The following is a 57671-nucleotide window of genomic DNA, read 5'->3' on the forward strand; positions in this document are numbered from 1 at the left end:
GAGCGTCGCCGGCGGCAGCGGGGTGTCGAAAGCGCAGCCATAGAGCCGGCCGCTGGCCCAGACCACCCGCGCGCGGGTGGCCCCGGTCTCCGGCAGATCGAGATCGATGGCCTCGCCGATCTCCAGCTCGTCCGGGGTTTCGAGCAGGAGCCCCGTCTCGGAGAAATTGTGAACAAGGACTTGCGTCTCATGCCCGGACTCGAGCGCGCCCTGCGTTTCGAGCAGAAGCCTGCGCCGCGTTGCCCGGGGCTGGCCGTCCTGGGCCGGAAATTCTTCGAAGTGCGCCGAAATCGGCATCGGTCTGTCTCCTGGGGAGACGCGAATCGTCGGCTGACCGGGTTAAGATTCGGTTAGCGAACGGGTTAGTCCGTAAATGAGCCCCCCGGAGAGCGCCGTAGCCCGCCGGACAGGGTGCGTTGAGAGTTTCCGGCCGAGGCGAAATGGCGCGCGCTAAAGCTCCCCTTATGCCCGGCAAAGTCATTCTGGCTGGAACTGCGGCGCGATCACGGCCATCTGCCCAGCATGGAAGCGAATCCCGCCCTTTCCGATCGCGGCCGGCGCGTCGGCAAGGTTCACCTCGTCGGGGCTGGACCCGGCGATCCGGACCTGTTGACCTTGCGCGCGGCGCGGCTGCTGATGTCGGCGGCGCTTGTCGTCCATGACGGCCTGGTCGATCCCGCCATCCTTGCCATGGCCCGGCCAGGCGCGCGGCTGGTCTCGGTCGCCAAGAGCCGGTCGCGGCACACCATGAGGCAGGAGGCGATCAACGCCCTGCTGGTGCGCGAGGCGCTGGCCGGCAACGATGTGGTGCGGCTGAAAGGCGGCGACCCGTTCATCTTCGGTCGCGGCGGCGAGGAGGCGGAGGCCTGCCGCGCCGCCGGGGTGCCGGTGGAAGTCGTTCCCGGCGTCTCGTCCGCGCTGGGGGCCGCCGCCGCCGCGCGGATTCCGCTGACCCACCGCGACCATGCCTCGATCGTCAGCTTCGTCGCGGGGCAGTGCAAGGGGCTGACCGACCAGGACTGGTCGGGCCTGGCCGGCAAGGGCCGCACGCTGGTGATCTTCATGGGCCTCGCCACCGCCGGGCAGATCACCGAAAAGCTGATCGCCGACGGCCTGGCCCCGGACGTGCCGGTCGCGGTGATCGAGCGGGCGACCCGCGCCGACATGCGCGTGCTGCGCGCGCCGCTCGCCGGGCTTGCCGACCTTATCGCAAGCGAGAGGGTGCAAAGCCCGGCGCTTATCGTTATCGGCGCCGTTACCGCACAAGGCGACAACACCATTCGCGCCCTGGCATGGGATACGGCATTGAATACCACATTGGATACCGGGGCACTGGAGGCAGAACTGTGAAAATCCTGACGGGCAACGATCTGAAGACCGGGGCGGTCACCTGGTGGACCGGCGTGGGCTGGTCGCTCGACGTCAACGATTCCGCCGATGTCGGAGAGCATGGCGCGGCGATCATCGCCCGCGAGGAAGGCGCCCGGAACGTCTTCGCCGCCTATGTGATCGACGGCGAAAAGACGGCGGAAGGCGTGCGCCCCGCGCACATCAAGGACCGCATCCGCGCGCTGGGCCCCACCGTGCGCCCCGACCTTACTCTCAAGCCGGCCGATCCCGAGGCCGTGAACTGGGTGATCTGATGTACAAGTACGATCAATACGACCAGCAGATGGTCGATACGCGCGTCGCCGAATTCCGCGACCAGGTCCGCCGCCGCATCGACGGCGAACTGACCGAGGACCAGTTCCGCCCGCTGCGCCTGCAGAACGGCCTCTATCTCCAGCTCCACGCCTACATGCTGCGCGTCGCGGTGCCCTATGGCACGCTGAATTCCACGCAGATGGCGATGCTGGGCGATATCGCGGACAAGTACGACCGCGGCTACGGCCACTTCACCACCCGCCAGAACATCCAGTACAACTGGATCAAGCTGGAGGACACGCCCGATATCCTCGCCGATCTCGCCTCGGTGGAGATGCACGCGATCCAGACCAGCGGCAACTGCATCCGCAACATCAGCTCGGACCAGTACGCCGGCGCCGCTTCCGACGAAGTCATCGATCCGCGCCCTTATGCCGAACTGCTGCGCCAGTGGTCCAGCTTCCACCCGGAATTCCTGACCCTGCCGCGCAAGTTCAAGATCGCCGTCATCGCCAGCGATACCGACCGCGCGGCAATGCGCCTGCACGATATCGGCATCCAGATGGTGCGCAACCCCAATCCCGAAAACGGGGCCGGCGAGATCGGCGCCCGGTTCTACGTCGGCGGCGGCATGGGCCGCACCCCGATGATCGGCCCGATGATCCGCGCGTTCGTGCCGCTGGATCAGCTCATCACCTATTCCGAGGCCTGCCTGCGCGTCTATAACCGCCATGGCCGGCGCGACAACAAGTACAAGGCGCGCATCAAGATCCTGGTCCACGAACTGGGCAAGGACGAATACACGCGCCAGGTCGAGGAAGAGTTCCAGCACCTGCTCGATCAGGGCATCGAGCCGCCGCTGGCCGAGCTGGAGCGCATCGGGCAGTACTTCGCCGATCCCGCCTGGGAGACCGGCCTGTCCGACGAACTCGACCTCTCGGACCCCGACTTCCGCCTCTGGGCCGAGCGCAACTGCCATGCCCATAAGCAGGCCGGCTATGTCATCGCCACTGTCAGCCTCAAGCCGGTCGGCGGCATCCCGGGCGACGCCACGGCCGACCAGATCCGCCTCATGGCCCGGATCGCGAAGGATTACAGCTTCGACGAACTGCGCGTCACCCACGCCCAGAACATCGTCTTCCCGCACTTGCGCAAGGCCGATCTCTACGCCGTGTGGCGCATGCTCGACGAGGCGGGGCTGGGCACCGCCAACCTCGACACCGTGGGCGACATCATCGCCTGCCCCGGGCTCGACTACTGCTCGCTGGCGAACGCCCGTTCGATCCCGATCGCGCAGAAGATCTCCGAACGTTTCGGCAGCCCGGCAAAACAGGCGGAGATCGGCGAGCTGAAGCTCAAGATCTCGGGCTGCATCAATGCCTGCGGCCACCATCACGCCGGCCACATCGGCATCCTGGGCGTCGACCGCAAGGGCGTGGAGAACTACCAGCTCCTGCTTGGCGGCTGCGAGGGCGCGGACACCTCGCTCGGCCAGATCACCGGCCCCGGCTTCGACGAGGACGGCATCGTCGATGCGGTGGAGAAGGCCACCGAAGTCTATCTCGCCAACAAGCAGGGCGAGGAACGCTTCCTCGACACCTATCGCCGGATCGGCATGGCCCCGTTCAAGGAGGCGATCTATGGTTGAAGTGCAGTTCCGGTTCCGTAGCGACGAAGCCGTCAACGATCCCGCCGTCACGGTCGACGCCTTCGCTGAGCAGACCAACGCCACCGCCGTTCGCGTCGAACCTGGCGACGATGCCCACGCGCTCCTGCCGCACCTTGACCGGCTGCGCCTGATCGAGGTGAACTTCCCGGCCTGGACCGACGGGCGCGGCTATTCCTCCGCCCGTATCCTGCGCGAGGCGGGTTTCGGCGGCGAAATCCGCGCCGTGGGCGACGTCGTCATCGACATGCTGAGCCATCTCAAGCGTTGCGGCTTCGACGCCTTCGCGCCCGACAAGCCGCTCAACCCGGCCGACGCCGAAGCGGCGTTCAAGCGCTGGGACAACGTCTATCAGGCTACCGCCGACGGCCGCCAGCCCATCTGGGCGCTGCGGCACCAGGGCTGAAAGGATTCCTCCAAGGATTAACGACATGCACGAAGCGACACGCATCCGCGACCGCATCGACACCGGCCCCCGCTTCGCCGAGGCCGACGCGGTGCGTCTCAACCGCCTGTTCCGCGGCACCGATACGCTCGAAATGCTCGAAACGCTGCTCAAGGAAAGCATGGCGGGCGATCTCGCCATCGTCTCCAGCTTCGGGGCGGAGAGCGCGGTGCTGCTGCACCTCGTCAGCCGCGTCGATCCCGCCGTGCCGGTGCTGTTCCTGGAGACCGGCAAGCATTTCCCCGAAACGCTGGCCTATCGCGACCTGCTGATCGAACGCTTCGGCCTCAAGGATCTGCGCGATCTGGTGCCGGACCCGCAGGAGCTTGCGAAGAAGGACGAATCGGGCCTGCGCTGGTCCTACGATCCGGACGGCTGCTGCGATATCCGCAAGGTCAAGCCGCTGGCCAAGGCCCTGCTCGGCTTCGACGCTTCGATCACCGGGCGCAAGGCATTCCAGGCTTCGACCCGTTCGAGCCTGCCGCGCTTCGAGATCGACACCACCGACAGCCAGGGCCGGCTCAAGATCAACCCGCTGATCGATTGGTCGCCCGAACGCATCGCCGCCTATATCGAGGAGCACGACCTGCCCCAGCACCCGCTGGTGGCGCAGGGCTATCCCTCGATCGGCTGCTCGCCGTGCACCAGCAAGGTGGCGCCGGGCGAGGATCCCCGCTCGGGCCGCTGGCGCGGCTGGGACAAGACCGAATGCGGCATCCACGTCCCCGGACAGGGCGAGGATTCGAGCGACCTGCCCCCGGGCTTCGATCCGGTGTTCTGAAACCATCGTCATCCCGGAACAGGTCCGGGACCGCTGGCCCAGCCTGTGCCTGGCCCGCCGCCGGGCCGGGATCGGCGGGATCTGCCCTCAGCCGATCATCATCAGGCTGGCATTGCCGCCGGCGGCGGTGGTGTTGATCGAGGTGGACACTTCCTCCAGCAGCCAGGCGCAATGGGGGCCGGGATCGGTGTAGACCGGCACCACCGGCCCCGGCATCGCCGCCACCGCCTGGCAGGCCGCGCGGACCGCATCGGCATTGCCTTCGACCAGGCAGGCGGCGAAGGGCTCGATCGGATCGGGACGGAACCGGGCGGCGATGGCGGGAGGCAGGCCTTCGGGCAGGTCCATGCCCACCACCGTGGCGCGGTTGCCGGTGGCGAGCGCGGCGGCCATCTGGGCGAGCAGCCCCGCGCGCGTCGCCGGGCGCAGCAACAGGCGCCCGCGCGGATGGAGTGCGTAAAGGTTGCGCTCGCCGACCGGGCCGGACAGCTCCCGCTGGGTGCCGAGCGCCGAAGCCGCGCCCAGCACGCGGGCGTCCCCGGCCGCCGCCGCTTCGCCCTGCCCTTCGAGCCAGAGCGCAAAGGACTCCACCAGCGGCGGCGGCGTGCCCGCTGGCAAAACGGGCCCCGCCAGCACCGGCGGGCCCCGTTTCACCAGCCGCCCCAGATAGAGCGGCCCGCCGGCCTTGGGTCCGGTGCCCGAAAGCCCGCGCCCCCCGAAAGGCTGGACGCCGACGACCGCGCCGATCATGTTGCGATTGATGTAAAGGTTGCCCGCCCGCACCCGCGCGGTGACGCGCGCCGTGGTCTCGTCGAGCCGGGTGTGAAGGCCGAACGTAAGGCCGTAACCGGTGGCGTTGATCTCCGCGATCAGGGCCTCCAGCCCTTCTCGGCGGAAGCGCACGACGTGGAGCACCGGCCCGAACACCTCATGCGCCAGTTCGGCGATCGATCCGATCTCGATGATCGTCGGCGCGACGAAAGTGCCCGTCGCCATCGCTTCCGGCGGAACTTCCCGTTGCGTCACCCGACATCCCCTCGCCCGCATCGCCTCCACATGGCGCACGATGTTCGCTTGCGCCTCGGCGGTGATGACGGGGCCGATGTCCACCGCCAGGCGATCGGGATTGCCCACGCGCAGTTCCGCCAGCGCCCCTTTCAGCATCGCCAGCGTGCGATCGGCCACGTCCTCCTGCAAACACAGCACGCGCAGCGCCGAGCAGCGCTGGCCGGCGCTGTCGAAGGCGGATGCGATGACGTCTCCCACCACCTGCTCGGCCAGCGCCGAGGAATCGACGATCATCGCGTTCTGCCCACCGGTTTCGGCGATCAGCGGGATCGGCCGACCCTCGCGTGAGACACGGCCGGCAAGCTGGCGCTGGATCAGCCGCGCCACTTCGGTCGAGCCGGTGAACATCACCGCCGCCACTTCCGGCGCCGCCACCAGCGCCGCCCCTACCCTGCCGTCGCCGGGGATCAGTTGCAGCGCATCGGTGGGAACCCCCGCTTCGTGAAGGGCGCGAACCGCCTCGGCGGCGATCAGCGGGGTTTCCTCCGCCGGTTTCGCCAGCACCGGGTTGCCGGCGACCAGCGCGGCGCAAACCTGCCCGATGAAGATCGCCAGCGGGAAGTTCCACGGACTGATGCAGACCACCGGACCCAAGGCATCGTGCGCAGCGTCGGCCCCATGTCCGGCACCCTTCGACAAGCTCGGGGTCAGCGGGTCTCCATTCGGATCCTGGGCACGATGCTGTGGCCGCGCGGGTTCCGACCCCAAGTTTTCGCGCGCCTCCACGGCATAGTAGCGCAGAAAATCGATCGCCTCGCGCACTTCGGAAACGGCGTTGGCGGCGGACTTGCCGGCCTCCCGCATGGCCAGGCCCATGAACTGCGGCATCCGCTCCTGCAAGATATCGGCGGCGCGCTCCAGCATGCGCGCGCGCGCGGCGACCGGAACCTGGTGCCAGGAACTCATCGCCGCGCGGGTCACCGCCGGGGCAGCGGCCTCGGGCCGGGCCTCGATCACGGTGCCGACCACGTCGCGATGATCGGCCGGATTGCGGACCTCGCGCGCGGTTCCTTCGCCGCCCTCCGGCAAGGCCCGCCGGTCCTGCCGTGCCGACTGGCGCAATTGCCCGGCCAACGCCGCCAGCGCGTGCTCGTCGGTCAGGTCGATCCCGGCCGAATTGCGCCGCCGCGGATAGAGGTCCCCGGGCAAGGCGATCTGGTCGTGCGGGGCGCCGGGCGCGGGCATGGCCCGGACCAGATCGACGGGATCGGCCACCAATTCGCCAACCGGTACGGCCGGATCGGCGATGCGATGGACGAAGGAGGAATTCGCCCCGTTCTCCAGCAGGCGGCGCACCAGGTAGGCCAGCAGCGTCTCATGCGTGCCCACCGGCGCGTAGATGCGGCAAGGCCGGTCCAGCCGGTCCCTGCCGACCACCTGCGCATAGAGCGGCTCGCCCATGCCGTGCAGGCATTGGAACTCGTATTGCCCGGTCGTGAAATCGGGACCCGCGAGGTGAAAGATCGTCGCCAGCGTCTGTGCGTTGTGCGTGGCGAATTGCGGGAACACCGCCTCGGGCGCCGCCAGCAGCCTGCGCGCGCAGGCGACATAGGCGACATCGGTATGGCCCTTGCGGGTATAGACCGGGAAATCGGCCAGCCCGTCCACTTGCGCCCGCTTGATCTCCGCATCCCAGTAGGCGCCCTTGACGAGCCGCACCATGATCCGGCGTTCGGCGCGGCGGGCCAGGTCGATGATCCAGTCGATCACGAAAGGGCAGCGCTTGCCATAGGCCTGCACCACGAAGCCCAGCCCGTCCCACCCCGCCAGCTCGGGATCGAGCGCCAGGCTTTCGAGCAGATCGAGCGAGAGTTCGAGCCGGTCCGCCTCTTCGGCATCGATGTTGAAGCCGATGCGATAGCCCCTGGCCATGAGCGCCAGCGCCTTCACGCGCGGCAGCAGTTCGCCCATGACCCGGTCCGCCTGCGCGCGCGCATAACGCGGGTGGAGCGCGGAAAGCTTGATCGAAATGCCCGGCCCCTCGTAAACGCCCTTGCCCCCGGAGGCAGCGCCGATCGCGTGGATCGCATTCTCGTAATCGGCGTAATAGCGCGCCGCGTCCGCCGCCGTGCCCGCCGCCTCGCCCAGCATGTCGTAGCTGTAGCGAAAGCCCCTGGCCTCCAGTTCGCGGGCCCGCCCGACCGCATCGCCGATGGTCTCGCCGGTGACGAACTGTTCGCCCATCATCCGCATGGCAAGGTCCACGCCGCGGCGGATCACCGGCTCGCCGGCCCGCGCGACCAGGCGGGTGAGCGCGGCCCCCAGTCCCCGGTCGTCGACGCTGCCCACCAGCTTGCCGGTGACCACCAGCCCCCAGGTGGCGGCGTTGACGAACAGCGACTTGCCGCCGCCCAGGTGCCCGCCCCAGTCGCCGTCGGCGATCTTGTCGCGGATCAGCGCGTCGCGGGTGGCATCGTCGGGAATGCGCAGCAGCGCCTCGGCCAGGCACATCAGCGCGACGCCCTCCTGGCTGGAGAGCGCATATTCCTGCACCAACGCCTCCACGCCGCCGCGCCTGCCAGTGGCCCGCAGCGCGGTGACCAGCGCGGCGGCCGTCTTGCGGATCGCGGCGCGCATGGGCGGGGGCAAGCTCGCGGCTTCCAGCAGCGGCGCCAGACACGCCGCCTCGCCGCGCCGCCGGGCGCCGGCTATCGCGTGCCGGAGCGGTGAGAGTTCCCGTATGGGGGGCGCGAAATCCGCGAAGGGGGGCGTGCTCTTCATGGCCGTGATCCTACACCAATCGCAATTGGCGATCCGCCTTTTTTGCGGCATAAGACCTGTCAATCCGACTTAATATGAACCTCCATCCGGATGATATGCATGGAAATTGGCGATAATCCGGTTCATCTGGACGATCTCGACCGCAAGATCGTGGCCGTGCTGCGCCAGAACGGACGCATCACCATGACCGACCTGGCCAGGGAAGTGGGGATGTCGAAAACGCCGTGCCAGGTGCGGTTGCGGCGGCTGATCGACAGCGGCGTCATCCGGGGTTTCAGGGCCATCGTCGCCCCGGCCAGCCTGGGGCTCGATCATGTCGCCTTCACCGAGATCAAGCTGTCCGATACGCGCGAGGCGGCCCTGGACGAGTTCAACCGCGCGGTGCGCCGCATTCCCGAGGTGGAGGAATGCCACATGATGGCCAGCAGCTTCGACTACCTGCTCAAGGTCCGCACCGCCGACATCCGCCGCTACCGCGTGGTGCTCGGCGAAAAGATCTCGAGCCTGCCGCACGTGGCCAGCACTTCCACGTTCGTGGCGATGGAAACGGTCAAGGACGCCAGCAACTGAAGGCGGCTCGGATGGCGGTTCAGGCCGCCATCGCCATGTCCGGCTTGCTCAGCAGGGCGAGCAGCGAGATGCGGTTGAAGAACCACATCCGTTGCAGTTCCAGGCCGCTGTACTTACGCAGCGTGTTGGCGAAAGTGTAGGGCGTGTACCAGACGTTGTGATCGGGGTGCACGCCTTCCAGGAAGGTTTCGCTGTCGGCAAGGTAGTCGAAATGGCGGGCGCGGCACTGGAAGGCGTCGGGCACCGAGATCAGGAACAGCGAGGCGTCGACCGCTTCGATCTGCCCCAGGAAACCCGCGACGTCGGAAACGTGCTCCATCACTTCGGGCACCAGCACCACGTCATAGCGGCCGGTGGCCTGGGCGAAATCGGTGAACAGCCGGCCCTTCACATGCGGCCGCAGCGCCTCCAGCGCCTCGTCGTGCGGGTCGAGCCCGTCGAGCTGCGCGCAGTGCGCCTCCAGCGCGACGTGGAGCGAAGTCCTGGGATCGGTGATCGGCCAGTCGGCGCAGCCGACATGGAGCACCCGCTTGCCGGCGCAAAGCCCGCGCAGCACGTCGAGCCGGCCAAGCTGCGCCAGCTCGGCGCTCACCGGCACGCGCTGCAGGAAGTAGGGCGCATGGATCTTCTCGAGCGGCGAGGTTCCTGCCGGCTTGGACGCTGCGGCGGGCGGGGGGGCGGCAGGCGGGGGGGCGGCAGGCGGGGGGGCGACGGGCGACTGGGTCGGCTCGGCGATCGGCGTGGCGGCCGGCTGCCGGCCGCTGCCCAGCGTCGAAACGTCGGCCTGGTGCAGCTTGTCGTAGCCGCGCAGCGTCGAGCCCCAGAGCTGGTGGGCATAGACCGGATCATCGCCCTGGTAGGTCACGCCGGTGAAGTGGCGGGGAATGAAATAGTGGCTGGGATAGATGCGCAGCGGCGTATAGCCGAACTTGCGGTAGCATTCGGTCAGCCGCAGCGGCCCCACCGTCTTCCACGCCATGTCCTGCACGACCGAGGGTGACACCGCGATGTCCTCGATGATCTGCTTGACGAAAGGATTGCCGGCGGCGCAGCCGAAATAGCCGGCGGCGATCAGCCCGGGCCGGGCGATTTCGCTTTCCCAGCAGGCGAAGGCCTCGCAATCGAGCAGCGCGTCGTCGAGCGGGCGGGAACAGATCGAATCGGCGTCGAACACCAGGCCGCCGTGCTCGTGCAGGATTTCCCAGCGCATCATGTCGGCAACGCCGTTGAACTCGCGGGTGCGCATTTCGGCCATGTGGCGCGCGTTGATCCAGGCGCGGCCGTCAAGCTCGGCATTGCCCCAGAGACGCAGCTCCCAGTCGGGATGGGCGGCCCGCCAGGTGTCGATGCAGTTGTCCGGCCGCTTGCTCTCGTCGCCCACCCAGATGAAGTGGAAGATTTTGGGTATCATGGTGCTCGGGTCCCCACGGCCGGCGCCGCCGACCTTCATTGCCGAAACCTAAAGCCACACGGTGAACCAAGCCCGAAACCGTTCTAAGGGCATTTCCCTATGGGAGGAGATCGGAAGAAGGTCCTTCCCGGGCCAGGCCGGGAAGGACAGGCGTCAACCGCCCAGGGTGGGCGCTTCTTGCGAAGACGGTGGGCCGGAGCGGCCCGGAAAGGCGCGGACGGCGCCGCTCCGGCCATGCGGCCGGATGGCCGCAATGGGATTGACACGGCCGGATGGCCGCAATCGGCGTAACTTCGGCCGGATGGCCGCAATTGCTCCGTCAATCGCGCGGGATCACCCAGCGGATCGTTCCGGAATAGCTGCCCGCGACCCGCTCGCCGGCGGCGTCGGTCGCCGGATCGAAACGCGCGCGTCGGGTCACGTTGCGGCAGGTGGCGGCATCGAGCCCGGGATAGCCGCTCGATTCGACGATGGTGCAGTCAGTCACCCGGCCGCCGGAATCGATGGCGAGAAGAAAGCGGACGGTGCCCGCATGGCCGGCGCGGATATCGAAGGTCGGGTAATCGTCGGTGGTAACCCAGCGCGCAAGATCGCCGCGCGCCTTGGCGGCGGCCGGCGTGAAGCGGGCCGGCGGATCGGCGGGGACGGGCCGTATGTAGGTATAATCGCCGGTGCCCTCGTTGTCGGTGGGCCCGGTCGCAGGCTGCGGCGTGACCTCGACCGAGGAATTGTTGGGAACCGCGACCGTGGGCTTCGCGGCATCGACGAAGGTGTCCCGCACCAGCGGCTTTTCCGGATTGGCCTTGGGCGGATCGACCGGATCGGTCGGCAGGGGCGCGGTGGGGTAGAACTGGGTGGGCAAGTGCCGCGGCGGGTCGGGCTCGATGAAGGCCACCGCGAAGCCGTTGACCAGCGCCAGGGCCAGCCCGGCCTGGATCAGGGCAACCGTCCCTCCGGTCAAGGCCTTGCGGCCATTGCCTGAATTCCCATCGAGATACGACATGGGCATTCCTCTCCATCTGCGGCCATATTCCTGCGATCCATCGCAGGCCCGGCTCGGTTCATGGCTGGAAGCGTATCACAATCGTTTTGATTGGGAATAGTTTTTTACTAAGGAAACCAAGTGTTTAATGATCCATGACTATAATAGCCATGCTTAGTTTCGCGGGACTCGTGGAAATGCGCGGGGCGCGAAACATGCAGTGAACGATCACTGAACAAATACCGGGCCCCATCCCCTGAAGGGGGCACGGCTTCGCGGGTTCCGGCAAGGAATTTGCTATCGTCAGCGCGCCGCCGCCAGCGCTTTCTGCCGGCGACGTTGCACCGAGCTGCCGAGCCCGATCGCTTCGCGGTACTTGGCGACGGTGCGCCGCGCGAGTTCGAAGCCCTTGTCCCTCAGCAGGTCCACCAGCGCGTCGTCCGAAAGGATGGCCTTGGGATCCTCGGCATCGATCAGCCGGCGGATCGCCGCCTTGACCGCTTCGGCCGAAGCCCCGCCTTCGCCGTCCGCCGAGGCGACCCCCGAGCTGAAGAAGTACTTCAGTTCGTAAGTGCCGCGCGGGCAGTTGAGGAACTTGTTCGAAGTGACGCGGCTGACGGTCGATTCGTGCATGCCGATCGCTTCCGCGACCGTGCGCAGGGTCAGCGGCCTGAGATGCGAGACGCCGTGGCGAAAGAAGCCGTCCTGCTGCTTCACCAGCTCGGTCGCGACCTTGAGGATCGTCCTTTGCCGCTGGTCGAGCGCCTTGATGAGCCAGTTCGCGTCGGCCAGCTTCTCCGACAGCCACGCGCGCGACCCCTTATCGTCGCACGTGCCCTTGAGTTCGACGTAGTAGCCGCGGTTGACGATCAGGCGCGGCAGCGTCGCCTGGTTGAGTGCGATGTCCCAGCCGCCGTCGGCGCGCGGCGCGATCAGGATGTCGGGCGTCACCGCGCCGCTCGGCTCGCCGCCGTAGCGCAGGCCCGGCTTGGGATCGTAGCCGCGCAGCTCTGCCAGCATGTCGGCGAAATCCTCGTCATCGACCCCGCACATCCGCTTGAGCCGCGCCAGCTCGCCGCGCGCGACAAGATCCAGGTTGTCGATCAGCCTGGCCATGCAGGGATCGTAGCGGTCGGCCTCCCTGGCCTGCAGGGCGATGCATTCCGACAGGCCGCGCGCGCCCACCCCGGTGGGATCGAGCGACTGCACGACGGCCAGACCCTGCTCGACCCTGGCCAGCGCGATGCCGAGATCGGCGGCCAGTTCGGGCAGCGCCGCCGTGAGGTAGCCGGCCTCGTCGAGGTGGCCGATGATGTAGCGCGCGATCCCCGCCAGCACCGCGTCGCCTGCGGCGGTGCCGACTTGCGCCTCCAGGTGTTCCGCCAGCGTCTGTCCGCCGCCGGCGCGTTCGTCGATGCCGGGGCCCTCCTCGCCGCCCATGCCGCGAAGGTCCGCTCCCCAGGCGGCATCCTCGGTCATGCGCTGCCCGTCGCCGGTGTCGCGGTCGCGGTCGAGCGCGGTGGCATCGATGTCCAACGGCCGGTCGTCGGCGCCGCGCCCCTCGCCGATCAGCTGGTCGACCGGCGATCCCTCCAGCGTGGTGCGCCGGGCCTCCTCGGGCATCTCGACGGTTTCGGCCACCGGCTCGCCGGCCTGCGTGCCCACGTCCAGCAGCGGATTGGCTTCAAGCGATTCGCCGATGAAGGCCTCGATCTCAAGATTGGACAGCGCCAGCAGCTTGATCGCCTGCTGGAGCTGCGGGGTCATCACCAGCGACTGGCTTTGCCTGAGATCGAGGCGAGGCCCCAGCGCCATGGCTCAGTCCCGCGCTTGGATGCGCCCTTCGGCAAGCCCGGGGCGAGCGGGTTCCATATCGCGATGCACCCCCGCCCATGCCGAACCCCGAGCTTGCCGAAGGGTCGAAGCCCCTGGACGGATCACAGCGTGAACCCCTCGCCCAGGTAGAGGCGGCGCACGTTCTCATCAGCGACGAGCGCCTCCGGGCTGCCGGCGAAGAGCACCTGGCCGCCGTAGATGATGCAGGCGCGGTCGACGATGTCGAGCGTCTCGCGCACGTTGTGGTCGGTAATCAGCACGCCGATCCCCCGCGTCTTGAGATCGCGCACGAGTTCGCGGATATCGGCGATCGAGAGAGGATCGATGCCGGCGAAAGGCTCGTCCAGCAGCATGATCGAAGGCGTGGCGGCCAGCGCGCGGGCGATCTCGCAGCGGCGGCGCTCACCGCCCGAAAGCGCCATCGCCGGGCTCGATCGCAGGCGGGTGAGGCCGAATTCGTCGAGCAGACGCTCCAGCTCTTCCCGGCGCACCGCCTTGTCCGGCTCGTTGAGTTCGAGCACGGCTTCGATATTCTGCTCCACCGTCATGCCCCGGAAGATCGAGGTTTCCTGCGGCAGGTAGCCGAGGCCCAGGATCGCGCGGCGGTACATCGGCAGCCGCGTGACGTCGACGCCGTCCATCAGGATGCGGCCCGAATCCGGCCGCACCAGCCCCATGATCGAATAGAAGCAGGTCGTCTTGCCGGCGCCGTTGGGGCCCAGCAGGCCCAGCACCTCGCCCTTGGCCACCGACAGCGAGATATCGGTGAGCACCGCGCGCTTGTCATAGCTCTTGGCGATCGAAATGACTTCGAGCCCGCCCTTCTCGGCAACCAGCGCCGCGCTTGCGGCCAGGCCGCCCTGCTCCCTCGAAAGATCAGTCGTTCCGGTCATCCCTGCGGGGTTTACGCAGGGAGCCCGGCAACGGCAAGCCGGCATTTCGGCTCCAATGGCTGCTGTTGGCAGGTTTCATGCATGGCCCATGCCCGCGAAGCCCGCCGGCGTGGTTGCCCGCCGCATTCCCTGCATTCATGCCGCACTTGCGAAAAACGAAACCGAACTTGATTCGAACGCAATTAAGTGTTCTAGTCAGGGAATCGGACGAAGGGAGAGTCGCCTGATGAACAACGGCACGAACCACAGCGCGGTCCATCCAGCCGCGGTGCTCGACAGCAGGCAGGCCATGATGACCGACTGGCGCCGCAAGATGAGCGATCATGTCGCCTATGCCCTGCTGGTATACACGGCGCTGCAGATCTTCGTGACGATCGGCGCGCTCAAGTCGAGCGGCGGATCACTGCTTCCCTACCTCGCCCTCATCATTCTGGTGGTGGCCATCATCCCGGCCTGCCGCCGGTTCGAATCGCGCTGGGGCCGGCTTACCGACGAACAGGCCCACGATCCGGCATTGGCGCCCTACTATCGGCGCGATCGCCTGGTGCTGTGGATCCTCGCGATCGGGCTGCCCTTCGCGCTGACCGGCCTGTTCAAGGGCCTTGCACTCGCATTCACCTGATTTGTCATCCTTCCGCGCGCCGGAAGAAGACTTGACGCAACTCCCGTTTGCCCTTCGCCCGCGCGGCGACTAGGGCATGGCGCTCGCGCGGCCGCGCGAATGGCTTTAGGGAGTCGCTGTTCACATGCTCAGTCCGGAACAGGCCAGGGACCGCGCCCAGGACCTGGTCGAACGCGCCCGCCGCGCCGGGGCGGATGCCGCCGACGTGGTGTTCGGCGCCAATTCGTCCGAAGGCATCCAGATCCGGCTGGGCAAGCTGGAGGATGTCGAACGTTCCGAAAGCGAGCATATCGCCCTGCGGGTGTTCGTCGGCCACCGCTCGGCCAGCATCGGTTCCTCCGATCTTTCGCCCCAGGCGCTGGACGAACTGGCCGCGCGCGCCATCGACATGGCCCGCGCCGCGCCCGAGGATCACTATGCCGGCCTCGCACCGGAAGAACTCCTGGCCGGCGGTCCCTGGCCCGAGCTGGACCTGGTCGACGCTTCCGAACCCAGCCCCCAGTCCTTGCGCGCGATCGCCGAGGAAGCGGAGGACGCCGCCCGCGCCATCGCCGGCGTGACCAATTCCGACGGCGCCTCGGCCAGCTCAGGCCTGGGCATCTTCGCGCTCGCCACCAGCCACGGCTTCGTCGGCGGCTACGGCTCGACCAGCCATTCGATCAGCGTCTCGGTGGTCGGCGGCGAGGGATCGGGCAAGCAGCGCGACAACGCCTGGCGCTCCGCCCACCACGCGGCCGACCTGCCGCCGCCGGCGGAAATCGGCAAGGAGGCGGGCCAGCGCACTGTCGCCCGGCTCGATTCGGGCCGGATGAAAAGCGGGCCGATGCCGGTGGTGTTCGATCCGCGCGTCGCCGGCACGCTGATCGGCCACCTGATCGGCGCCATGTCCGGCAATGCGATCGCCCGCCGTTCCAGCTTCCTGCTCGACAAGCTGGGCGAACAGATCCTGGCGCCGGGCACGACCATCGTCGAGGAGCCGCACGCCCCGCGCGGCCTGCGCTCGCGCCCGTTCGACGGCGAGGGCCTCGCCACCCGCGCGCGCAACCTGGTGGAGGACGGCAGGATCACCGGCTGGCTGCTCGATTCGGCCTCCGCCCGCCAGCTCGGCATGACGCCCACCGGCCATGCCGCGCGCAGCGGCGGCGGCGCGCCGAGCGTCTCGGTCGGCAATGCCCACCTGGCCGCCGGCCCGCTCTCGCCCGCCGAGCTGATGGCGGACATCAAGGACGGCGTCTACGTGACCGAACTGATCGGCCAGGGCGTCAACGGCATCACCGGGGATTACAGCCGCGGCGCCTCGGGCTTCCGCATCGTCGACGGCAAGCTGGCCGGGCCGGTCTCCGAATTCACCGTGGCCGGCAACCTGCTCGCCATGTTCGCGCGGCTCACCCCCGCGAACGACCTGGAGTGGTATCGGGCGATCAACGTCCCCACCGTTCGCGTCGACGGGATGACCGTGGCCGGCGGCTGAGCGGAAAAACGCCGCGCGGGCCTGACTTTCATCATGACGAACCGTTCCGGAGCGGTTAGGAGCGCGGCGATGTTCGCGCTGCGCCAATTCTTCAGGGACCGTCCGACCTTGGCGGCGCTGCTGCTGGCGGCGGTGCTGTGCCTGAAGATCGTCATGCCGGCGGGCTACATGCCGCAAGCGCAAGGCGAAGGGATCGTCGTCGCCCTGTGTTCGTCCGCGGCGGACGGCGCCTCGGTGCTGATCCGCGTGGGCCAGAAGGACGGCCACGAAGCCGCCGGCAAGGCCATGGACCATCCCTGCATCTTCGCCTCGCACGGCGCCGCCATGCTGGGCGCGGCGCCGCCGGCGATCGCGCTGGCCGCGCTGCTCTTCGTCTTCGCCGTCGCCATCCTGCGCCGGCCGCTCGCCTTGCCGGCACCCGGCGGACAAATCCGGCCGCCGCTGAGAGGCCCACCCCTCCCCGCCTGATCCCATGCCATGCCGCCGGCCGTCAGCGCCGCGCGGACCGGAATGACATGCGCGCGGCGCCGCCAGGCGGACGCCGCCGCGCCGATCAGGTGACTATCATCATGACCAGGATTCTCCTCGCGCTCGGCGCGAGCCCGCTTGCCCTGCTTGCTTTTGCCGCGCACGCCGAAGAGGCGGCCGACACCCAAAGCGCCACCGACACCATCCTCGTCGTCGGGCAGACCACCAAGGCCATCAGCATCGAGCCGCGCGGCCTTTCCGTCAGCCTCGGCGACGAACAGTTCGCGGGCATCAACGCCCAGAACGTGGAAGACCTGATGAAGTACGCGCCCGATTTCTTCGTGCGCAAGCGCTACGCCGGGGATTCGAACGGCGTGCCCGGCTTTCGCGGCACCCATTCCACGCAGAGCGCACGCACGCTGGTGATGGTGGACGGCTTCACGGTCTCCAACTTCCTGGGCAACTCGTTCGGCTATGCGCCCAAGTGGGGGGTGGTCGGGCCCGGCGAGGTCGAGCAGTTCGACGTGGTCTACGGCCCCTATTCGGCGCGCCATGCCGGCAATTCGATGGGCGGGATCGTGAGCATCACCACCCGCTCGCCAGACCGGACCGAGGCCTTCGTCACCGTGCAGGGCCTGGCCCAGCCTTACGACCAGTTCGCAACACACGATACCTATTGGGGCTATTCGGCGGAGGCGGGCTTCGGCGCGCGGCAGAAGGACGGGCCGTGGTCCATCCGCCTGTCCGGCCGCCATTTCCGCAACGACGGCCAGCCGATGAGCTTCTACGGCGGCACGCCGCCGGCCGGCACCACCGGCGCGGTGATCGATCCCGGGCAGGCCATTCCCAATGCCCCCGGCCTGCCGACGTTCCCGATCCTGGCCGCGCAGAGCCCCGCCGCCATCACCCAGGACCAGGCCAAGCTGCGTATCGGCTATGACGGCGAGGGGGGCGCGACCGGCGAATTGCTGCTGGCCTACTGGCACAACCTGGACAGCCAGACCGCGCCCGACTGCTACTTGCGCGACGGTGCCGGCAATATCGCCTGCCCCGCCGGCGCCAAATGGTCGCGCACGCTGCGCGACGAACTGCTGGCGGGCCTCAGGCTCGCCGCGCCGCTGTCCGGCGCGGTCGGCGTGCAGGCCAGCGTCTCGACCTACCAGATCCTGCGTTCGGACGGCTTCACCTCGAACAGCTGGGCTGCCGGCGCGAGCGACGGCGCGGGCCTGCTCGCGCGGCAGGGGCCGACCTACTGGTGGACGGGCGAACTGACGCTCACCGCCGACCTGGCGGGCGCGCAACTGGCGGCGGGCGGCAGCGCCAATCTCTACGCCACCGACGCCGCCAACCATACGACCTCCCACTGGCGCAGCGATGAAGGCGCGGCGTTCTCCTCCCGCACTTTCGGCAAGACCCGCGACCTGGCCGCCTGGGCCGAACTGCGCGTGCCGCTCGATCCGGTGACGCTGACGCTGGGCGCCCGCTTCGAGGACTGGCGCGCCTTCGACGGCGGCATCACCCGCTTCGGCACCGGCGCGCTGGCGGGCCGGCGGGTGACCGGGCGCTATGCCAGTCGCCACGCCGCCGGCTTCCAGCCCAAGGCCTCAGTCACATGGACGATCGATCCCGATAGCGAGCTGCAGCTGAGCCTTGCCAAGGCGACGCGCTTTCCCACCGTCGGCGAACTGTTCCAGGGCAGCCTCAACGGCGACGGCAGCTTCAACCCGGACAGCTTCGATCCCAACCTCAAGCCCGAGCGTTCGACCGACGCCAACCTCCTGCTCGCGCATCGGTTCGGCGGGATCAAGCTGACCGGCTCGGCCTTCTGGCAGCGCGTGAAGGACACGATCTTCTCCTTCACCGGCTTCAACGCCAACGGGGTGACGACCGCCAGCTTCAAGAACATCGACGTGACCCGGCAATACGGCTTCGAACTGATCGCCGAGGCACGCGGCATGCTGGTGCCGGGCCTCGATATCGATGCCAACCTGGCCTGGATCGATTCGATCACGGTCAGGAACCACGCCGCCCCCGCGGCCGAGGGCGTGCAGTTCCCGCGCATCCCGCGCTGGCGCCTGAACGGCAACTTGCGCTACCGCGTGGCCCGGCCGGTCCTGGTCTCGATCGGCATGCGCTATGCCAGCCGGCCGAACACCGACCTGCTGGGCACCCAGCGGGGCGACACGTTCGGCTATGCCTCGGAACTGTTCGCTCTCGACGCCAAAGTGAACTGGGAGGTGACCGGCCAGCTCCGCGTCAGCGCGGGCGTGGACAACCTGACCAACGACCGGGCCTGGGTCTATCACCCCTACCCGCAGCGCAGCTTCCTGCTGGAAGCGGGGTGGAAACTATGAGCGGACAGGCCGAACCGCGTTACGAGCGCTGGTATCGCGCGGTCTGGCGCTGGCATTTCTATGCCGGGCTGTTCTGCGTGCCGTTCGTGCTGTGGCTTTCGATCACCGGCGGGATCTATCTGTTCAAGCCGCAGATCGAGGCCGCGCTTTATGCGCCGTACCGCCATGTCGCGAGCGGCGATGCGCCCATGCTCCCGCCCGCCGCGATCGCGGCACGGGCGGTGGCCGCGGTGCCGGGATCGGTGCTGCACAAATATGTCCTGCCCGGCGCGCCCGGCGATGCCGTGCAAGTGCTGGTCGGCAAGGGTCCGCGGGACATCCGTGTCTGGGTCCATCCGCGAAGCGGCGCCGTGCTTCACCAGGTGGCGGAGGAAGACCGGCTGATGCGCGTGGTCTTCCGCCTCCACGGCGAACTGCTGGCGGGCGACCCGGGATCGGCGCTGGTCGAGGCGGCAGCCTGCTGGACCGTGGTGATGCTGATGACCGGCCTGTTCCTGTGGTGGCCGCGCGGTGGGCGCCTGGCCGGGGTGTTCTGGCCGCGCCTGCGCAAGGGCGGCGGCCTGTTCTGGCGGGATCTTCACGCCGTAACCGGCCTGTGGATCGCGCTGGGCGCGCTGTTCCTGATCGCTTCGGGCCTGCCCTGGGCCAAAGCCTGGGGCGATTACTTCAGGCAGGTCCGCCAGATCACCGGGACCGTGGCGGGCCGGCAGGACTGGTCCGCCGGTTCCGCCGTCGACGCCCGTGAACGGGCAGCGGCCGATGCCGGGATGCGGATGGCGATGTCCGATCATGCCCAGCACGCGGGAATGATGATGCCCCGGTCCGTGGCGGGCACGCCGCCGGCGGCGCTCGACGCGGTCGTGGCCAGGGCGCGGACCCTGCGCTTTGCCGCCCCGGTAGAGATCAGCCCTCCGGCCGCGCGCGGCGCGCCCTGGCAAGTGCGCAGCCAGGCGGAGAACCGGCCCTTGCGCGACAGCGCGGAGGTCGCCGCGGACGGCAGGCTGATCGGCGTGCAGCGCTTCGCCGACCGGCACTGGCTGGACCGTGCCGTCGGCTACGGCGTGGCGATCCACGAAGGCGCCTGGTGGGGCCTGGCCAACCAGCTCGCGAACCTTGCGGTGCTGCTCGGTCTGGTCACGCTGGCGCTTTCGAGCATCGTGCTGTGGTGGCGCCGGCGGCCGGCCGGAATCCTGGGGGCACCGGCGTCCCTGGCGCCGCTGCGCCATAGCTGGCTGCTTGTGGCGCTGGTCCTGGCATTGGCGCTGCTCATGCCGCTCTTCGGCATCTCGCTCGGGCTCGCCGTCGGCTTCGAATGGGCGCTCAAGCGGGCGATGCCACGGCTTGCCGCCGCGATGGGCTGGCGCCGCCGGCGGGCACCGCCCGGAACATGAAGCGAGAGCGGTCGGCTCGATACAAACGCTATCCCCCGCCGGCGATGCCGAAGCGGCTTTCGGCGCCCCGGGCGTGCATTTTCATGTTTCCTACAAGGGCCCACCTGTGGCTTATACTGGTGAATGCAGACATCCGATTCCCGCTGGCCCCGATATGTCCGCGCCTCCTTGCGCGGCCTGGCCGCGCTCGTGTCCGCGGTAGCGGGAATGGCAAGGCGCATGCGGAACATCGCCGCCGCCGCGAGCGGGCGCGGAGCGGATCCCGGGCGCGATGCCCTAGCGATAGCCGCGCCCCAGCTTCATCGCCTGCCGGCTCTCGGTGAAGATCGAGCCCGCCGTCACCCGCGTGCCGCGCAGCACCAGGACGACCGTGTCCCCCGCCTCGATCTTCACGTCCTCGGAAGGATGGACGAAGCTCTGGCCGTTGGGCCGGTCGATCTGGACCAGGAAGAAGGCGCCGTTGCCGCGCCGCTCCGCCTCGCCGACGGTGGCGCCGGCCAATGCCGACTTTTCCGGAACCGTCACCGCTTCGATCTCCAGCCCGAACTCGTGCAGCCCGCGCTTGAGATCGCGCACTTGCGGCGCCTCGCCCAGGAACCGGGACGTGGTGGGGTAAAGGATCATCTCGGCGATGCGCTCGGCGCCGATGTGGGTGGGCAACACCACCTTGTCGGCGCCGGCATGGATCAGCTTGCCCTCGGTCGTCGGATACTCGCCGCGCGCGATGATCTCCATGCGCGGGTTGAGGTTGCGCGCGGAAAGCGTGATGAACACGTTGAGCGCATCGTCGGGCAGCACCGTCGCCAGCACCCGCGCGCGCTCGATCCCCACCGCGCGCAAGGTCGCCTCGTCGGTGGCGTCGCCCTTGAGCGTGAGATGGCCGGCGGCCTCGGCCTCGGCAAGCTTGGCCGGATTGCGGTCGAGGATGATGTAGGGCGTGCGCGCCCGCTGCAATTCGATGGCAAGCTGCTTGCCGATGCGGCCATAGCCGCAGATGATGGCGTGGTCGGTCAGGCGGTCGATCTGGCTCTGCATGCGGTCGATCCCGAGAATGTTGCGAATCTGGTAATGGGCGAAAACCTGGACGAGCGCGCCGGTGAAGAAGATCATGCCGGTGCACCCCAGCACGATCGTCGCCATCGCCAGCGCGCGCAGCCAGGCGGTGTCGACCGGACGGACCTCGCCATAGCCGACCGAGAAGATCGTCAGCGTCACCATGTAGGCGGCATCGTCCAGGCTCCACCCCTGCGCGACGAAGCCGGCGGTCGCCAGCACGAACACGCCCACCACGAACACGGCGGCGCCCGCCAGGTTCTGGATCGGCGAGCCCAGCACGCGCCCGGCCGCTGCCTCTATCCTGTCGTGCTCACCGACCATCGGCCACCATCACCCCCACCCATCGCGCCACGCCGTCCCGCCCGACGAACCTGCTCACAAGCGAATCGCTTGTCCAGCGATCGGTGTCCAGCGACTCGATCAATTTCCCGGCCAATTTCCCGGCGCCCAATCCGGCGCGGCAAGTTCGAAGCCCGCGAATTCGAAGCCGGGCGAAACCACGCAGCTCACCAGCGCCCAGCCCCCGAGCGGTTCGGCCGCCTGCCAGTGGCCGGCGGGCACGAGCAGCTGCGGCACCTCCCCCGCCAGAACATCGCCGCCCAGCACCCGGCGCGATACGGGGCCGGCATCTTCCGGGGCGATCGACAGCGCGATCGGGCTGCCGGCATGCCACAACCAGATCTCGGCGGCATCGACCCGGTGCCAGTGCGACGCCTGCCCCGCTTCCAGCAGGAAGTGGATCGCGGTGGCGCGCGCCCGGATGCCCGGCGCGGCCTCCGCCTTCCAGGTCTCCCGATACCAGCCGCCTTCGGGATGGGGTGCGAGAGCAAGGCGCGCGATGATGGCCGCCGCCGCTTCGGAATCCGTCTGCATGGTCCTGTTCCCGTCGGCAATTGCCGGTGTGCGGCGCGATCGTGTTCTGTATAGGAAGCGCGAAGGGAGGGGAATCGGGGTCATGCCACATCCGCTCGGTATCGAGCTGCTCACGGTCCTGGGAATGGGGCCGGTCGAACACGTCACGCTGGCGGCGGACCTTGGCTGCACCGGTGTGTCGCTGGGCCTGGCGCAGCTGCCGCTGAACCCTTGCGGGTATCCGGCATGGTCGCTGCGCGAGGATGCCGGGCTGCGGCGAGAGCTCAAGGCGGTGCTGCGCGAGCGCGGCGTGGTGATCTCGATTGCCGAGGGGATCTCCGTCTCGAGCGGAATGGACGTCTCTCAGCGCGCCGCCGACATGGACCTGCTGGCCGAACTCGGAACCCGCCGGATCAGCGCGGTCGACGCGGGCGCCGAGCGCGAGCGCGCCATCGATCAATGCGCCAGGCTTTGCGAAATGGCGCGCGAACGCGGCATGGAGTTTTCGATCGAGTTCTGCCCGGTCTACACGATCCGCAGTCTGCCCGACGCGCTGGAGGCGGTGCGCCGGATCGGCGAGGACAAGGCGAGCGTGGTGATCGATTCCATGCATTTCTTCCGCTCCGGCGGCACCGTGCGCCAGATCGCCGAACTCGATCCCGCGCTGATCGGCCATGTCCAGCTGTGCGACGCGGCGCGCAAGACCGGCGGCGACTATCGGTGGGAAGCCAGGGCGAACCGGATCACCCCCGGCGAGGGCGACCTGCCCTTGCGCGAATTCGTCGATGCCTTGCCTCGCGGCCAGATGCTGGGCCTGGAAGTGCCGTCGCTGGGCGCCCTGCAAAATGGACGCCCCATGCAGGAATGGGTCGCGGAGGTCGTCATGAAGACGAGGGAACTGCTGGCTTAGGGCCCTCTCCACTCCCGCCCGCTCGTCAAAGGGTGTGCTTCGACAAGCTCAGCACCAGCGGGGGTGGGGGGCAGAGATGAGTCTCGCTTCAAGAGACTTGGTATCAGTCCGCGTCGGAACCGAAGCGTACCCTGGCGCGGACACCCAATGTCCTCGGCTCGCCCAGCAGCGCGGTGACGACCCCGCGCGAAAGCGTATCCGTGGCAAAAGTGTAATAGTGCTTCTCGGTCAGGTTGTTCACGAAGAACCCGAGATCGAGCGGCGCCCCGCCGACGTCCTTCCAGTCGGCTGCCAGGTTCAACGTCGAATAACCGTCGATATGCGAGAATTCGCGGCCGGAAGAAAAGTATCCGCTGGTGTGCTGCCAGGTGCCGGATAGGGTCAGCCTGCCAAGGGCATCGTCGATCGGCAGGGTGTAGCCGGCCCTCACATAGGACTTGAACTTGGGGGCAAGCGGAAACGGCCGGCCGACCGATTCGGATTCGATGACGATCGGGTAGCCCGGCGGGGGAACCGAAGGCGAATTGACCTCCAGCAGCTTCGTGTTCAGGTAGGTCATGCCGCCCGTGAGCCTGAAACCAGCGAACGGTTCCACGCCCGCATCCGCTTCAAGGCCATAGAGACGGGACTGCGCTGTATTGGCGATCCCCGTCGTGGTTCTCGCCCCATTGATGTCGGACCAGGTGTTGAGAAACTGCTGCTTGCCGAAATCGTTGTAGAACGCGGCAAGATTCAGGAAGCCCGGCACGGCCCCATGCCAGCTTGCCTTTCCGCCGACCTCGTAGCTGTCCAGCTTTTCCGGCCCGAAAGTCTTGTAAGGCGCCAGCGAGCGGGAATCGACCGTCCCCTGGCGATAGCCCCGGGCATATTTCGCATAGAGCAGCGTATCCACGCTCGGCTTGTAATCCAGGCTTATCAGCCAGGTCGGCGCGCTCGTCTTGAAATAGCCGCTGGCCGGGGTGACGATGATGCAATCCGGCAGGACGCCGTTGGCGTTGCTGCACGATGTGATGATCCTGCCGCCGACGAAACGGTAGGTGCGTTGCTCGTCGATACCCTTGGACGCGTTTTCCGAATAGCGGATGCCGGCGGTCAGCCGCAGGCTGTCGGTGATGCTGTAGATGCCTTGCGCGTAGATGCCGAAATCCCGGTACGTGGTGTTTCGCAGCCCCTCCGTCACCGAACCCGTCGCGCCGTAGGGCGACTGGCAGACAAGATTGGCAATGTCGCTGCACAGCAGCAGGTTCCTGCCCTTGGTGCCGACGTAGGGGTCAAGCGTCTTGCTCGATTCGAAGTAGCCGCCGGCCTGCCAATCCAGCTTTCCATCGAGGCTGATCGCATGCAGTTGCAGTTCTTCCGTGAAGGTCGACTGGGCATTGGAATAGAGCCCGGGCGCGGCGTTTGCCTGGGCCAGGAAGATGACCGAGCCGGTGTAGTTGCCGTTCGTTCCCTGCGCTCCGGCAACCGGATCATCGGCCCTGATCTTCCAGTATGTACCCAGCGGATCCTGCGAAACGATATTGCGCAGCTCGCCGTAAGTGACGATGTTCTTGAGCGTCACGTCATCGCTAACGTTCCACGTCGTGGTATTGATGAACTGCCATTGTTTCAGATAACTGCGAGGATCTTCTATCGGGTTTTCGACGGTGTAGAAATCACCCGTCGCCCGAATCCGGGCAAGCGAATCGCAGGCCATCAGGCCCGACGGCACGTTTCCCAGCATCGCGGTCGAATTGCACCGCGTCGGCTGGGGCGTGGATCCCACCGTATCGGACTTCGCGAAAGTCGCGATGGTGTAGTTTTCCAGGTCGGGCGTCAGGGGTTGCAGGAAGCTGATGCGTCCGGCGATGTAGTTGACATTGCCCATCCGGTCAGGCCCGATGCCGATGTTCTTGATATAGCCGTCCCGCGTCATCCGATCGAAACCCAGGCGCAGACCGCCTTCGCCGACCGGGATGTTCACCACCCCCTGCAACCTGGTCATGTCGTAGTTGCCGTAGGATCCCTCGACGTAGCCGCCGAATTCGGAAGTCGGCTTCCTGGGCACCAGCAGGACCGCGCCGCCCGTCGTGTTGCGCCCGAACAGCGTACCCTGCGGCCCCTTGAGCACCTGCACGTTCTGCAAGTCGAAAAACGAACCCGGACCGGCGCCTTCACCGGACTGGACGGACGAGGCGCCGCGCAGCGCCACCGCTTCCGCGAAATAGACCGCGACCGACGGCGCCGTGAACACGTCCTGGATAAAGCCGCGGATCGAAAACGTCGTGTTCTCCACGCCGAAACGCGGATTGGCGGTCAGCGAGGGGGTGAATGCGGCAAGATCGTTGGGATTGGCGACATTGCGCTCGTCAAGCTGCTGCTGCGTATAGGCCGTGATCGCGATCGGAACGTCCTGCAGCTTTTCCTCGAAACGCCTCGCCGTGACGACAATGGTTTCCTCGCTCTCGATGCCGCCCGCCTTGTTCGTCGCGGGCTGATCGGCAACTTCATCCGCAAGCGCCGCCACCGGCAGGATCGCAAGCCCCGACGCCAGCAAAAACGACCATTTCCCGGAATTGCACTTCATGGCCAACTCTCCCCTGTCTTGACTCATTCGATGCTTGTTTTTCGGCCAGCCTCCTCCCCAATCTTGCCTATGGCCAAAGTGGGGATGGCATGGCTCAAGGTGGTTTGATCGCATCGATCAAGCCATGGCGCCAGCTCTCGAATCGGCGCGAAGGGGCTTTTCGCCAGGCGATTGCCAGGACGCCGGGAATGATGGGGAGGGTTGCTTGCGAAGCGCGGCAACGAATGCGAGCGGTCGCGGCGCGCCCGGGCGACGCGAAAGGGCCTGATGCCAAGCCTCCTTGTGTCCCGTTGCCTTCGTCATTGCGAGCCGCCGAAGGCAGCGCGGCATGGCCAAGGCGGTTTTGCCTTGCCCTGGATTGCTTCGGCGGCTTCGCCGCCTCGCAAAAGGGGGGAAGATGAAGAGACTTGGCCTGACACGTCCGGCTCGCCGGCGTGTCAGGCCGTTTCCGGCAGTTGGTTCAATGCGCCGATTGCAGCGTCGTCTGGTTGCCGCCGGCCAGCTTCGCATTCGGCTGAGCCTCATGCTTGCCGACCCCGACGCCGACGTTCACCGCCGCGCTCATGTCGATCACCTTGTCGACATTGGCGGCGATCTCCTCGGGAGTCAGGTTTTCGCTGGTATGGCCCTGGTTCTGCATGACCGCCGTGCGCAGCACTTGCCCGCCACCGCAGGCCAGCAGGACGCCGTTGAGCGGGCAACTCTCATGCGCGAGATAGACCGCCGCCGGCGAGCACAGCTCGGGCGGGAAGATCTGGCCCAGCCTGGCGAAGGATTCCGGCGGCCGGCCATAGACGTGCGACATGACCTCCGGCGAAGACATCCGTGTCGCCACGCGCGGCGAGAAGCCGTTGACCGCGATGCCGTATTTCGGTGCTTCGGCAGCCAGCGCCAGGGTAAGGCCGATCACCCCTCCCTTGGCGCCGCCATAGGCGGTCATCATTTCATGAATGCCCAGCGGACCTTCGGACACGGTGTTGACGATCCGCCCGCCGCCGTTCTTCATGAAGTGCTTCCAGACGGCCTGCGAAACCAGGACCGTGCCGAAGTAGTGGACATCGATCATGCGCCGAAAATCGTCGAAAACGTGATTTTCGAACAGTTCCGGCCCATTGATGCCGGCGTTGTTGATGGCAACGTCGAGCCGGCCGAAACTGTCGAGCGCGGTCTCGATCATGGCGGCGACGCCCTTTTCCTCGGTCACCGATTCGCAGCTGGCCACCGCCTCGCCGCCGGCAGCGCGGATCTCGTTCACGACTTCGCCGGCGGGACCGTCCGAACCGCCGGTTCCGTCGAGCGCCACGCCCCGGTCGGCGACGACGATGCGTGCCCCGCGCGATGCCAATGCCAGCGCGTGCGAGCGTCCGACCCCGCGTCCGGCGCCCGTGATGAGAACCACTTTTCCGTCAAATCGAAGTTCGCTCATCGTCCCGACCTTTCCCGGATTTCCCTGCCGCACGCGATCAGCGCGCCATGAACCCGCCATCGACGAGGATCGCCTGGCCGGTGATGAAGGAAGCGTCTTCCGAGGCGAGGAAGGCCACGACCTTGCCGATTTCCTCGGGCTCGCCCCAGCGGCGCAGCGGCACCTTCAGCGTCTCGTTGATAAGCTTCGCGCCGCCGTCCTCGGCCTCATAAAGGGGCCGGGTCAATTCGGACTTGATGTAGCCCGGGCACACGCAATTGACGCGGATGTTGTGCTTGCCGTTGGCAATCGCGAGCGTCTTGGTCATCCCCAGCACCGCATGCTTCGCAGCCGGATAGCCGGTGCCCTCGATCTTCTGCGCCAGCGAGCCGGTAACGCTGGAAAGCGAGCCGATGGTGATGATCGAGCCGCCGCCCTGCGCCTCCATGATCGGCAGAACTTCGCGGCAGGCGAAGTACGGCGCCTTGAGGTACATGTCGATCTGGAAGTGCCATCCGGCCTCGTCGGCGGCGGTCGGCGCGCCGGCGCTGTTCACGAGGATGTCGAGCCGGCCGAACTCCTTGGCAACCGCCGCGATCGTCTCGACGATCGAGGCTTCCTTCATCGCGTCGGTGTACATGAATTTGGCCTTGCCGCCCTTGGCGACGATGCCCTCGATCACGGCCTTTGAACGCTCCTCGTTGATGTCCCCGAGCACCACCATCGCGCCCTCGGCCGCGCATGCCTCCGCCGAGGCCCTGCCCAGGCCCGACGACGCGCCGATCACCAATGCAATCTTATCCTGCAACTTCACTGGAATTCTCCCTCGTACTCGTTCGGCCGCGGGCGGGAACCGCTGTTCCCCCGCACCGGCATCCGGTTGCGATCAATCAAACATCGTCAGGTCGATATCGGGCAGGTATCGCGGCGCCCGCTTCTCCCGGAAGGCGGTGAGCGCCTCCTTGGAATCCGGGTGTCCGCTCATGCGCACGGTGCCCGCCTGCTCGAACTTGTAGCCGGTCTCGAGGTCCATCCACTCGACCTTGTCCAGGATGCGCTTCGAAGCGCGCACCGCCGTGGGGCTGTAGGCCGCCACCCGCGCGGCAAGGCGCTTGGCTTCCTCCACATGCTTGCCCGGCTCCGAGACGATCAGGCAGCCGCCCGCCGCGAACAGTTCCTGCGCCGACATCGGCTTGCCGGTGAAATACATCCGCCTCACCAGGGGGAACGGCGCGATGCGCGCCAGGTGCCGTGCCCCGCCCATCACGCCGACGGTCAGTTCCGGCAGGCCGAAGCTGGCATCGGGATCGGCAACCACGAAATCGCACGAACCCGAGAGCGCGAGGCCGGTGCCCAGCGCCGCGCCGTGGATCGCGCCGATGACCGGAACCGCGCAACCCGAGATGGCGTAGAACGCCTCCCGCACGCGCCACATCCGCTCCGTGCCGTTCTCCGGCGTCATATTGGCGAATTCTTCCAGGTCATTGCCGGCGCAGAAATGCTTGCCGGTCCCGCCCAGGACGATGACCCGCACCCCCTTGCCGACCCGGTCGACATGATTGAACAAGTCGGCGATCTCGATGTACATGTCGCGATCGACGGCATTGGCCGGCGCGCGATCCAGCATGACCGTCAGAATACCGTCAGCGTCGAGTTCCGTGCGAAGATACTTGTACGAAGGCATGGATCCAGGGTTCTCCGGTTATGGGGCCCGCTCGGGGCTCAACTGTTGGCTCCGCCGGCGTGGCGGGCGGCTCGGTAGCCGAATATGAACGAGGCGCCGATGCTGGCGCCGGCTCCGGGATAGACCGCCCCGGTTACGCCGGCGGTGACGTTGCCGGTGGCGTAGAGACCTTCGATCACGCTGCCATCGTCCTTGAGGACGCGGCCGTTCTCGTCCGTCACCAGCCCGCCATACGTGCCGACATCGCCGGGATAGAGCTCCACGGCGTAGAACGGCGCTTCGTCCACGGTGCCCAGCGTGGGGCTGGGCTTGTGCGTCGGATCGCCGAAATAGCGGTCATAGGCGCGCTCGCCGCGATGGAAATCCTCGTCGCGGCCGGCGGCGACGAAACCGTTGAAGCGCGCGACGGTCTCGGCCAGGCCGGCCTTGTCGATCCCGCATTTCCCGGCCAGCTCTTCCAGCGTCGCGGCCTTCTTCATGTAGCCGCTGCTGATCCACTCCGACGGGGTATAGCGCGGCGGCGTCAACGCCCAGGCATAGCGCGCGCGGTGGCGGCTATCCATGATCGCCCAGCACGGCACGGCGCCCGCCTTGTAGATGTTCTGCCCGGTTTCCATGTAGCTGCAGGATTCGTCGGTGAAGCGCTTGCCGTGCTTGTCGACCACGATCAGGTGCGGCTTGGCGAGTTCGTTGGCATGGACGCCGATGTTGCCGTTGGGTTGCCGCGAGGAAACCACCCAGATCGCCCTGTCAAGACCATGCGTGGCCGCGCCCAGGCCCATCACCGCCTTGAGCATTTCGCCGGTGTCGCCGGGATTGGAAACGGTCCATTCGGTGAAGGACGGTTGCGGCCCGTATTGCTTGCGCATTTCCGCGTTGCGGGCAAAGCCGCCGGCATTCACCAGCACGCCGCGGGTGGCGCCGATCCGCACGTCCTTGCCATCGCGGCGTGCGACGACGCCGGTGACCCTGCCGTTCTCGACGATCAGATCAGTGGTCGGGCAATCGGTGCGAATGTCGATGCCGGCCTTGAGCGCGGTGAACAGCATCCAGCCCTGGATGGCCGCGCCGCTACCGGCGTATTCCGTGCCCAGCAGCTTGCTTTTGACGATCCGCGCGCCGACCTTGATGCTGGTCAGCGCCCCGGCCAGGGTGCGGGTCGCCAGCGTCATCTTGTGTCCTTCGACACCCTGTACCGGCAGCCGCAGGAAGTTGCGGCGAAGCTTGTCCTTCCACGGGCCAAGCTTGCGCACGTCGAACAACGCCATGCCGAGCGAGCGACCCAGCGGCTGACCGCCGGGCTGCTCGTCGTAATAGTCGGACCAGCCCTTGCAATAGACCATCGGGATGCCCTTCGCGCGCAGCCAGTCGATCATCGCCGGACCGGTTTCGACATAGGCCTTCTTGCGGGCCAGGGTCGATCCGGGCTGTTCGGGCACCAGGCCCTGGAGATATTCGAGGCCCCGTTCCGGCGAGTCGTCGACACCCGCCTCGCGCATCAGCGAGTTGCCGGGAACCCAGATGATCCCCCCGGACATCGCCGTGGACCCACCCACCAGCGGCTCCTTTTCGAGGATCAGCGGACGCATCCCCTGATCGACGCAGGCCAGCGCGGCGCACATCGAACCGCCGCCGCTGCCGACGATCACGAAATCCGCCGTCTCGTCCCAGTTGCTCACTGCCTTGCGCCTCTCTCGTCCCGGTTTTCTGGTTCTGTCGGTGCGTTATGTCCGCCTGGGCGCCTCACCAGTCAACGAATTCGGTTGCGCGCAGGAACAGGCGCTGCGGCCTGCCGCCCCACGCGGTATCGAACATGGCGCGCTTCAGCCAGACATGCGCGTCGAATTCCCACGTGAAGCCGATGCCGCCGTGCAGTTCGGTGCACATGCGCGCGCAGATATCATAGACTTCGGTGGTCTGCGCTTTCGCCAGCGAGACGGCGTGGCTCGCCTTCTCGGGCATGCGGGCATATGTGTAGGCCGCGAACCAGTAGAGCCCGCGCGTCGGTTCCACTTCGACCACCACGTTGGCAAGCTGGTGCTTGATCGCCTGGAATTCGGCAAGCTTGGCGCCGAACGCCTCGCGCACCTGCACATAGTCGCGCGCCATCTCGGTGATCTTCCAGGCACCGCCATAGGCATCGGCCGAAAGCAGGGCGAGCGCCGCATCCCACACCCGCGTCGCGGCGGCGGGGCCGTTCTGGAGCAGTTCGACCTCGGCCTTGTCGAAATCGATCGAGCAGATCGGGCGCGTCAGGTCGAGGCATTCGAAAGTCTCGCAGGAGACGCCCGGCTTCGCCATTTCCACGACGCCGAGCCGTCCGCCCTCGATACCGACCACCACAAGCTGCGCGATGTCGCCATTGGGCACGTTGCGCTTGCGGCCCGAGATCGTCGTGCCTTCGGGCGCCATGCGCCAATCGGCGGGTGCCCAGGTGTCGTTACCCTCGGTCAGCGCGATCGAACCGAGCACTTCGCCCGAGGCGAGGCCGGGCAGCAGGCGCGCCTTCTGCTCCTCGCTACCGCCCTCGACGATCGCGATCGTCGCCAGGACGTGCCCAAGGAAGGGCACCGCGGCGGTGGAACGGCCCAGTTCCTCGGCGCAGATCGCAAGTTCGATAAGCGACAGGCCCATGCCGTCGTTCTCTTCGGGCACGATGATCGCGGTCAGGCCGAATTCGACCAGTTCCTGCCAGGTCTCTTCGTCCCAAGCCTTCTTGCCGTCGATCACCGCGCGCACGCGGGGCTGGATGCGATCGGCGGCAAGGATCTTGCCGATGGTCGCCTGCAGCTGCTGCTGGTCCTCGTCGAGACGAAACTTCACTTGCTTGCCTCCCGGTTGGAACGGGCGTTCACGCCAACGCCGTCGCGCGGCAGGCCGAGGACGCGTTCACCGATGATGTTGCGCTGGATATTGGACGAGCCGCCAGCGATGCGAATCTTGAGCGACTGGAGCGAGGCATCGACCCACTTGGCGTTGCCCTTGAGCCCGTCGGTATCGATACCCGGGTTCATCATCATCAGGTCGTCCGCCAGCAGGTCGCGGGTGATGTCGTCGAGCTTTAGCAGCATCTCGGTGAGATAGAGCTTCTGCAGCATCATGTAATCGCCCGAAGGCTCGCCCACGGCTTCCATCGACATGTCGCGATAGGCCGAATAGCGCATGGCCATGGCCCGCGCCTGCAACCGGGCGATGTCGGCACGGACGGCGGGATCCTCGATCGCCGGCTTGCCGTTGCGCATCGTCCCCTTCGCGGTCCTGACGCAGCGCTGGATGAGGTGATCGGCCCAGTTGATGCCCGAGAACGCCGCGCGTTCATAGCGCAGCAGCATGCGCGACACGTTCCAGCCGTTGCCGCGCCCGCCGACCACGGCGTCGATCGGGGCTTCGGCATTGGTGAAGAACACTTCGTTGAATTCCGGCTCGCCCGAGATCTGCTTGATCGGCCGAATCTCGACGCCCGGCTGGCGCAAGTCGAGCAGGAAATACGAAATGCCCTTGTGGCGCGGGGCCACGTCCTCCGGCTCGGTGCGGATCAGCGCCACCATGAACGGATACTTGTGGGCGCCCGAACTCCAGATCTTCTGGCCGTTGATGATCCACTTGTCGCCCACCAGTTCGGCGCGGGTCTTCAGCGAGGCAAGGTCGCTGCCCGCGTTCGGCTCGGAATAGCCTTGGCACCACATGAATTCGCGGCGCACCGTGGGCGGAATCCAGTAAGCCTTCTGCTCTGGCGTGCCATGCTGCAGCAGGACCGGAACGACACGACCGGTGCCGATATGGACCACCTCGGTCGGGGCGCCGTGCTTCTTGATCTCCTCACGGATGATCTCGCCCTTCAGGAAGTCGAGCGGCTGTTCGGAGCCGCCGTATTCCTTGGGAATCGAGCGCATCATGTAACCGGCCTCGGTCGCGCGCCGGCGGAATTCCTCTTCACGCTGCTTCAGGTCGCCGATGGATTCCGGCAGTGGCCAATTTTCCTTCAGAAACTCCTGGAGCTTGGCCCGGAATTCCTCATTTTCCTCGGAGTAGGACAAGTCCATCCGACCCGATCTCCTCTATGTACCTGTTTTCGGAACACGCGGCCGGGGCCGATTTTCCCCATGCATATCCCGTTGTTACCCATTCGACGGTCGGGGAAGTTGCCTCGCCCCTCTAGGGGGAGTCAGACATGATCCCATGCGTGCGAATGGCGCGTTCGTAGTCTTCCGGCCGAAGCCTCGGCCCGGATCGATCTAGCCCGGATCGACCTGAATTGCACGGCTGGCCGCGAGATCGGCGATGGCGGCTTGGTCCATGCCCAGCAGTTCGGTCAGGATTTCCGCGCTATGCTCGCCCATGCGGGGAGGATGGCGCCGGACGGGATCGATCTTGTCGCCGTAACGGATCGGCGAGCCGATCAGCGTCAGGTCCGGATCGTCGGGGTGGCCGGCCGAGACCTCCACCTGATTGGCCACCACTTGCGGGTCGGCAAGCGCCTCGGCGACGTTCGTCACCGGGCCGCAGATCACGCCGACGTTGACGAGGGCGTCGTAGAACGCCTGGCGATCCCACTTGGCGATCGCCTCGATCAGCATGGGCTGGAGGATGTGGTAGTTCTCCACGCGGCGCGCGCGTTCGGCGAAGCGCACGTCCTGCAAGAGGTGCTCCATGCCCAGGACGCCGCACAGTTTCGCGAAATCGACGTCCTTGCCGGCCTGCAACAGCACCTCGCCGTCGCGGCAGGAGAACAAGCCCGAAGGCGCCGAGCCCTGCCCGTCGTTCCCCATGCGCAGCGGCACTTCGCCGCTGAGCTGCGCGATGATCGCCTGCGAGCCCATCATCGCCATGCCGCAATCGAGCAGCGAGACGCGCGCCCAGTCGCCGTGGCGCTTGCCCTTGGCGCGGCCATAGAGCGCCGAGACCACCGAGACCGCGCTATAGAGCCCGGTCATCATGTCGACGACCGGCACGCCGACGCGATTGGGCGGGCCATCGGCCTCGCCGGTGACGCTCATCAGCCCGCTCATGCCCTGGACCACCACGTCGGTCGCCGGACGGCCGGCATAAGGGCCGCTTTGCCCGAAGCCGCTGACCGACAGATAGATGATGTCCTCGCGCACCTTGCGCAGGCTTGCCTCGTCAAGCCCGTACTTGACCAGCGCGCCGACCTTGAAATTCTCGATGAAGACGTCGCATTCGGCCGCGAGCTTGCGGATCAGCTCGACCCCCTGGGGCGTACCGAAGTCGATCGCGATCGAGCGCTTGTTGCGATTGAAATTGAGGTAGAAGGCCGACGCCGAACCCGCCCCCTCCTTGCCGCCAAGGAACGGGGGGCCATAGCCGCGGATGTCGTCACCGGAACCGACGCGCTCGATCTTGATGACGTCGGCGCCTAGGTCGCCCAGGATCTGCCCGCAAAAGGGCGCCGCGATCAGTCGCCCCAGTTCCAGCACACGGACGCCTTCCAGCGGGCCGCCATTCTTGCTCATTGCTTCACCTTTGTTCTTTAATCCACCCGAACTCGCGCCAGGTTGCCCGCGCTCAGCGCCCGGTAAACCTGGCGGGACGTCCTTCGGTCAGCGCCGCCGCCCCTTCGCGGTGGTCCTCGGTCATGAAAGTCAGCGTTTCCAGGCCCAGCGACATATCGAGATGCTCGGCCGCCTGCTTGCGCACCCAGGCACTGAGCGCGCGCTTCGTCATCGTCACGGCGGCCGGCGAGCCCTCCATGAGACGGCCGGTCCAGTAGTCGGTGCGCGCGTCGATCTCGGCGCGGGGAACGGACTCGGTCACCAGGCCGATCCGTTCAGCTTCCTTGCCGGTCAGCAGGTCGCCCGTCAGCAAATAGCGCCGCGACAGCAGCGGTCCGACGAAATAAGGCCAGAGCAGCGATCCACCGTCGCCGGCGGCGAGGCCGATCTTCACATGGGTATCACCGATCTTGGCCTCCTCGGCCATGACCGTGACATCGCAGCACAGCGCCAGCGAACAGCCCTTGCCTACCGCGTGGCCGTTGATCCGGCCGACGATCGGCTTTTCGCAATCGAGCGCGGCAACGATCACATCGCGTGCCAGCTGCATGCCGCCGAACCAATAGGCGTCGCGCTCTTCCGGCGTGGCCCAGGTCCCCTTGCCGCCGCCGCCGACGCAGAAGACCTTCTCCGCCTCGCCGGTCAGCACCACCACGCGAACATCGGGATCGCTGTTCACTTCGCGGAATATCCTGGTCAGGTCCGCGTTCGGCCGATGATCCCTGCGCATCGCAAGCCACAGCACCGCGCCGCGCCGCTCGACGGCGATCGCGTCGAGCCCCTCGTACTTCTGGGCGGACATCCAGGCCTTTCCCCTACTTTAGTGATTTCATCCCCGGAACATGCATCGGGGGACTTTCGGAAACCACGCAAAAACCACGACCAGCCCGCGACCCTCGATGGAAATCCAAGGCCGCGGACACAATTGACGACAGGCACGCCCGGCCCCAGTTTCCGCTGTGGCCTGGCGTGCGTTCCGACCGGGAACTTAGGTCAGTAGTGCCGGGAGGACAATTTGGCACGGCATGTGTCATTCACCCTGACCGCATGCGATACTCTCACTTGCGGTAAAACCCCGTTCGCATGAGGCGGAATGGTGAAGTGCGCCCATGTTCTGCGGCTCGCGGCGATCGCTGGAAGCTCGGCTCTCATGGTAATGACCAGGGGTGCTCTTGTTCTTGGTGATTCTGCCGTGTCTGAAGGGACGTGCAGTCCAGGGAGCAGTTCGGGTTTTCGGGCAACGATCAAGCGAAGCGTGGAAATCGAACCGGAGATTTGGGATCGAACGAGGAATTGGAACGATGAGTCTGGCAGAGCGAATTCGCCGGGTTCTGCAACTGGGCGGTAACGGCTGGGCGCTGGAATTCGAAGGCACCACATTCAGCTGGTCGCAGATCGAGGCGCTGGCCGACGCGATCGGCGATGCCGTCCGCCTTGCCGGAGCCAAGGACCACGACGTTATCGGCTGGGCGGCAGAGAACCTGCCGGGCGCCATTGCCGGCATGGCGGGGCTTGCCATGCACGAACATTGCGCCGCCCTGATAAATCCGCACATACCGGCCAAGATCCTTGCGCGCGAGATCCGCGAACAGCGTTTCCCGGTGATCCTGGGCAGCAGCCATTTCTGGTCGTTCGAAGGCTTGATCGAGGCTGCGCGGGAGGTTGGCACCGCCGGCCTGCTGGTATCGCTGGATGCCAACGGCGGCACCGTCGTTCCTATCGAGGGCCTGGAAAAGGTGGGCCCCGGCCCGCACCGCGATCCCATGCCGGACTACGTCGTCGAACGGCTGAGCAGCGGTACGACCGGACCGCCGAAGCGCTCTCCCCAGTCGGAGGAAGCCATCCTCAAGGCCCTGCAGGTGGGCCAGCGCAGCGACAAGCCCGAAGAGGAAGATCTGCGGATCAAGAGCTCGCCCTCGATCGTGTTCCGTCCGCTGGCCCATGCCGGATCGTTTTCCACGCTGCTGGCATTGTGGTCGGCGCGGCCGATCGCCTTGCAGCAGAAGTTCTCGATCGAACACACCATCGGCGCGGTGCAACGCCATCGGCCCAAGGTGATCCAGCTCGTGCCCGCCATGATCCGCATGATCTGGGATGCCGATGTTCCGCGCGATGCGCTGTCCAGCCTCATCGCCGTGCGCAGCGGCACCGCGCCGCTCGATCCCGTGCTGCAGGCCGATTTCGAGGAAAAGTACGGCATTCCGATCCTGATCGACTATGGCGCCACTGAATTCGGCGGAGCCGCCTGCTGGACCCTGGGCGATCACAGACAGTTCGCCGCCGCCAAGCGCGGCAGCGTGGGCCGCCCGGTGCCCGGTGCCCGGCTACGGGTCGTCGATCAGGAAAGCGGCGTGGAAATCACCGACGGGCGAATGGGCATCCTCGAGGTCAATATCGAAGGCAAGACCGAAGGCTGGATATCCACCACCGATCTCGCCGCGATCGACGGGGACGGCTTCCTGTTCATCCGCGGCCGCGCCGACGACGCCATCGTGCGCGGCGGCTTCAAGGTTCTCCCCGACGATGTGGCGCGGGTACTCCGCCAGCATCCCCTGGTGGGGGACGTGGCCGTGGTCGGCGTGGACGATCACCGGCTAGGCCAGGTGCCGGTGGCCGTTGTGGAAACGCGTCCCGGCCAGCCCGCACCCGACGCGGCCGAGCTCGAGCAGCTCGCGCGCGACAACCTGACTCCCTATCAGGTGCCCGCCGCCTTCCGCTTTACCGACAAGCTGCCCCGCACCCCGTCGCTGAAAATCATCCGCGCCGAAGTGCTGGAGATGGCAAAGGGGTGAAGTCCGCCTGGTCCTTCCCCCGGTAGAAACATAATCGCAGAATTTGAGGAGAACCCAATGTCTGACACCGCCGAAGCAAGCATGCCCAAGGCCATAGATGGCCAAATCACCGACGAGGATATCGCACGCGAACGCGCCCAGATCGGTATCCCGCAGTTCCTGCACGAGGAAACCTTCAACACGCTCATCTCGCATGACGTGATCCGCCATTTCGCGTTCGGTTTCCTCGCTGACGACAATCCGCTGTGGCATGACGCCGAACACGCCGCCAAGTCGCGCTGGCGCGGCCCGATCGCGCCGCCGCTTTTCGCCATCACCACCGGGATCAGCGAAACCCCGCCTTACGAAACGCCGGAAAAGAAGGCGCTGTTCAAGGGGCTGTACCGCAATGTCGGGCGCTACAACGTCGGCACCAAGTGGAAGCTGTTCCGCCCGATCCGCCCCGGCGACGTGATCTACCGCGAGCTTTCGGTCGACAATGTCGAGGTCAAGCAGCAGTCCTCCTTCTCGGGCGGACGCACCGTGCTGGACCGCATCCGCCACTTGTTCGTCGACCAGAACGGCGAGCCGGTCGCGGTGCGTTATGAGCATTTCGTCAATGCCGAGCGCAGCGGATCGAAGAAAGTCAGCAAGCACGCCGACCTCAAGCGTCATGTCTATACGCCCGAGGAAATCGCCAGGATCGATGCCCAGTACGCCGCCGAGGAAATTCGCGGCGCCAATCCGCGCTGGTGGGAAGACGTGGCGGTCGGTGACGAGATCGTCCCCATCGTCAAGGGCCCGCTGGGCGTGATGGACATCATCGCCGCCCACCTCGGCTGGGGCCTCGCCTCGACTTACGGCGGCGGACCGTTCCGCTACAACTGGAAAACCCGCCAGAAGCTGAAGGCCTTCTACAGCGAAGACCAGTATGGCGTGCCGCAATCGATGATGCGCGTCCACTGGGACCAGGAACGCGCCCAGGATCTGGGCCTGCCCGCCCCCTATGACTATGGCCAGATGCGTTCCAACTGGATGACCCACGCGATCACCAACTGGATGGGCGATGACGCCTGGATCGCCGACATCCACACCGAGATCCGCGGGTTCAACTTCCACGGCGACACCACGCTCCTGACCGGCAAGGTCATGGAAAAGGGTGAGGATGGCAACAATCGCACCGTCACCATGGTCATCACCGGCACCAACCAGCGCGAGGAAGTGACCTGCCGCGCCACGGCCACCGTCCGCCTTCCCTCGCGCGATTGCGGGCCGATCGTCCTGCCCCGGCCCGATGACGAGCTGCGCGAACGCGGCGCCAGGATGATGGCCGACGCGGCCGAGCGAATCCGCGCCAAGGCCTGATCGATACGGCATCCGGACGGCCTTCCCGGCCGTCCGGCTCCGGAACAAGCCCGCTCCCCAGGCATAGTGTCACCGGGGGCGTCTGGTGCTATCCGGGATTGACAACGCTCGATCTTGGGGGCCAGTGGATAGCCTCCCCCGCTGACAATGTCGCGCGCTAGTTTCTGGTTGTTTCAAGATGAATCTGAGCCTTGTACGCATTCAACGCTTCGTAGCGGTTGCGGAACACCTGTCCTTCACCCACGCCGCCACGCTGCTCGGCATCGATCAGCCGTGGCTCTCGCGGCAGATCATGCAGCTTGAGGACCAGCTGGGTATCGTGCTGTTCGAACGAAGCGGTGCGCGGATCGCCCTGACGCCCGAAGGACAGGAATTCTACGAGGTCGCGCGCGAGGTCGAGATGGCGGCGCAGCGGGTTCGCGACAAGGCCATGGAGATGACCCGGCGCATCCGGTCGGAAATGACGATCTGTGTCGCCTATGCCACCTTTTCGCTGAAGGGCCGCCACCGCCTGCTGGAACGGTTCGCGAAGATCCGGCCGGACGTGAACATCGAGATATCGGCTTCCGAATGGACGGACGAAGTCGTGGCGAAAGTGAAGTCCGGCGAAGCGGACTTCGGGATCGCGTTCGGCCCTCTCGACGACCAGAACGTCGAAACCTGCGAACTCGAAGCGCTGGAACTGGCGATGGCGGTGCCCAAGGAGCATCCGCTGGCAGCCAAGTCATCGCTTCACCTTTCGGACCTCAAGGATCTTCCGGTCGCGATAACGATCAAGGATCCGAAGATGATCCGCCTTGCCCCACGGTACTCGTGGCTCTTCAACGCGGGCGCGGAGCCGGTCCACGTCCCCGAAGGCCGGCGATATGTCCTGGACGTGGCGCAGCAGCGGCGCATCTGCGTGATGTGCTACACGGCGGCGGACCAGGTGCCCGAAGATTTCATCAAACTGCCGTTCGCCGACCCGCTGCCGCCGTTCATGCTCATCCTGGTCCGGTCCAAGCGCATCATGTCGCCCTCCGCCGAGCGGCTTTGGCGTCTGGCCGATGAAATGGCCAAGGAAGCGAGCCCCAAAGGGGGCCCGAAAGCCAAGTAGACGCCAATCACGCTGCGGCGGGAAGCGATCAGGCGATCACGCCGCGGCGTTCCATTCGCCCTCGAGTTCGGTGAAAGTCACCGTCACGCTGGCGGGGTCGTAGCAATCGCTGCCCGGCATCTCCGGCGTGCCGTTGCGCCGACCGATTTCGCGCATGACATCGCGCGGATCGTCGCATTCGACTTCCAGAATAGCCACGAAGCGATCCTGGTCCTCGCCGCCTTTCCCCATGACCTTGAAGCGCTTCGCCGAAACCAGGCCTGGTACGCGCATGATGTCGGGGAAATGCTGCACGCGGCACCATTCGCTGTATTCCTCGCCGCGACCGGGCTTGGCCGCCGTATTGAACACGATGTGGAATCTGGCCATCGAACCAATCCTTTCCTGTTGTATTATCGCGGCTGACTGCCGCCGGTTTCCATATTCGTTTGGGCATTCAGGGCATAGCGCCGCGCGAAGGCGGCCTTTCGCGCGGCGCGCTGTTCGTCGCGTTCTCTCGCCGTCAGCCAGCGCATGTCGCCGGGCAAGGCCCCGCGCAAGTCGGCTAGCGGGACGAGCCGTGCCGTAAAGCCCGGTCCGCCGCGCGGGGGCTCTGGCGGCAAGCCCTGCCAGCGCAGCATCATCATCACCCGCGAGAAACCACCGCAATCGAGCCAGTTGGCAACGCCCGGGTCACGCCGGGAAATGACCGCGCGAAGACGGCCGTCGGCGCAAGGCGTGCATTGGCCGCGATTCAGGCTGGACGTGATCCGATCGGCATCAAGCGACTGGAACAGCCAATTGCTGAGCTCAATCGCGCAATAGGCGGCGCCCGCCGGCTCGCAATCGATGATGACCGCATTGTCCGGCCCCAGATCGAAATAGCCGCGTCCCAGCGCCTGGGTGACCAGCCCGCCGGTGCCCCGGTTCGCCGGCAGGAATTTCCAGCTGTTCAGCCGCATGTTGATGAAAGTCGATTGGAACCAGAAGTACAGCGGCACGTCCTCCCGCGCCCTGAACACTGCCGCCTGCGCCATCTCCTCGCGCGAAAGCGGCGCGGTGCTGGGTTCGCCCAGGCGCTCGATCTCGAGCGCGAAAGGCGTTTCATGCTCCCAGTCCTCCATCGAGTCCCGCACGTAGAGGAACTTGACATGCGGCGCGGTGGTCATGTGGTTGCGCCGGGCGCCGGCCGGCTCGTCGTCGATGGTCAGGACAAAGGAACCGTCGGGTCGCCGCTCCAGCATGTGGCTCTCGATCGTTGCGATCGTCACCGAAGTACCATAGTCGCCCACCAGCGTGAACGAGACATTGGCCGGTTCGCGCCCCACCGGCCGGCCGGTCACCCGATAACGGGTGCCGTGGGCAACGCCGGCGAGCCGGTAGATATTGTCGGGATTGTCCCCGCCGGTCCGCGTGCCGGGCACGTCGTGCCCGTGCCACGAATGGGGCGGCATGAAATTGCGCACGAAGCGCGGGTGCTGGCTGTCGCTGGCGGCGGCCTTGAACAGCCAGTTCGCCAAGTACTCGTCCAGCATGGACTCGATTCCCGGCACCACTTCATCGGGGATGGCATCGGCCCAGGCATTGCGCCAGAGCCGGCCGACATGTTCGCGCGCGGCCTTGACCCGATCATCCTGCAACAGCGCGATGACATCGGCTTCGGCGGCCAGTTGGCCGGCATTGTCGGCGGGATTCATCATGCCCGCGCCTCCCGCGCCACGCCATGCCGTTCGATATAGGCGCCGAAGGCCTCCTCTATGTCGGCTTCGCAAAGCCCGAAGTCGGCCAGGGCATAGCGCCGCGCCGGGCCCTTGCCATGCCTGTCGGCTTCGAGATGGGCCGCCATGGCGCTCTGCGTCGCGGCGGACAGGCCGAGGCCGAATGCCTCGTAAAGCCGCCGGGCGGTGCCGATGGGATCGGCGATCAGATCGACATAGTGCACATCCACGATCCGCGCCTCCGGATGAGCCTCGCGCCAGGCGTCGAGACGGTCGAGAATACCGGACCAGTTGGCCACCAGGCGGGGGCCCAGCGCCAGGGGATCGACACTGCTGTCCGAGGCGAGACTGTAGAGTTTCATGTAAAGGCTTGCCATCGACGGGATGACCTTGCCCGGATCGCGATGGTTGATGAAAACCAAGGCATCGGGAAAGGCCGCGAACAGCGCCTCCGTCTGGATGATATGCGAAGGTGCCTTGAGCAGCCAGCGGCGCCTTGCCCCATCGCCCTGCAGGCTCTCCATCATGCCCTTCTGCCAGGCATAGCTGTCGGCCACGGCATCCGGGCCTCCCGCCAGCGCGGCGAAGGCCGGCGCATGGTAGAAGGCGCCCAGCGGCATGCCGCAGGCCGCTTCCTGGAGAAACACGCATTCTTCGGGCGCCGCGGCGGCATAAGGATGGATCGCGGTAACGTCCGGCGCGGTAAAGCCCTGGAATGCGAGAATACTTTCGTAAAGCCCCGTTCGCTCGGCTTCGTTCGCGCCCGCTTGCCCGGGCGGCGGAACCGGGATCGCCGCTTGCGCCGCCGTGGCCACGCGGTTGTCCGGGTCGCTGGCGAGAAGACCGTGCAGGAACGTGGTTCCCGCGCGCGGCAACCCGGTTCCCACCAGCGGAGCCGCGATGGCGGCATCATGGTCGAGCCGCCGATGATGATCGACCTGACGAAGGCGTGAGCACAGCAGCACGTGAAGCCGCGAATGGGCGCGCGAACGCCCGGTCTGGTGGAGCCGTGCTTCGCCTTCGAGCCCTTGGCACAAGGCGTCGAGGCGCGCGCGGAAACGCTGCTCCGCCCAGCGCTCGCCCCCCCAGTCGCTCAGGCCGGTCGCACGCTCGGCCTGTGTCATCAGCTCCGGCGCATGAAACGAACCTGCATAGGGCTTCAAAGCCGCGGCATAAACCGCGCCCAGCATAGGCATCGCCAGCTCTCCCCCTAAAGATTCTTTGCAATTCTGGCATGGATGGTATCAACGGGATTGCAAATCGCGGCCGAGGAATTTCACATCCGAGGATGTGAAATCTCGACGCCCGCCAAGGAGGAGAGGGACATGACGGTCACGGAAATGACGATTCCGGCCATCGATTTGACGCCGCTTATCGGCTCAAGGATCGATACCGATATAGAAACCCTGCTGAGCGGCCGATACGCGAGGGATATCCGCGCCCTGCTGGCGTCCAGGGTAGTGCTGGTCTTTCCGGAGATCGGGATGACCGACGAGCAGCAGATCGCCTTCACCGCCACGCTGGGCACTCCCGCGAACGAGAACAACGGCTATGCCGGCCCTGACGGAAAGCCGCAACCGATCTACCGGGTGGACGCCGCGCAGAACGATCAGCATGCGATCAGGAGGCTCAGGAACAATTTCCTGTGGCACCTGGACGGATCGATGCACGAAGTGCCGATCCTGGCCTCCATACTGTCCGCCAAGCAAGTGGCCCCGGCGGGTGGAGAAACCGAATGGGCAAATACCTGCGCCGCCTTTGCCGCTCTGCCCGAGGCCGAGCGGGACGCGCTTGAAAACCTGCGCGTCGTCCACGCGAACTGGGCCCTTGCGCGCCATTCGAACCCCGAGCCGACATATGCGGAATTCGAGCAGTCTCGCCGGGGACCGTCCAAGTCGCAGCCACTGGTGTGGAAACATCGCTCCGGCCGGAAATCATTGGTGGTCGGTTCCACCGCCGCCTATGTCGAAGGGATGGAACCGCTCGACAGCCTGGACCTGCTGGTGCGGCTGCGCGACTGGGCCACGCAGCCGCAATTCGTCTATCGCCACGAATGGAAAGTCGGCGACATGGTGATGTGGGACAACACCGCCACCCTGCACCGCGCCCGCCCTTACGAGTTGAACTGCGGGCGCCTGATGCACCGTACCGTGCTGAGGGGCGAGGAACCGATCGCCTGAAGCGCAAGATGGCACCGCACCGGGGCCTTGAGCAGTTAATGGGAGAAGGAATGATGACAGTCACCAGCATGGCCCTTTCGGTGAGCCATCTGACACCGCACATCGGGACCCGGATCGATAGCGATGGCGAAACTCTGCTGAGCGGCAGGCATGCGCAGGAAATCCGCGCCCTGCTTGAAACACGGAGCGTCCTGGTATTTCCCGAAATCGGGTTTGACGACGAGCAGCAGATCGCCTTCACCCGTTCCCTCGGCGCATTGGCTTATGACTACAACGGCGTGCCCATGGTCAACGGCGAGCAGCAGGCCATATTCAAGGTCAGCCTTGACGAGAAGGTCAGCCCCACGGCCCGGTCACTGAAGAACTCGCTGTTGTGGCACCTCGACGGCACGACGCACGACGTGCCGATCCTGGCATCGGTGCTGACCGCCCGGCACCTCGCTCCGGCCGGAGGCGAAACCGAATGGTGCAGCACTTATGCCGCCTACGAAGCCCTGCCCGATGAAGACAAGCGCGCGCTGGAGGGGCTGCGAGCGGTGCATTCCAATCTTCAGCTTCAGCGCAACATCAACCCCGAACTGTCCTACGCCGATTTCCGCAGGGCCCGCGGCGGTCCGTCGAAATCGCAGCCGCTGGTCTGGACGCACCGCAACGGGCGCAAGTCGCTGGTGGTCGGCGCGACCGCCGCTTACGTCGAAGGAATGCCGCACGACGATAGTCTCGAACTGCTGGTCCGGCTGAGGGACTGGGCGACGCAGCCGCAATTCGTCTATCGGCACGAATGGAAAATCGGCGACATGGTGATCTGGGACAACACCGGCACGCTGCATCGCGCCCTGCCCTATGCGCCCGACAGCGGGCGGCTGATGCACAGATCGATGCTGGCGGGCGAAGAACCGTTCGCTTGAACCCGGCCGGGACCAACGGAACTATCCCAGCGCAAGACTATCCCAGCGCAAGACTGGGATAAAATTCACTCTCGCCCGCATCTTTCGTCGTTGCGAGGCAATCCAGGGCGGCCTGCACAGCTCTGGATTGCCTGGCAACGACGTGGGGAGAAAGCGGGGCTCTCCCGAGAGACTGGTATGAACCCCGGCGGAAGCTCAGGCGGCGACGGTCTCGGCCATCATGCCGGCAAGCCGCTGCGAGATGATCGTTTCGGCGTCGTGCACGATCCGCTCGATCAGTTCGCGGCAGCTCGGCACGTCGTGAATCAGGCCCTGCACCTGGCCGGCAGTGATAAGGCCGTGATCGAGATCACCGGTTTCCAACGCGACCCGGCCCTTGGCCCCCAGCACCAGCTCGCGCACGTCCTCGAACACCGCCTCGGGGTTCTTGAGGATTTCCGCCACCTGGATCGAGACGCTGTTCGCGGAAACGCGGGTGGTGTTTTTGAAGGCCCGGAAGATCAGCCGGGTCGAGCGCTCGTCGTTGCCGACGATGAACTGCTTCACATTCTCATGCACCGGCGCTTCCTGCGTGGCGATGAAGCGGGTGCCCATGTTGATGCCGTCCGCGCCCAGCGCCAGCGCGGCGACAAGGCCGCGTCCGTCGCCGAAGCCGCCGCTTGCCAGCATGGGAATCTTCACTTTGTCCGCAGCCGCCGGAATCAGGATCAGGCCCGGAATGTCGTCCTCTCCGGGATGCCCCGCGCATTCGAAACCGTCGATCGAGATCGCGTCGGCGCCCATCCGCTCGGCCGAGAGCGCATGACGGACGGCGGTGCACTTGTGGATCACGATGATCCCGTGCGACTTGAAATCGTCAATGTGTTCCTGCGGGTTGTTGCCCGCCGTCTCGACGATACGCACGCCGCTCTCGATGATCGCGCGGCGGTATTCGGCATAAGGCGGCGGCGTCACCGAAGGCAGGAACGTAAGATTCACCGCGAAAGGCTTGTCGGTCATCGACCGGCAGCGATCGATCTCGGCCCGCAAGGCATCGGGCGTGGGCTGGGTCAGCCCGGTGAGAATGCCAAGCCCACCGGCATTGGAGACGGCGCTCGCCAGTTCGGCGCGGCCAACCCACATCATCCCGCCCTGAACGACGGGATATTCGATGCCCAGCATTTCGGTAATGCGCGTGCGCAGCGCCATAGTCAGTTTCCTTGCTGGCCGAAACGCGCCGGGCGCCTCTCCAGGATGGCCCGGAGCCCTTCGGCATAGTCCTCTGTCAGGGCGCAGCGCCAGAGGCTCTCGGCCTCGGCGGCGACCTGCGCGTCGATGTCGCGCGCGAGCGCGCCCTGGAGCAGCCGCTTGGCTTCCTGCTGCGCCACCGGTGCCCCGGCCGCCAGCTTGCGCGCCAGCGCCATCGCCCGCTCATCCAGCTCGGCGTCGGGCACGACCCAGTTGACGAGCCCCAGCGACAGCAGTTCATCGGCATTCATCATCTCGCCGAGCAGCGCGATCTGCGCGGCGCGCTTCATCCCCACCTGGCGCGGCAGGAAGAAGGTCCCCGCCCCGTCGGGATTGATGCCCAGCGTCACATGCGTGAGGCCGACCTTGGCGGTCTCCGAAACGATCGCGAGATCCGAGGCGAACAGCAGGCTGGCGCCGACCCCCACCGCATAACCGCGCGCGGCGACGATCACCGGCTGCGGCAGAGTGCTGATAAGCGCGCTCAGCGCGCCGGCACCGGCGGCGCGGCCCTTCATGTCGGTGGCGCGGTCCTCGGGCGTCATGGCAAGACCCTCTCCGAAGGCCTTGATATCACCCCCGGCGACGAAGCTTTTGCCAGCCGCCTGGATCAGAACCACCCGCACGTCTTCACGGCCGCGCACGTCCTCGAAGAACGTGAACAAACCCTCCCGCACATCGGAAGACATCGCATTGCGCGCCTCCGGCCGGTTGATGGTGACGCAGCCGATGCCGTCGGCGATGCTCGTGAGCAGCCGCGGTTCGCCCGCATCGTTCAAAAGCTGGCTCATTCCGTCTCCCCAGGCATTCAGAAGCCTTGCGCGTATTCCTTGAGCATAGCCCTGGCGATCACGAGTTGCAGGATCTGGGTGGTGCCTTCGTAGATGCGGAACACGCGGGCATCGCGATAGAGCCGCTCGGCATCGTATTCGGCCATGTAACCCGCCCCGCCGAAGATCTGGACGCAGCGATCGGCAATCCGGCCCAGCGCCTCGCTGGCGAAGATCTTGCAGGCAGCACCTTCCTTGAGGATCGACTGGCCCGTTTCCGCCTTGGCGACGGCATCGCGCAGCATGCACTCACCCGCGTAGAGTTCCACTTGCGAGTCCGCCAGCATCGCCTGGACGAGCTGGAAGTTCGCGATGGTCTCGCCGAAGGCCTTGCGCTCGTTCGCATAGCGCAGCGCCACATCGAGCGTGCGACGGCTGAGGCCGAGCGCCGAAGCGGTCACGCTGAGGCGCCCGCCGTCGAGCGCCTTCATCGCGGTCTTGAAACCCTTTCCCTCCACTCCGCCGAGCAGCGCCGAGGCGGGAACGCGCACCTCCTCAAGCACGACGTCGGCGGTCAGCGCGCCGCGCTGGCCCATCTTCTTGTCGGGCTTGCCGATCGAAAGGCCGGGCGTTCCGAGCGGAATCAGAAATCCACTGACATGCGCGTTACCCGGCAGCGATTCCGCGCTGGTGCGCGCCATGACAAGGAAGAAATTCGCCTGCGGTGCGTTCGTGATATAACGCTTCGATCCATTGAGAACGTAGAAATCGCCGTCCTTGACCGCGCGAGTCTTCATCGCTGCGCTATCCGATCCGCTGTCCGGTTCGGTCAGGCAGAAGCTCGCGATCTCACCGGCGACGAGACGCGGCAGGTATTCCTGTCGCTGTTCCTCGGTGCCGTCGAGCTTGAGCGCGGTAGTGATGATGCCCGTGCCGATGGCCATGGCCGAACGGAAAGCAGGGGCCGCATAGGCAATTTCCGCAACAGCCTGCAGATATTGGCCCATCGACAGGCCGGGGCCGCCATAGGCCTCGGGTACGCTGAGGCCCATCAGGCCCATCTCTCGCATCTCGTTGAGCAGGGGCTCCGGGATGCGGTCATCCTCGAAAACCTGCGGCTCGGCCGGGATCATCCGCTCGCGCACGAAGCGGCGCAGCGTGGTGATGAAGGCTTCGAAAGTTTCGGCGTCAAGTCCGGTCTCAGGCATCGGCAAGTCCCACAATGGCGATTGCGCTCACGTTCTGGCTGGGCATGCCGCCCAGGTTGTGGCTGAGCGCCAGGCTCGGCGGTGTCTTGCGCTGGCGATCGCCGGCGCGGCCGAGAAGCTGAAGATAGTTTTCGTAGATCATGCGAAGGCCCGAAGCCCCGATCGGATGGCCGAAGCACTTGAGCCCGCCGTCGATTTGGCACGGCGTGCGGCCATCGGCGTCGAAATCGCCGTTGAGCACGTCCTTCCAGGCCTGGCCCTCGTCGGAAAGGAACAAGTCCTCCATCGTCACCAGCTCGGTGATCGAGAAGCAGTCATGCACCTCGGTCAGGCTGAGCTGGTCGCGGGGGCTGGTGATCCCGGCTTCGTCATAGGCACGCTTCGCGGCGACGCGCGTCGGGTGGAAATAGGAACCGTTCCAACCACCTGCATGCTGCAGTTCCCAGCCGTTCGAGGCCGCGATCTGCAATGCCTTGACGGTGACCAGATCGGTCTTGCCCAGGGCGCGGGCGATCTCGGGGGTGGTGACGATCGCGCAGGCCGCACCGTCCGACACGCCGCAGCAGTCGTAGAGCCCCAGCGGCTCGGCGATCATCGGCGCGTTGAGCACGGTGTCCATGTCCACCACCTTGCGCAAGTGCGCCTTGGGGTTCTTGGCGCCGTTGGCGTGGCTCTTGACCGAAACGTGCGCGATCGCGCGCTTGAGGTCGTCCTTGCTGACATTGTGCGCGGCGCGATAGGCCGAGGCGACCTGGGCGAAGTTGCCCGGGGCCGAGCCGGTCACGCCCACCATGTCGAACGTGGTGCCGCGCGTGCGCACCGGCAGGCCGCCGTAGCCGGTGTCCTTGAGTTTCTCCACCCCGAGCGCCAGCGCGATGTCGGCCGCGCCGCTGGCCACCGCGTAGACCGCGCCGCGAAAGCTCTCGGTGCCACTGGCGCAGTAGTTTTCCACCTTGGTGACGCCGATGTTCGGCAGCCGCAGCGCGATCGACAGCGGCAGGCCGGAAGGCCCGATGTTCATCGCATCGAAGCCGACGCCCATCCAGGCCGCGTCGATCTGGCTTACGTCGATCGCCGCATCGGCGATCGCTTCCTCGAAAGCCTCGACCATGAGGTTGTCGGCGTCCATGTCCCACCGCTCGCCGAAGCGGCTGCAGCCCATGCCGAGGATTGCGACCTTGTCCTTGATGCCTTTTGCCATGTCATCACTCCTCGGTGCGGGTCAGCGGACCGGCGCCGCCTTCCAGAAATACTTCACGAAACCACGCACGTCGTCGACGGCCTTGATGCGGAAAACCATCCGCATCTCGCAGCCGACCTCGACCTCCTCGGTAAGATCGGCGAATTCGGCGGTCATGCGGCCGCCGCCCTCGAAATCGATCATGCCGTAATAGAGCGGCGGGCTCGGGCTATAAGTCAGGCTGTCGGCGGTTACCGTCAAGACCCGCGCCGGGATTTCCGCCAGCGGATAGTCTTCCTGCGTATGCGCGGTGCGATCGTTGGGATTGACCGAGATGTCGGACTTGGGGAACTGCACCGTGCCGGTCTTGGTGCAGCGTCCGCCGACCAGCCCCATCACCGCCTTGCGATGACGCCACAGCGTGGTCGAGGGCTGCTTCTGGTCCTGCTCCGCACGCATGCCCTTGTCGAGATCGACGAGCCCGCGATGCGCCAGCCAGCGCATGTAGTTCTCATCCTTGACCCCGCCCGCCAGCGAACCGGCGACGCCGCGCCGCGGCGCCAGCCTGGCGAGGGCATCGGTGGTTTCGAGCAGGATCAGGTCCGCGCCCTGGCCGAAGCCGACCAGCAGGATCTTCTCGCCGGGCTTGGCCGCCTCCAGCGCGGCGACCAGCATGACGAGGCCGTGCGCGGAGCCCGCTTCGCCCAGCTGCGCCTGCAGCGTGTCGGCCACCGCGCTGTCGGGAATGCCGGCCTTCTTGGCGAGCGTGGCGGCCACGCCCTTGGCGGAGATCGGCACCAGCAGGCGATCGATCTCGGTGGGGTTCACCCCCAGAGCGGCAAGCCCTTCCTTCAGCGCACGGCTGGTAAGGCCGACATGGCCCTCCTCGCGGATCCAGCGCGCTTCGTAGACATAGTCATAGTCCATGCCCGGCGAACGGTAGTGATCGACGAAGTCGGTCGTCAGGCTGTAGGCGCCCAGGAACTTGGCGACGACATCGCCGGTTCCCACCAGGAGCCCCGCCGCGGCATCGCCGCTGAGCAGCTCCAGGTCGGACGCCGGGCAGGTCTTGCGCATTTCGGCGGCCAGGCACAAGTGCGGCGCCTTGCGGCCCGAAGCGGCCTCGAAAGCGTCGCGCAGGGCGGAAACGCCGGCGCGCTGACTGCCGGTCAGGTCAAACGCGGCGACACCGTCGGACAGGACCAGCGCTTCCTTGACGATGCCGGAATTGAGCCGGTCGACGAAGGGCAGCGTGGTGGATGCCAGCGACAGCGAGCCGACGGTCGACCGGTCGATCCCAGTCAGCGTGTCACGCGCGGCTTCCACCGCCATGGTAACGCTGTCCTCGTCCCAGTCGCCGATCGCCCGCTCGCCCTTGGCGAGGCCCTTGAGCCCCGGCGCGAACCAGGCGTTGGCCGCGTAGATGGCACTGCGCTGCAAGCGCCGGCGCGGCACATAGGCGCCGAATGAAAGAATGCCGACATCGGCCATCATGCAAACTCCACGTAACCGTTGTTCAGCACCACCAGGTCGCGCTCGACCACGCTGGAGCGATAAGAGGCGATCCCGTCGCCCTCGCGCCAGATCTCGGTGCGGATCGTCTCGCCCGGGAACACCGGGCTCGCAAAACGCACGTCGAGCCGCTTGAGCCGCGAGGAATCGTTCCCGCACAGCGCCGAAAGCACCGCCCGGCCCGCCACCCCGAAGGTCGCCAGGCCGTGCAGGATCGGCCGGTCGAAACCGCCGACCTTGGCGACTTCCGGATCGATGTGCAGCGGGTTGTAGTCACCCGAGAGGCGATAGATCATCGCCTGGTTGGCGGCCGTGGCCAGGGTCACCACCTCATCGGCGGGACGGTCGGGCAGCGGACGAGGCTTCGGTTGAGGCTCCGACGAACCGCCCTGCCCGCCGTCTCCGCGCAGGAAGCTGCTGTTGCGCACCGTGACGAGAAGATTTCCCTCAGCATCGCGGATCTCGCGCTTCTGATAGGCGACCGTCCCCTTGTCCGCGCCCTTGTCGAAGAACGGCCCGAAGGTCGTCTCTCCGACAAGCTCGCCCTCCACCGGCAACGGCCGGTGAAGTTCGATGCTGGTTTCCCCGTGCAGGACCTTTTTCCAGTCCGCGCCAAGATCGAAATCCTTCCAGACGAAACCCGGATAGGCGAGCGTGGTCGCCATCGTGGGAAGCATCTGGAGGTTTTCCTCATACACGAAGGAAAGATCGTCTGAACCGACGCCCAGCGCGTAGAGCATCACGTCACGCTTGGTGACGGTCTGGTGCGACACGATGGGCGGACGCGCGACCAGCGCGGCGGGATCGATCGTCATGGGCTGGCCTCAGATCGGATCGTAGGGGAACATGTCGGCCGAACGGGCGAGCTTGGGCATGTGCGGACGCAGGGCCGGCAGCAGGTCCGAAGCGATCGTTTCCGGCGTCCAGCCGTCGCCGCGATGGATCGTGCGGATCGGGCGCGGCATGGTGAACAGTGAGATCTCGTTCTTGCGCACGCAGAAGATCTGCCCGGTGATGTCCTTGGCGGCATCCGAAAGCAGCGTGGCCACCATCGGCGCGATCTTGTCGGCGGACATGGTCTTCATCCGCTCGACGCGGGCCAGCTCTTCCTCGCTTTCGGTCGGGATCGTGGCGATCAGGCGGCTCCAGGCATAGGGCGAGATGCAGTTCGAGCGGACGCCCGAGCGCTGCATGTCGAGCGCGATCGAGTTCGACAGGCCGACGACGCCCATCTTGGCCGCCGAATAGTTGGCCTGGCCGAAGTTGCCGACGAGGCCCGAGGTCGACGTGAAGTGAACGTAAGAACCGCTGCCCTGGTCCTTGAAGTAGTTGGCCGCCGCCTTCGAGGTGTAGAAATAGCCGTTCAGGGTGACGTTGACCACGTCGTTCCAGTCCTGGATGCTCATGCGGTGGAAAATGCGGTCGCGCAGGATGCCGGCATTGTTCACCAGGCCATCGATCTTGCCGAAGTTCTTGACCGCGTCCTCGATGATGCTGGTCGCACCCGCCGGGTCGGCGACACTGGCGCCGTTCACCACGGCCTTGCCGCCGGCCGCGCGGATCAGGCCTACGACTTCCTCGGCCGGACCGGCATCGGCGCCTTCGCCGTCGGGCGAAGTGCCCAGATCGTTGACCACCACCGAGGCGCCCTGCTTGGCGCAGAGCAACGCGATCTCGCGACCAATGCCACGTCCCGCGCCGGTGACCGCGACGACCTTACCGTCCAACCTTGCAGAATCACTCATCGAAACCATCCTCGTTCTAGCGTGTGAGGCTGGCCGGGACGAAGCGCCGACGCGGCGTGAAAAGCGGCCTGACGGGAATCAGGTCGCTTGGTTCACGACGCGCGGAAGACGTCCCGGGCGGCCCGGTGTCATTTGCAGATAGCACTTAGGAGATCGACTTCCGGCTGCAACTGATTTCTGCCCCACAGCGACGCCAGGGCTCGATGGCGCGTGAAGGAATTTCGCATGGCTTCATGCGCTGGCCCCAATTTCCGATCGCCGCGAGCCCCGCGCGTCATGGGATTCACGGTCCCGGCAGCGACTATGCGTCTTCCTCCACGCCGCGCGGCAGCAGCAAGAGCAACAATCCGCCCGTCAGCACGGCGACGCCCGTAATCAGCAGGAACGGCTTGTACGAGTCGGTCAGATAGAGAATGTAGCTGAGCGCCCCAGCGCCCAGTGCCGAGGCGATCGCCACGGTCGCCGCGAGCATGCCGTGGACGGTGCTGTAAACGCGCACGCCGAACTGGCGATAGATCAGATAGGCCAGAATGTCGGATTCGGCGCCGAACGAGAGGCCGATGGCCAGGACCGCCAGCGCCAGCCCGACGATCGATCCGCCTTGCAGTCCCATGGCGAGAAGTCCGAAGGCCGATATCGACAAGCCGATCGTCGCCACCAGCCGCGCCGGAAACCGGTCGAGCGCATAGCCGCTGATGAAGCGCCCGATCAACATGCCGACCGCGTAGGCGGACACCATGATCGAAGCGGACCTGCCGACCACGTTGTGCTCGGCGATCATCAGGTTGAGCTGGGTCAGTATCACCGCCTGGGGCAGGTTGCACAGCAACATGCTGACCACCAGCAGCCAGAACGCCGGTGCGTGCAGGATCATCCTGTAATCCTCGCGCGCGGCCTGCTTGCGCGCCGGCTGGCCGGATTCGCGCAGCTCCCGGGGCATCAGCAGATAGGCACTGAGGCCGCCGACGATGGCGAAGACCATCAGCGCGAGGTAGCCCGCCTGCCACCCCTTCGCGACCACGAGATTGTTGAGCAGCGGCCCGCCGATCGCCGCGACCGCGGACGGGCCGGAGGCCGCCAACGCCAGTGCCAGTCCGCGCGCCTTCTTGAAATACTGGACGATGACACGGCAATAGATCGGCGGCGTGGTGGTGGTGAGAAACAGCACCTGGAGCGCGAAGATCGCGGCGTAAGTGGTGATGCTGGTGACCATGGTGAAGGCGAAGAACAGCAGCGGCGAGGCGACGATGCCCACCAGCGCCGTTCGCCGCGAGCCGACCACGTCGGCAAGCCGCCCGACGAATGGAAACGCGAAGACGGCGATCAGCGCCAAGATCTGGACGGCGGCCAGTTCCGACTTGGACCAGTGGAACGCCGCCACCAGGTGCGGCCCCATGATCCCGGCGGCATAGCTGTTCATGATGAGCCCTGAAGACAGGCCGACCATGGCCGATGTCACCGCACGCCATTCGGTACGAAATTCGCCCAGATATTCGGACATTACCTTCTAGAATCCTTTTTGCGCGCGGGAGGGCATCTCCCGCGCGAGCCTTGCATCGTTGATAAAGCCATGCGCCGGGCCCGGCAAACCCGGTGCCGGGCGGGAGATCAAGTCGCGAAACTCTCCCCCACCCACTCCTCGCTTTTCGCCCACAGCGCGCGTGCGTTCGCGGGATCGATGGCATAGGAACGGACGCCCGCCATGTCGGGAAGACGCTCGGTGCTGTCGTTGACGGGCGAAACACCGCAGTCCTCGCAGAATCGCCCGCCGACCAGATCGGCCGGCGCGGCCACCCCCGCCCAGACCGAAGTCGCGGCGCCCTGCGCCGGTGTCTTGGTGATCGACGGCGGCAGTCCCCGCTCGACCAGTCCCTTGTCGATGGTGGCGACGAGGCCGTCGAGCCCGCCTTCCCCCAGATGCCGGAACAGTTCGGTGTCGACGCGGCCCGGATGGACGCCGCTGGCGCGAATCCCGCGCGGAGCATGGCGGCGATCGAACTCCACCGCGAACAGCATGTTGGCGGTCTTCGAACGGGCGTAGGCCAGCCACTGGTTATAAGGCGTGCGTTCGAAGTTCGGATCGTCGAGATCGACATCGCCGCCGCGGTGCCCGGACGATGACAGCATGACCAGCCGCGCACCCGGTCGCATCAGCGGAGCGATCCGGTTGACCAGCAGGAAATGGCCGAGATGATTGGTGCCGAACTGGATCTCGAACCCGTCTTCGGTCAGGCCGAAGGGAATTGCCATGACACCCGCGTTGGCGATGACGAGATCGAATGGCCGGCCGTCCGCCGTCAGGCGATCGGCGCAGGCCCGCACGCTGGCCAGCGAGGCAAGGTCAAGTTCGGCAAGTTCGAACGACCCGCGCCGCGCCGCCGCCTCCCGCACCGGGCCCAGCTTGCGCTCCGCCTTGCCAAGATCACGCGCGGTTCCCACCACGTCGGCGCCATGCGCGACCAGAACCCGCGCGGTTTCGCCGCCGATCCCGGCGGTAACGCCGGTAACGAGCGCGCGCTTGCCTTGCAGATCGATACCTTCGAGAACTTCGTCCGCAGTGGACGTCCGTCCCAGGTTTGCGGCCATTTCCATTCTCCTCAACGCCAGGCAGCGGCGGCGGTGTGACGCCGGATGGCGTCGGTCGCCCGTTATTTGATAGCTCGCCGATGCCACTTGTGGCCGAGGCAGGCCAATAACCGTTAGGGCAACAACGCACCATGCCATGCCAATCCATTGCGATGCGCCAATTGCCGTTCCATTACAAACAATTGCATGTGACATGCCGGTGTCACGCGCAGATGTGCCAGGGTTGATTGTCATTGCAAAACCGAGCAGGACACCGGCCGGGGGGGAGTCCGCCACGAGGCCGGATCGCGGATGCCCCGCCGAAACAAACGGCTATCGTGAGAGGCATCTCGTTACATGAATCTGGAGATTAACGACGACCAGCAGCTGATGCGCGATTCCTTTGCCCGGCTGCTGGACGATCTCAGCAGCATGGAGCGGGTCCGCGCGGCGCAGCCGCTGGGTTTCGATCGCGACTTGTGGGCAGGCCTTGCGGAGCTGGGCGCCTTCGCGATGCGCGTGGAGGAGGACAAGGGCGGGCTTGGCCTCGGCACGTTCGACGCCGTGCTGCTGATGGAGGAAGCCGGGCGGACCCTGGCGACGGGACCGCTGGCGGAAACGCTGATGGCCGCGCGGCTGCTCGCCACCTTCGATGATCCCGCGCTCGATGTGGTGGTCTCCGGCGAAAGCCTTGCGACGATCGCGTTTCACGACATCGCCCGGCAGCCGCGCCAGTGGCTTTCGGGCGGCGCCAACGCCGACCTGGTCGTGGCGCTTCGGGGGGACTCGCTCGTGCTGGTCTCGCTCTCCGCCGCCGACCGGCACCCCGAAGCGACGCTGGCGTCCAACGGCATCGGCGAGGTCGACCTGGCGAGCGCGCCGCATACGGTGCTCGCCACCGGGCCCGATGCGCTTGCGGCTTTCGCCGCCGCGCGGGAGGAATGGAAGCTGCTCACCGCCGCTTCGCTCACAGGCCTTTCGAGCGAAGCCCTGCGACTGGCGGCCGCCTATGCCTCCGAGCGCCACGCATTCGGCGTGCCGATCGGTACTTTCCAGGGCCTGTCACACCCCATGGCAACGCTTTATTCCAGCGTCCAGGGCGGCAAGTACCTGATCTGGAAGGTCATCCACGAGATAGCCTCGGGCGCGCCCGAGGCCGCGGCACACATCCCGCTGGCGCTGTGGTGGGCGGCGCAGACCGCCGGGCAAGTCGGAATCCAGGCCGCGCGGACTTTCGGCGGCTACGGGCTTTCGACCGAATACGACATCCACCTTTACAATCTGCGCGCCAAGGCCTGGCCGGCAATCCACGGCGATCCGCAATTCTATCTCGAGGAAGCGGGGCGGCGACTCTACGCGGGCGAAGCCGCGACCGTTCCCGATGTCGGCGCGGTTTCGATCGACACCGATCTGGGTGAAGAGGCACGCGCCCTCGCGGCCGAAACCGATGAGTTCTTCACGCGCACGCTCACGCCCGAACTCAAGGCCCATGCCCACCATTCCTGGGAAGGCCATCACCCCGAAGTCCACAAGAAGCTCGCCGAGGCCAACCTGCTGTTCCCGGCATGGCCCAAGGCGAAAGGCGGACGCGGCGCCACCCCCTATGCGCGCTTCGCCGCGCTCGAGGTCTGGGCCAAGCATGGCTGGTCGAACCATTCGACCGGCACCTCGCAGATGGTGGCCGCCATCGTCGACCGCTTCGGCAGCGAAAAGGCGCGCAAGGATGTGCTGGAGCCGATCCTGGCCGGGGACATCATCTGCAGCGTCGGCTTCTCCGAACCCGGATCGGGCTCGGACGTCTTCGCGGCGAAGTGCAAGGCGACCCGCGACGGCGATGGCTGGCGGATAGACGGCACCAAGATGTTCACCAGCGGCGCCGACATCGCCAGCTATGTGCTGATGCTGTGCCGCACCGACCCCGATGCGCCCAAGCACAAGGGACTGACCATGTTCATCGTGCCGCTCAAGGCAGAGGGCGTGACGGTGCAACCGGTCCACACCTTCCAGGACGAGCGCACCAACATCACCTTCTATGACGGGGTGCGCATTCCCGACGACTATCGCCTGGGCGAAGTCAACGGCGGCAACCGCACGATGTCCGCCACGCTGGAGCTGGAACAAAGCGGCAATTTCGCGCGATCGCTGCGCGGCCTGGTGCGCGCCGCCGAGGAATTGTGCCGCGAAATCCAGCACGACGGCAAACCGCTGATCGAACATGCGCCCGCGCAGATGCGGCTCGCGCGGACAGTCGCGCATGAGCTGCTCTCGGAAATGCTGGGCCTGCGCGCGCTGTGGGGAGCGGAAAACAAGATCGAAATTCCCGCCGCCGGCGCCATGTCGAAAGGGTTCACTTCCGACTTGTTCCTGGCCGACGCCAGCGACCTGCTGGACCTGACCGCGCCGCTCTCGCTTTCGAAACGGCCGGGTGCTGCCGAGGCGGTCAATCTCGCCTACCGCTTTGCCCATGGCGCCACCATATGGGCAGGCACCAGCGAAGTGCATCGCTCCATGGTGGCTGAACGCGGCCTGGGGCTGCCGCGCAGCCGCAATTGAAATCGAAGGGAAACACCTGATGGCTGAGGCCTACATCATCGACGCGGTGCGCACGCCGCGCGGCATCGGCAAGAAGGGCAAGGGCGCGCTGGCGGACACGCTGCCCCAGCACCTTGCGGCGACCGTGCTCAAGGCGATCAAGGAGCGCAACAACCTGCCCGAGGACGCGGTCGAGGACGTGATCTGGGGCACTTCGGCGCAATATGGCCTGCAGGCGGCGGACCTGGGACGGATGGCCGCGCTCGACGCCGGCCTGGGCGTGGGCACCAGCGGCGTCACGCTCGACCGGTTCTGCGGCAGCAGCCTCACCGCCACCAACCTCGCGGCGGCGACGATCATGTCCGGCATGGAGGATCTGCTGATCGCCGGCGGGGCGGAGATGACCTCGTTCACCGCCGATTTCGGCGGCCGCATGCGCGAGGCGGGCTTCAGCCTGGGCCTGGGCGGCGCCAACCCGCGGCTGCAGGCAAAGTTTCCCCAGACGCACCAGGGCGTCGCGGCGGACGCCATTGCCGCGAACGAAGGCATTCCGCGCGCCGCACTCGATGCCTTCGGCGCCGAAAGCCAGCGCCGCGCCGCCGTGGCGAT

The 57671-nt window shown here is 66.5% G+C and carries 48 protein-coding genes (2 of these 48 cut by a window edge); 19 read left to right on the forward strand and 29 right to left on the reverse strand.

Going from position 1 to position 57671, the window contains the following annotated elements; translation table 11 throughout:
• Positions 1-297, reverse strand: partial view of a helix-turn-helix domain-containing protein gene (locus BM052_RS06900; RefSeq protein WP_091144813.1) — the 5' portion only. The gene continues 384 nt to the left of window position 1, outside the view; the window shows 297 of its 681 coding nt (coding positions 1-297); its start codon is at positions 295-297; the stop codon falls past the left edge of the window.
• A gap of 225 nt (positions 298-522) precedes the next feature.
• Between BM052_RS06900 and cobA the strand changes: the two genes are divergently transcribed.
• From cobA to BM052_RS06925, 5 genes are read left to right on the forward strand one after another with little or no spacing between them, the layout of a single operon-like run.
• Positions 523-1350 carry a uroporphyrinogen-III C-methyltransferase gene (cobA, locus tag BM052_RS06905; protein WP_091144816.1) on the forward strand — a complete coding sequence of 276 codons (828 nt, stop codon included), beginning with the start codon at positions 523-525 and terminating at the stop codon, positions 1348-1350.
• Positions 1347-1643, forward strand: a complete 297-nt coding sequence (locus BM052_RS06910) for a DUF2849 domain-containing protein (RefSeq protein ID WP_091144818.1) — start codon at positions 1347-1349, stop codon at positions 1641-1643. The genes cobA and BM052_RS06910 overlap by 4 nt, the downstream gene beginning before the upstream one ends.
• Positions 1643-3292 (forward strand): nitrite/sulfite reductase, encoded by a 1650-nt coding sequence (locus BM052_RS06915; protein ID WP_091144820.1) that lies wholly within the window; start codon positions 1643-1645, stop codon positions 3290-3292. Before BM052_RS06910 ends, BM052_RS06915 begins: the two co-directional genes overlap by 1 nt.
• The gene (locus tag BM052_RS06920) at positions 3285-3716 is read left to right on the forward strand and encodes a DUF934 domain-containing protein (RefSeq protein WP_091144822.1); all 432 of its coding nucleotides are present in this window, start codon (positions 3285-3287) and stop codon (positions 3714-3716) included. Before BM052_RS06915 ends, BM052_RS06920 begins: the two co-directional genes overlap by 8 nt.
• A gap of 25 nt (positions 3717-3741) precedes the next feature.
• The gene (locus tag BM052_RS06925; protein WP_091144823.1) at positions 3742-4536 is read left to right on the forward strand and encodes a phosphoadenylyl-sulfate reductase; all 795 of its coding nucleotides are present in this window, start codon (positions 3742-3744) and stop codon (positions 4534-4536) included.
• Between the two features lie 87 nt (positions 4537-4623).
• On the opposite strand, the gene putA is transcribed toward BM052_RS06925, so the two are convergent.
• On the reverse strand, positions 4624-8325 hold the full coding sequence (putA, locus tag BM052_RS06930; RefSeq protein ID WP_091144825.1) for a bifunctional proline dehydrogenase/L-glutamate gamma-semialdehyde dehydrogenase PutA: 3702 nt from the start codon (positions 8323-8325) through the stop codon (positions 4624-4626).
• Positions 8326-8424: 99 nt separating this feature from the next.
• Between putA and BM052_RS06935 the strand changes: the two genes are divergently transcribed.
• Positions 8425-8895: an Lrp/AsnC family transcriptional regulator gene (locus tag BM052_RS06935; RefSeq protein WP_091144827.1), complete on the forward strand. Its 471-nt coding sequence runs from the start codon at positions 8425-8427 to the stop codon at positions 8893-8895.
• 19 nt (positions 8896-8914) lie between these two features.
• On the opposite strand, the gene BM052_RS06940 is transcribed toward BM052_RS06935, so the two are convergent.
• The 4 genes from BM052_RS06940 to lptB form a co-directional block, all read right to left on the reverse strand.
• Positions 8915-10306: a glycosyltransferase gene (locus tag BM052_RS06940; protein ID WP_091145044.1), complete on the reverse strand. Its 1392-nt coding sequence runs from the start codon at positions 10304-10306 to the stop codon at positions 8915-8917.
• A 319-nt stretch (positions 10307-10625) separates the two neighbouring features.
• A complete protein-coding gene (locus tag BM052_RS06945; protein WP_091144829.1) occupies positions 10626-11309 on the reverse strand; it encodes an energy transducer TonB in 684 nt (227 codons plus the stop codon).
• 282 nt (positions 11310-11591) lie between these two features.
• The gene (gene rpoN, locus BM052_RS06950) at positions 11592-13103 is read right to left on the reverse strand and encodes an RNA polymerase factor sigma-54 (RefSeq protein WP_091144832.1); all 1512 of its coding nucleotides are present in this window, start codon (positions 13101-13103) and stop codon (positions 11592-11594) included.
• A gap of 122 nt (positions 13104-13225) precedes the next feature.
• On the reverse strand, positions 13226-14017 hold the full coding sequence (gene lptB / locus BM052_RS06955) for an LPS export ABC transporter ATP-binding protein (protein ID WP_091144834.1): 792 nt from the start codon (positions 14015-14017) through the stop codon (positions 13226-13228).
• A 226-nt stretch (positions 14018-14243) separates the two neighbouring features.
• Here lptB and BM052_RS06960 point away from each other — a divergent pair, with 226 nt between their 5' ends.
• The 5 genes from BM052_RS06960 to BM052_RS06980 all read left to right on the forward strand — a co-directional run bounded on the left by BM052_RS06960 (position 14244) and on the right by BM052_RS06980 (position 20323).
• Positions 14244-14639: a hypothetical protein gene (locus BM052_RS06960; RefSeq protein WP_255406005.1), complete on the forward strand. Its 396-nt coding sequence runs from the start codon at positions 14244-14246 to the stop codon at positions 14637-14639.
• 124 nt (positions 14640-14763) lie between these two features.
• On the forward strand, positions 14764-16110 hold the full coding sequence (locus BM052_RS06965) for a TldD/PmbA family protein (RefSeq protein ID WP_091144836.1): 1347 nt from the start codon (positions 14764-14766) through the stop codon (positions 16108-16110).
• A 69-nt stretch (positions 16111-16179) separates the two neighbouring features.
• On the forward strand, positions 16180-16578 hold the full coding sequence (locus BM052_RS06970; protein WP_091144839.1) for a hypothetical protein: 399 nt from the start codon (positions 16180-16182) through the stop codon (positions 16576-16578).
• 101 nt (positions 16579-16679) lie between these two features.
• Entirely contained in the window at positions 16680-18932 is a 2253-nt protein-coding gene (locus BM052_RS06975) for a TonB-dependent receptor (RefSeq protein ID WP_091145048.1), read from the forward strand.
• Positions 18929-20323, forward strand: a complete 1395-nt coding sequence (locus tag BM052_RS06980) for a PepSY-associated TM helix domain-containing protein (RefSeq protein ID WP_091144840.1) — start codon at positions 18929-18931, stop codon at positions 20321-20323. The genes BM052_RS06975 and BM052_RS06980 overlap by 4 nt, the downstream gene beginning before the upstream one ends.
• Positions 20324-20599: 276 nt before the next feature.
• On the opposite strand, the gene BM052_RS06985 is transcribed toward BM052_RS06980, so the two are convergent.
• Together BM052_RS06985 and BM052_RS06990 are read right to left on the reverse strand one after the other, a co-directional pair.
• The gene (locus BM052_RS06985; RefSeq protein ID WP_091144843.1) at positions 20600-21700 is read right to left on the reverse strand and encodes a potassium channel family protein; all 1101 of its coding nucleotides are present in this window, start codon (positions 21698-21700) and stop codon (positions 20600-20602) included.
• Positions 21701-21799: 99 nt separating this feature from the next.
• Positions 21800-22252, reverse strand: coding sequence for a cupin domain-containing protein (locus BM052_RS06990; RefSeq protein ID WP_091144845.1), 453 nt, complete (start codon positions 22250-22252; stop codon positions 21800-21802).
• Positions 22253-22334: 82 nt separating this feature from the next.
• Here BM052_RS06990 and BM052_RS06995 point away from each other — a divergent pair, with 82 nt between their 5' ends.
• Positions 22335-23141, forward strand: a complete 807-nt coding sequence (locus tag BM052_RS06995; RefSeq protein ID WP_091144848.1) for a sugar phosphate isomerase/epimerase family protein — start codon at positions 22335-22337, stop codon at positions 23139-23141.
• A gap of 103 nt (positions 23142-23244) precedes the next feature.
• On the opposite strand, the gene BM052_RS07000 is transcribed toward BM052_RS06995, so the two are convergent.
• From BM052_RS07000 to BM052_RS07040, 9 genes are all read right to left on the reverse strand, one after another.
• Positions 23245-25707: a TonB-dependent receptor gene (locus BM052_RS07000; RefSeq protein ID WP_177198361.1), complete on the reverse strand. Its 2463-nt coding sequence runs from the start codon at positions 25705-25707 to the stop codon at positions 23245-23247.
• Between the two features lie 460 nt (positions 25708-26167).
• Positions 26168-27133, reverse strand: coding sequence for an SDR family NAD(P)-dependent oxidoreductase (locus BM052_RS07005; protein WP_177198362.1), 966 nt, complete (start codon positions 27131-27133; stop codon positions 26168-26170).
• Positions 27134-27170: 37 nt separating this feature from the next.
• Positions 27171-27926, reverse strand: coding sequence for an SDR family NAD(P)-dependent oxidoreductase (locus BM052_RS07010; protein ID WP_177198363.1), 756 nt, complete (start codon positions 27924-27926; stop codon positions 27171-27173).
• A gap of 72 nt (positions 27927-27998) precedes the next feature.
• Complete coding sequence (locus BM052_RS07015) at positions 27999-28796, reverse strand: enoyl-CoA hydratase-related protein (RefSeq protein WP_091144857.1); 798 nt, start codon at positions 28794-28796, stop codon at positions 27999-28001.
• Positions 28797-28834: 38 nt separating this feature from the next.
• Positions 28835-30475, reverse strand: coding sequence for an FAD-dependent oxidoreductase (locus tag BM052_RS07020; protein WP_255406006.1), 1641 nt, complete (start codon positions 30473-30475; stop codon positions 28835-28837).
• A 64-nt stretch (positions 30476-30539) separates the two neighbouring features.
• Entirely contained in the window at positions 30540-31619 is a 1080-nt protein-coding gene (locus tag BM052_RS07025) for an acyl-CoA dehydrogenase family protein (protein ID WP_091144859.1), read from the reverse strand.
• The gene (locus tag BM052_RS07030; protein ID WP_091144862.1) at positions 31616-32839 is read right to left on the reverse strand and encodes an acyl-CoA dehydrogenase family protein; all 1224 of its coding nucleotides are present in this window, start codon (positions 32837-32839) and stop codon (positions 31616-31618) included. The genes BM052_RS07025 and BM052_RS07030 overlap by 4 nt, the downstream gene beginning before the upstream one ends.
• A 192-nt stretch (positions 32840-33031) precedes the next feature.
• Entirely contained in the window at positions 33032-34267 is a 1236-nt protein-coding gene (locus BM052_RS07035; protein ID WP_091144865.1) for a CaiB/BaiF CoA transferase family protein, read from the reverse strand.
• 52 nt (positions 34268-34319) lie between these two features.
• The gene (locus tag BM052_RS07040) at positions 34320-35108 is read right to left on the reverse strand and encodes an enoyl-CoA hydratase/isomerase family protein (RefSeq protein ID WP_091144867.1); all 789 of its coding nucleotides are present in this window, start codon (positions 35106-35108) and stop codon (positions 34320-34322) included.
• 499 nt (positions 35109-35607) lie between these two features.
• Here BM052_RS07040 and BM052_RS07045 point away from each other — a divergent pair, with 499 nt between their 5' ends.
• The 3 genes from BM052_RS07045 (at position 35608) to BM052_RS07055 (ending at position 39538) form a co-directional block, all read left to right on the forward strand.
• Positions 35608-37098, forward strand: a complete 1491-nt coding sequence (locus BM052_RS07045) for a class I adenylate-forming enzyme family protein (protein WP_091144869.1) — start codon at positions 35608-35610, stop codon at positions 37096-37098.
• Positions 37099-37155: 57 nt separating this feature from the next.
• Entirely contained in the window at positions 37156-38442 is a 1287-nt protein-coding gene (locus tag BM052_RS07050; RefSeq protein WP_091144870.1) for an FAS1-like dehydratase domain-containing protein, read from the forward strand.
• Positions 38443-38620: 178 nt separating this feature from the next.
• A complete protein-coding gene (locus BM052_RS07055) occupies positions 38621-39538 on the forward strand; it encodes a LysR family transcriptional regulator (protein WP_091144873.1) in 918 nt (305 codons plus the stop codon).
• 36 nt (positions 39539-39574) lie between these two features.
• Here the strand turns inward: BM052_RS07055 and BM052_RS07060 are convergent, their stop codons facing one another.
• From BM052_RS07060 to BM052_RS07070, 3 genes are read right to left on the reverse strand one after another with little or no spacing between them, the layout of a single operon-like run.
• Positions 39575-39907: a hypothetical protein gene (locus BM052_RS07060; protein WP_091144875.1), complete on the reverse strand. Its 333-nt coding sequence runs from the start codon at positions 39905-39907 to the stop codon at positions 39575-39577.
• 23 nt (positions 39908-39930) lie between these two features.
• Positions 39931-41217 (reverse strand): hypothetical protein, encoded by a 1287-nt coding sequence (locus tag BM052_RS07065; RefSeq protein ID WP_091144878.1) that lies wholly within the window; start codon positions 41215-41217, stop codon positions 39931-39933.
• On the reverse strand, positions 41214-42431 hold the full coding sequence (locus tag BM052_RS07070; RefSeq protein ID WP_091144880.1) for a sulfotransferase family protein: 1218 nt from the start codon (positions 42429-42431) through the stop codon (positions 41214-41216). Before BM052_RS07070 ends, BM052_RS07065 begins: the two co-directional genes overlap by 4 nt.
• A 129-nt stretch (positions 42432-42560) precedes the next feature.
• Between BM052_RS07070 and BM052_RS07075 the strand changes: the two genes are divergently transcribed.
• Positions 42561-43415 (forward strand): TauD/TfdA dioxygenase family protein, encoded by an 855-nt coding sequence (locus BM052_RS07075; protein WP_091144882.1) that lies wholly within the window; start codon positions 42561-42563, stop codon positions 43413-43415.
• A 53-nt stretch (positions 43416-43468) separates the two neighbouring features.
• Positions 43469-44323 carry a TauD/TfdA dioxygenase family protein gene (locus BM052_RS07080; protein WP_091145052.1) on the forward strand — a complete coding sequence of 285 codons (855 nt, stop codon included), beginning with the start codon at positions 43469-43471 and terminating at the stop codon, positions 44321-44323.
• 195 nt (positions 44324-44518) lie between these two features.
• Here BM052_RS07080 and BM052_RS07085 read toward each other — a convergent pair whose 3' ends face one another.
• From BM052_RS07085 to BM052_RS07125, 9 genes are all read right to left on the reverse strand, one after another.
• Positions 44519-45511: an NAD(P)H-dependent flavin oxidoreductase gene (locus BM052_RS07085; protein WP_091144885.1), complete on the reverse strand. Its 993-nt coding sequence runs from the start codon at positions 45509-45511 to the stop codon at positions 44519-44521.
• 2 nt (positions 45512-45513) lie between these two features.
• A complete protein-coding gene (locus tag BM052_RS07090) occupies positions 45514-46341 on the reverse strand; it encodes an enoyl-CoA hydratase/isomerase family protein (protein WP_091144888.1) in 828 nt (275 codons plus the stop codon).
• Between the two features lie 17 nt (positions 46342-46358).
• Positions 46359-47528 (reverse strand): acyl-CoA dehydrogenase family protein, encoded by a 1170-nt coding sequence (locus BM052_RS07095; RefSeq protein WP_091144890.1) that lies wholly within the window; start codon positions 47526-47528, stop codon positions 46359-46361.
• Positions 47521-48729: an acetyl-CoA acetyltransferase gene (locus BM052_RS07100; RefSeq protein ID WP_091144892.1), complete on the reverse strand. Its 1209-nt coding sequence runs from the start codon at positions 48727-48729 to the stop codon at positions 47521-47523. Before BM052_RS07100 ends, BM052_RS07095 begins: the two co-directional genes overlap by 8 nt.
• A gap of 21 nt (positions 48730-48750) precedes the next feature.
• On the reverse strand, positions 48751-50202 hold the full coding sequence (locus BM052_RS07105; protein WP_255406007.1) for a 3-oxoacyl-[acyl-carrier-protein] synthase III C-terminal domain-containing protein: 1452 nt from the start codon (positions 50200-50202) through the stop codon (positions 48751-48753).
• Complete coding sequence (locus BM052_RS07110) at positions 50199-51035, reverse strand: MaoC family dehydratase (protein WP_091144897.1); 837 nt, start codon at positions 51033-51035, stop codon at positions 50199-50201. The genes BM052_RS07105 and BM052_RS07110 overlap by 4 nt, the downstream gene beginning before the upstream one ends.
• Before the next feature lie 9 nt (positions 51036-51044).
• A complete protein-coding gene (locus BM052_RS07115) occupies positions 51045-51965 on the reverse strand; it encodes an SDR family NAD(P)-dependent oxidoreductase (RefSeq protein ID WP_091145054.1) in 921 nt (306 codons plus the stop codon).
• Positions 51966-52266: 301 nt separating this feature from the next.
• Entirely contained in the window at positions 52267-53466 is a 1200-nt protein-coding gene (locus BM052_RS07120; RefSeq protein WP_091144899.1) for an MFS transporter, read from the reverse strand.
• Between the two features lie 107 nt (positions 53467-53573).
• On the reverse strand, positions 53574-54551 hold the full coding sequence (locus tag BM052_RS07125) for an SDR family NAD(P)-dependent oxidoreductase (protein ID WP_091145056.1): 978 nt from the start codon (positions 54549-54551) through the stop codon (positions 53574-53576).
• A 336-nt stretch (positions 54552-54887) separates the two neighbouring features.
• Here BM052_RS07125 and BM052_RS07130 point away from each other — a divergent pair, with 336 nt between their 5' ends.
• Complete coding sequence (locus BM052_RS07130; protein WP_091144902.1) at positions 54888-57083, forward strand: acyl-CoA dehydrogenase family protein; 2196 nt, start codon at positions 54888-54890, stop codon at positions 57081-57083.
• A 19-nt stretch (positions 57084-57102) separates the two neighbouring features.
• Positions 57103-57671: the beginning of an acetyl-CoA C-acetyltransferase gene (locus BM052_RS07135; RefSeq protein ID WP_091144903.1), read on the forward strand. It continues 682 nt past the right edge of the window; the window shows 569 of its 1251 coding nt (coding positions 1-569); it begins with the start codon at positions 57103-57105; the stop codon falls past the right edge of the window.

This window comes from Novosphingobium sp. CF614, from assembly GCF_900113255.1.
GTDB lineage: Bacteria > Pseudomonadota > Alphaproteobacteria > Sphingomonadales > Sphingomonadaceae > Novosphingobium.

Bases quoted from the DNA above. Each gene is read 5' to 3' on its own strand.
- cobA (WP_091144816.1), top strand. From the start codon at position 523: ATGGAAGCGAATCCCGCCCTTTCCGATCGCGGCCGGCGCGTCGGCAAG.
- BM052_RS06915 (WP_091144820.1), top strand. From the start codon at position 1,643: ATGTACAAGTACGATCAATACGACCAGCAGATGGTCGATACGCGCGTC.
- BM052_RS06920 (WP_091144822.1), top strand. From the start codon at position 3,285: ATGGTTGAAGTGCAGTTCCGGTTCCGTAGCGACGAAGCCGTCAACGAT.
- BM052_RS06925 (WP_091144823.1), top strand. From the start codon at position 3,742: ATGCACGAAGCGACACGCATCCGCGACCGCATCGACACCGGCCCCCGC.
- putA (WP_091144825.1), bottom strand. From the start codon at position 8,325: ATGAAGAGCACGCCCCCCTTCGCGGATTTCGCGCCCCCCATACGGGAA.
- BM052_RS06935 (WP_091144827.1), top strand. From the start codon at position 8,425: ATGGAAATTGGCGATAATCCGGTTCATCTGGACGATCTCGACCGCAAG.
- BM052_RS06940 (WP_091145044.1), bottom strand. From the start codon at position 10,306: ATGATACCCAAAATCTTCCACTTCATCTGGGTGGGCGACGAGAGCAAG.
- BM052_RS06945 (WP_091144829.1), bottom strand. From the start codon at position 11,309: ATGTCGTATCTCGATGGGAATTCAGGCAATGGCCGCAAGGCCTTGACC.
- rpoN (WP_091144832.1), bottom strand. From the start codon at position 13,103: ATGGCGCTGGGGCCTCGCCTCGATCTCAGGCAAAGCCAGTCGCTGGTG.
- lptB (WP_091144834.1), bottom strand. From the start codon at position 14,017: ATGACCGGAACGACTGATCTTTCGAGGGAGCAGGGCGGCCTGGCCGCA.
- BM052_RS06960 (WP_255406005.1), top strand. From the start codon at position 14,244: ATGAACAACGGCACGAACCACAGCGCGGTCCATCCAGCCGCGGTGCTC.
- BM052_RS06965 (WP_091144836.1), top strand. From the start codon at position 14,764: ATGCTCAGTCCGGAACAGGCCAGGGACCGCGCCCAGGACCTGGTCGAA.
- BM052_RS06970 (WP_091144839.1), top strand. From the start codon at position 16,180: ATGTTCGCGCTGCGCCAATTCTTCAGGGACCGTCCGACCTTGGCGGCG.
- BM052_RS06975 (WP_091145048.1), top strand. From the start codon at position 16,680: ATGACCAGGATTCTCCTCGCGCTCGGCGCGAGCCCGCTTGCCCTGCTT.
- BM052_RS06980 (WP_091144840.1), top strand. From the start codon at position 18,929: ATGAGCGGACAGGCCGAACCGCGTTACGAGCGCTGGTATCGCGCGGTC.
- BM052_RS06985 (WP_091144843.1), bottom strand. From the start codon at position 21,700: ATGGTCGGTGAGCACGACAGGATAGAGGCAGCGGCCGGGCGCGTGCTG.
- BM052_RS06990 (WP_091144845.1), bottom strand. From the start codon at position 22,252: ATGCAGACGGATTCCGAAGCGGCGGCGGCCATCATCGCGCGCCTTGCT.
- BM052_RS06995 (WP_091144848.1), top strand. From the start codon at position 22,335: ATGCCACATCCGCTCGGTATCGAGCTGCTCACGGTCCTGGGAATGGGG.
- BM052_RS07000 (WP_177198361.1), bottom strand. From the start codon at position 25,707: ATGAAGTGCAATTCCGGGAAATGGTCGTTTTTGCTGGCGTCGGGGCTT.
- BM052_RS07005 (WP_177198362.1), bottom strand. From the start codon at position 27,133: ATGAGCGAACTTCGATTTGACGGAAAAGTGGTTCTCATCACGGGCGCC.
- BM052_RS07015 (WP_091144857.1), bottom strand. From the start codon at position 28,796: ATGCCTTCGTACAAGTATCTTCGCACGGAACTCGACGCTGACGGTATT.
- BM052_RS07030 (WP_091144862.1), bottom strand. From the start codon at position 32,839: ATGGACTTGTCCTACTCCGAGGAAAATGAGGAATTCCGGGCCAAGCTC.
- BM052_RS07035 (WP_091144865.1), bottom strand. From the start codon at position 34,267: ATGAGCAAGAATGGCGGCCCGCTGGAAGGCGTCCGTGTGCTGGAACTG.
- BM052_RS07040 (WP_091144867.1), bottom strand. From the start codon at position 35,108: ATGTCCGCCCAGAAGTACGAGGGGCTCGACGCGATCGCCGTCGAGCGG.
- BM052_RS07045 (WP_091144869.1), top strand. From the start codon at position 35,608: ATGAGTCTGGCAGAGCGAATTCGCCGGGTTCTGCAACTGGGCGGTAAC.
- BM052_RS07050 (WP_091144870.1), top strand. From the start codon at position 37,156: ATGTCTGACACCGCCGAAGCAAGCATGCCCAAGGCCATAGATGGCCAA.
- BM052_RS07055 (WP_091144873.1), top strand. From the start codon at position 38,621: ATGAATCTGAGCCTTGTACGCATTCAACGCTTCGTAGCGGTTGCGGAA.
- BM052_RS07060 (WP_091144875.1), bottom strand. From the start codon at position 39,907: ATGGCCAGATTCCACATCGTGTTCAATACGGCGGCCAAGCCCGGTCGC.
- BM052_RS07065 (WP_091144878.1), bottom strand. From the start codon at position 41,217: ATGATGAATCCCGCCGACAATGCCGGCCAACTGGCCGCCGAAGCCGAT.
- BM052_RS07070 (WP_091144880.1), bottom strand. From the start codon at position 42,431: ATGCCTATGCTGGGCGCGGTTTATGCCGCGGCTTTGAAGCCCTATGCA.
- BM052_RS07075 (WP_091144882.1), top strand. From the start codon at position 42,561: ATGACGGTCACGGAAATGACGATTCCGGCCATCGATTTGACGCCGCTT.
- BM052_RS07080 (WP_091145052.1), top strand. From the start codon at position 43,469: ATGACAGTCACCAGCATGGCCCTTTCGGTGAGCCATCTGACACCGCAC.
- BM052_RS07085 (WP_091144885.1), bottom strand. From the start codon at position 45,511: ATGGCGCTGCGCACGCGCATTACCGAAATGCTGGGCATCGAATATCCC.
- BM052_RS07090 (WP_091144888.1), bottom strand. From the start codon at position 46,341: ATGAGCCAGCTTTTGAACGATGCGGGCGAACCGCGGCTGCTCACGAGC.
- BM052_RS07095 (WP_091144890.1), bottom strand. From the start codon at position 47,528: ATGCCTGAGACCGGACTTGACGCCGAAACTTTCGAAGCCTTCATCACC.
- BM052_RS07100 (WP_091144892.1), bottom strand. From the start codon at position 48,729: ATGGCAAAAGGCATCAAGGACAAGGTCGCAATCCTCGGCATGGGCTGC.
- BM052_RS07105 (WP_255406007.1), bottom strand. From the start codon at position 50,202: ATGATGGCCGATGTCGGCATTCTTTCATTCGGCGCCTATGTGCCGCGC.
- BM052_RS07110 (WP_091144897.1), bottom strand. From the start codon at position 51,035: ATGACGATCGATCCCGCCGCGCTGGTCGCGCGTCCGCCCATCGTGTCG.
- BM052_RS07115 (WP_091145054.1), bottom strand. From the start codon at position 51,965: ATGAGTGATTCTGCAAGGTTGGACGGTAAGGTCGTCGCGGTCACCGGC.
- BM052_RS07120 (WP_091144899.1), bottom strand. From the start codon at position 53,466: ATGTCCGAATATCTGGGCGAATTTCGTACCGAATGGCGTGCGGTGACA.
- BM052_RS07125 (WP_091145056.1), bottom strand. From the start codon at position 54,551: ATGGCCGCAAACCTGGGACGGACGTCCACTGCGGACGAAGTTCTCGAA.
- BM052_RS07130 (WP_091144902.1), top strand. From the start codon at position 54,888: ATGAATCTGGAGATTAACGACGACCAGCAGCTGATGCGCGATTCCTTT.